Here is a 57671-nt window from a genome sequence, read left to right as displayed (position 1 = left end):
ATGCATGGGCATTGTTGGAACGAAGTGCGGGGATCGTTGCGACTGATGAAGTTGCTACCCGAAAAGTCAATCCGAAACGGCTCTCCCGCTTGGTGGCCAAGGAAAGAAATCGACGGGGGATTTCCAGCCGTGCACAGCAGGCCATTCAAGCGGATTTGGAAGCCCGGAAAAAAGAGAAAAAACAAAACGCCAGGGAAAGGAAAAAAGCCTTGGCGGAAAGAAAGAGAGAAATGAAGATTTACAAAGCGAAAGCCCGCCACCGCGGGCGTTAATTGTTTCTCCGACGGGAAGCATCTGGGGCTGCTACGGCCAAAATATCCGAGGCGTTGCCAACCGGAGGATAGATCCACACGCGATTGATGATTAGCTTGATTTTCTTTGCCTCTTGTTTTGTCGCCTTCACTGTGCGGTCCCAACCTTCGGTGAAAACCGCTCCCCAAGGTCCCAAATCCAGACAGGTGACGTTGCCTGTAGGGTTGCATCGGATCGCCCAAAAGATCGGCTACCACGTTGTGTCCGGCGATTTTCCCTTGTGGAATCGCGTGCTGGCAAGACATAAGCGAGTGATGCGTCTCGTCCGTTTTGGCTTTGGCAATGTCTCCCGCCGCAAACAGATGGAGATGGCCGTCGATGCGGAGAAACTCATCAACCGGAAGTCTGCCCGCAGTAACTTGAAAGGGAGTGTTGCGATTGAAATACGATCCGGTTCATTATCCTTACCCGTCGCGCCGAACCGTGATATACGCCAAAAACGGGATGGTTGCCACCTCGCAACCGCTTGCCGCCCAAGCAGGCCTTGACATCCTGAAGAAGGGCGGAAACGCGATCGATGCAGCTGTTGCGACAGCGGCTGCCCTGACTGTCGTGGAACCTACGTCCAACGGAATCGGCGGCGACGCTTTTGCACTGATCTGGACAAAAGGAAAGCTCTATGGATTGAACGCCAGCGGTCCGGCCCCACGGAGTCTGTCCTTGGACGCTTTAAAAAAAGCTGGAATCAAAAAGATCCCCCCATATGGTTTTGTCCCTGTGACTGTTCCCGGAGCACCGTCTGCTTGGGCAGCATTGTCCGGCAAATTCGGTAAACTCCCTTTTACTGAAGTGCTCAGACCCTCTATTGAATATGCGGAGAATGGTTACCCGATTACGCCGGCACTTGGAACCAATTGGACCAAAGCCTTTCAAACATATAGCAAAACATTGAAAGGAAGCGAATTTCAATCATGGTTCGATACATTTGCTCCGGAAGGAAGGGCTCCCGAAATCGGTGAGATTTGGCGATCACCCGATCATGCCAAAACGTTGCAATTGATTGCCGAGACGAAAGCGGAATCATTTTATCGTGGAGAATTGGCCGAGAAGATGGATCAGTTTTCGAGACAAAACGGAGGCTATTTAAGACTGGAGGACCTGGCCGCATACCAACCGGAATGGGTGAATCCCATTTGTGTCAATTACCGCGGATACGATGTATGGGAAATCCCGCCGAACGGACACGGGTTGGTTGCTCTGATGGCCTTGAATATCCTGAAGGGTTTCGAATTCTCAGAACGCGACACGGCCGATACGTACCACAAGCAGATTGAAGCGATTAAGTTGGCTTACGCGGACGGGAAAAAATATATTGCAGACCCTCGCAACATGTCCGTACGGATAGAGGATTTGTTGTCGGATGCGTATGCGGAAGAACGCCGCCGTCTGATAGGAAAAGAAGCGCTGCAGCCGGAACCGGGTCGGCCTTCCCAAGGGGGGACGGTCTATCTGTGTACGGCGGACGGGGAAGGGAATATGGTGTCTTTCATTCAGAGTAACTATATGGGTTTTGGATCTGGACTGGTGGTACCGGGGACAGGTATTGCTTTGCACAACCGGGGTCTGAACTTTACTTTGGATCCTGCCCATGATAATTGTCTGGAACCCGGGAAAAAACCTTATCACACCATTATACCCGGTTTTTTGACGAAAAACGGAAAGCCGGTGGGTCCGTTTGGGGTAATGGGCGGTTTCATGCAGCCGCAAGGTCATGTACAGGTGGTTATGAATACGGTTGACTTTCATCTCAATCCGCAAGCTGCTTTAGATGCTCCAAGGTGGCAGTGGATAGAAGGAAAAAAGGTGGAGTTGGAGCATACCACCCCTGCGCATATTGCAGAAGCACTTGCCCGTCAAGGGCATGATGTCAAATGGGCGATGGGATCGGGTAGTTTCGGGCGTGGCCAGATTATATGGAGAACGGATCACGGTGTTCTGGCCGGAGGAACAGAGCCCCGTACGGACGGACAAATCGCGGCCTGGTGACATGTCACACGGCTGAAGTACCGGCGGGTCCCCTTTATGTTCCTTTTCCAACAGAAATGGGCGGTGCAACACAACCGGCCAACCGTTCGCACGAAAGAAACCCTCAGGCCGGCAAAATGCCATCCTCCTACATTTTGATTCATACAATTGGAACTTGATTGACGAATTGGTATCATGCTTGTTACTATTGGATTGTAACCGGTTACATATCGAATTGGAGTGGGGGAAAAATGGCAACGATCCGTGATGTGGCGAAACGAGCCGGGGTGTCTGTCGCAACCGTTTCCCGTGTCCTCAACGAAACGGGATATGTTCATGCAGACACCAAAGCCGCAGTCAAAAAGGCGATCGAAGAATTGAATTACAAGCCCAACTATGTTGCCCGTTCTTTGTATCAAAAGAGTTCGCGTTTGATTGGACTGATTCTGCCGGACATCACAAATCCCTTTTTCCCGGAATTGGCCCGCGCAGTGGAGGACGTGGCCCACCAATATGGTTATACCGTGGTTTTGTGCAATTCGGACGGAGACCTGGAAAAGGAAAAACATTATCTCGATGTTTTAACGCAAAATCACGCAGACGGATTGATTGTGACCACCAACAGACAAAACAATTTGAATTATATCAATCTCAATATTCCAGTGGTTGCATTGGACCGGCCCCTTCATGAATCCATTCCCGAGGTTTGCGCAGACCACTATGGCGGCGGCAAAATGGCGACAGAATATCTCATCCGGCGCGGCTGCAATTTCATCGCCCATGTACGCGGCCCCGGCCAACTCAGCCCGGCCGATGAGCGTTGTCGGGGGTTTGTGAATGCGGCCGAAAAAGCCGGTGTCCCTTTTTACATAGTGGAAAGTCAGTTTGACATCACCATCAGCGAACAAAAAGTCAGCGAACTGTTGGACACTTATCCCCGTATCGACGGAATCTTTGCCGGAAACGACTTGATCGCTGTGGCCGCTGTGAAAGTGGCGTTAAAAAGAGGAATCTCCATTCCCGAAGAGTTGCAGGTGATCGGATTTGACGGGATTCCCTTAAGCGCGTGTTTTTACCCTTCGATCACCACCATCGTTCAGCCGATTTATGAGATGGGTCAATGTGCGACGAAGCTTCTCATTCAATTGATCACGAATCAAGGGGTAACGGCAAAAAAACATTGTCTTCCTGTTAAATTGGTCGAACGCGAGACTACAAAAAGGATGGGATAAGATGGGCAAGATTGTCGTTGTAGGCAGTTCCAGTATCGACTTGGTGGTTACCTCACCCAAACGTCCCATCGCGGGCGAAACTGTCATCGGTGAGACGTTTCATATCGTTCCCGGGGGAAAAGGTGCGAATCAGGCCGTGGCGGCGGCAAGGGCGGGAGCCAGGGTGGAGATGGTCGGAGCAGTGGGGAACGACCGATTCGGTGACATGGTGCTGGACAATTTTCAGAAACAAGGCGTTTCTGCAACCTATATGAAACCGGTTACACACAAAAGCACCGGTATCGCCCATATCGTCATTGCCGAAGGGGATAACAGCATTGTGGTTGTTCCCGGTGCCAACAGCGAAGTCGATCGGGATCTTGTGGATCGGGCGAAAGAGGCGATCAAAGCCGCCTCAGTCGTTCTTTTGCAGTTGGAAATTCCCTTGGATACTGTGATATATGTAGCTGATCTCTGCAAAAAATCGAATGTTCCGGTTATTTTGAATCCAGCACCCGCAAAACTTTTGCCTTCCGATCTGATTGAAAAAGTGACCTATCTGACGCCAAACGAGCATGAATGCCGCGCCATCTTGGGAGATTGCGGAGATGTTGAAGAGATATTGAAACGGTATCCCAACAAAATCATTTTGTCGGAAGGGAGTCAAGGTGTCCGCTATTTTGACGGCGACCGATTTGTCCGCGTTCCGGCCTTGTCGGTGGACGTGGTTGACACAACCGGGGCGGGAGATACATTCAACGGTGTTTTTGCCGTGGCGCTGGCCCAAGGGCTTCCCCTCAAACAAGCGATTCGCTATGGATGCGTGGCGGCGAGTTTGTCCGTGACCAAGCTGGGGGCACAGGGGGGCATGCCCACCATGGAGGAAATCCGGAAACATGTGGGGGATGGGCATTGAAAAAGCTGGGGATCTTGAACAGCGAAATTGCCGGTGTGCTGGCGAAAATGGGGCATACGGACACCATCGTCATCGCCGATTGCGGGTTGCCGATCCCGGATCACGTTCACCGGATCGATTTGGCCATTCGGCTGGGAAAACCTTCTTTTCTGGAAGTGGCCGAAGCGATCAGGGATGATATGGTGATCGAAAAGATCACCCTCGCCTCGGAAATCAAACAGTACAATCCTGATCTCTTGCGGGAAGTGGAGCGATTGTTTGCCCCTGAAGCAAAAGAATTCGTGTCGCACGAGCAATTCAAAGCGCTGATGCAAAGGGCCAAAGCCGTGATCCGTACCGGGGAGAACTCACCTTACGCCAATGTCATCCTTCATGCCGGCGTCATCTTCTAGCGATTGAGATGGAGGGAACTTATGCAAATCGAGATGAAAAACATCTCCAAGTCGTTTAACGGCGTTCCGGTACTGAAAAATGTGCAATTTTCGGTTTTCCCAGGTGAAATTCACGCACTGATGGGCGAGAACGGGGCCGGCAAGTCCACATTGATGAAAATTTTGACCGGTGTCTACGCAAAGGACACCGGAACCATTTTCATCAACGGTAAGGAAACCGTTTTTAAAAATCCCAAACAGGCCGAAAAAGCCGGTATTGCCTTTATCCATCAGGAGCTGAACATTTGGCCCGACATGACCGTGGCCGAAAATCTCTTTTTGGGTCGTGAACATCGATACGGAAAAACAGGGATTCTCAAAAACAAGGAAATGAACCGGTTGGCTGAAGAGAAGTTGGCTGATTTGGGTCTGGCCATCAAGGCTGCCACCTTGGCCGGAAGCCTGTCTGTCGGTCAGCAACAAATGATTGAAATCGCCAAAGCGCTCATGACCAACGCTGAAGTGATCATCATGGACGAGCCAACATCCGCTTTGACCGAACGCGAAATCGATACCCTGTTTAAGGTCATACAGAAACTGAAAAAACAAGGTGTTTCTTTCATCTATATCTCTCACCGGATGGAGGAAATCTTCCGTCTGTGTGACAGGATCACGATTTTGCGTGATGGCCAAACGATCGCCACCAAACCGATCAAGGAAACCTCCCTGGATGAAGTGGTGCGATTCATGGTGGGAAAACCCCTGGGTGAACGTGATCCCCGGGTGACCCGTCAGGCCAAGGACACTTTTTGGAAGTGAAACAATTGACCAAACGCGGAGTGTATGAAAATGTTTCCTTCCATGTGCGACAAGGGGAAATTCTCGGTGTGGCCGGTCTGATGGGAGCCGGACGTACCGAAATCATGAAGGCGATCGTTGGATTCGCTCCGGCTGACAAAGGGGAAATCTTTATCCAAGGCAAACGGGTTCGCATCAAACATCCGTACGATGCCATCCGGCATGGAATCGGATTCGTAACAGAGGACCGCAAATCAGAAGGATTGATCCTCCATTTTTCCATCCGCGAAAACATCGCGCTTCCCAACCTGAAACGTTTCAGCTCCTACGGCTGGATTTCCGAGCAAGAGGAAAAGACCTTTGTGGAAGAGTTGGTGAAAAAATTAAGGGTGAAAACGACCGGAATCTCGCAACCAGTCCATTCCTTAAGCGGCGGAAACCAGCAAAAAGTGGTACTCGCCAAATGGCTGGGAATTGAACCCAAACTGTTGATCCTGGACGAACCGACCCGCGGTGTGGACATTGGGGCCAAAGAAGAGATTTATTTCCTGATTCAACAATTGGCCGAACGTGGGGTGGCGATCATCATGGTCTCGTCGGACCTTCCTGAACTGCTTCGCATGAGTGACCGAATCATGGTGATTCATGAAGGCAGAATCGGCGGTTTTCTGGATCGTGAAGAAGCGACACAAGCAACAATCATGAATCTGGCAACTGGAGGAAAATGATGGTGACAACTGCGCGAAAGCAAACGGTTCGTTTCCTGGAAAGGTTCGGAGCCTTATTCGGTTTGCTGGCGATTATTCTGGTCTTGTCCATTTTAAGCCCCAGTTTTTTATCCTTCTCCAACCTGTTGAATGTACTCAGACAAGTATCCATTAACGCATTGATCGCGTTTGGGATGACGTTCGTCATTTTGACCGGTGGCATCGATTTGTCCGTCGGTTCGATTTTGGCTCTCGCCAGCGCGATTGTCGCCCAACTCATGGCAAGCGGAATGGACTTTATCCCGGCACTGTTCATTGGTCTCGCGGTCGGGGCTATGTTGGGATTGTTTAACGGACTGGTGATTACGCAGGGCAAGGTGGCGCCATTCATCGTCACTTTGGCAACCATGACCGTCTATCGCGGGCTCACCCTGGTGTTTACCGACGGAAGGCCCATCACCAATATGGGACATGACTTGGCCTTTCAGCTGTTTGGTCGGGGGTATTTTTTCGGTATTCCGGTTCCCGTCATCACCATGTTAATCACCTTCATCTTTCTTTATTTTATCTTGAAAAAAACCACTTTGGGGCGCAAAACCTATGCCATCGGAGGAAATGAGGAAGCGGCCATTCTGGCGGGAATCCATGTCAGTCGCGTCAAATGGTTTGTTTACACCCTGGCTGGCTTGCTGTCTGCCTTGGCCGGAGCGATCCTCACTTCCCGCCTCCATTCCGCAGAACCGACGGCAGGCACTTCCTACGAGTTGGACGCGATTGCCGCCGTCGTGTTGGGAGGGACCAGCCTGTCCGGGGGCAAAGGTTCCATTGTCGGCACACTGATTGGGGCTTTAATCATCGGCACGCTGAATAATGGATTGAACTTGTTGGGCGTATCCTCTTTCTATCAGTTGATTGTCAAAGGTTTTGTGATATTGATTGCGATTTTGCTTGACCGGAAATCCACTTCCCGCTATTGAAGCCGGCAAAGATTCCCGGTCCACTGGACGCACCAACACAATGTTCCCGTGGAGTTTTGCTGTGCCTGTAACCATCCTGGAAACATGGAAAGGAGTTTTTCCCATGAACAAAATGAAACGTTGGCTCATCGCTTTGTTGGTCAGTATGGTTGGCTTGGCCGGTTGTTCCATGCAATCACCTGGTGCCGCCAGTCCCGAAACTGGAAAAAAATCCGGACCTTACACCGTCGGTTTGTCCTTGTCCACTTTGAACAATCCGTTTTTTGTCAGCTTAAAGGAAGGGGCAGAGAGAAAAGCCAAAGCGTTGGGCATGAATGTGATCACGGTGGATGCGCAAAACAGCTCTGCCAAACAAACGAATGACATCGAAGATTTGATCCAAAAACAAGTTGATTTGATCATCATCAACCCCACCGATTCTGATGCGGTCGTATCGGCTGTCCAAGCTGCCAATGATGCCAATATTCCGGTGATTACGGTTGATCGCGCCGCCAACCAAGGCAAAGTTGTTTCCCACATTGCATCAGACAATGTGGCTGGTGGAAAAATGGCGGGACAATATTTGTTAAGCTTGGTGGGCAAGGGGGCCAATGTCGTCGAATTGGAAGGAATCCCCGGTTCTTCCGCCGCCCGTGAGCGTGGGAAAGGATTTGAAGAAGCGGTGAAAGGTCAGCTCCATATTGTGACCAAACAAACGGCCAACTTTGATCGGGCTCAAGGGCTGTCTGTCATGGAAAACATTTTGCAAGGAAACAAAAACATCAAAGGCGTCTTTGCCCAAAACGATGAAATGGCCTTGGGTGCCCTGGAGGCCTTGAAAGCGGCAGGGATGAAGAACGTGAAAGTGGTTGGATTTGATGCCACACCCGATGCCGTCGCCGCCGTCAAGAGGGGGGAAATGGCTGCCACGATTGCCCAAAAACCGGCTGTCATGGGAGAAAAGGCGATCGAAACGGCCAAACAGTACTTGGAAGGAAAAAAAGTCACCTCCAAAATCTCGATCAGCTTGGAGTTGATCAGACAATAATGGAAGACGCGTCTGGTGAATACTTGTTCACATTGCTTTTCCGGCTCACTTGAATGACCATCACATACCCTGACTGAGGGGAGCCGTTTTCCCGACCTTTGAACTTAATAAGAAGAACGAGAGGAAAAACGGATCACCCGAAATCGCATGACGGCACTTGATAAAAAGCGAGAGAAAAACCCCACCCTTCAGGAGAAAGCGAGCGTCGGACGCGGGAGGGATTTGTTCTTCTCGCAAGTCCGGCAGAATTTGGGTACAATCGAGTCCGGGAGTGGGAAAATACTGAAAAATACTACAGGAGCAATAACTCGTGAAGTGAAAATCACCCCGGCTTGGACGAAGCCATCGTGGATGAATGTGGGCTGTCATGCCGGATGAAGCGAGAAGCCCAAGACCGCCAAAGAGAGTGCCTCTGGTGCCTCAGCCGTGTGGGGCAAGTCACCTTCGGTCTCAGCCTCCCGTGTCGGGAGGCTCTTTTCTTTTCTGATATACAACAGCATCAACCTCGTTTCTATGCCCTTTCATACAGGGTGATTGTTTTTTGCGCCATTTTTCAAAAAAGGGCTTGTAGTCGCAATTGAACTGTACTATAATAACAACCGTAAAACAAAACTGTATCAATACAGATGAATAACAGCGAAAGGGGGCTAAGGCGTTGCCGACACAGACGACGCAGTATGCGGAAGGAGTCGAGGTGGAACGGGTTACCCCGACATTTGCGGAGATCCTGACGCCGGAAGCGGTGGCGTTTGTGGCCGGGTTGGAACGGAAATTCGGCGGGCGGCGAATCGAGCTGCTTCAGCGACGGGCCGAGCGGCAGAAACGGTTTGACGCCGGCGAGAAACCGGGTTTTCTTCCGGAGACGGTGGAGATCCGCAAAGGGGATTGGAAAATCGCACCCGTGCCTGAGGATTTGCAGGATCGGCGGGTGGAAATCACCGGACCCGCGGGGGATCGCAAGATGGTGATCAATGCGCTTAATTCCGGCGCGAAAGTCTTCATGGCTGACTTTGAAGATGCCAACTCCCCGACTTGGGAAAACACGGTGGGAGGCCAGATTCACCTGCGGGACGCGATCCGCCGTCAGATTGATTTCGTCACGCCGGAAGGAAAAGCGTACAAACTGAAGGAAAAAACGGCCACCCTGATTGTACGGCCGCGCGGTTGGCATCTGGTGGAAAAGCACATGAGGGTGGACGGAAAACCGGTATCAGCCAGTCTGTTCGACTTCGGTCTCTACTTCTTCCACAATGCGCGGGAGTTGATGAAGCGAGGTACCGGCCCTTACTTCTACCTTCCCAAAATGGAGAGCCATTTGGAGGCGCGACTGTGGAATGATGTATTCGTGTATGCGCAGGAGCAGTTGGGCATTCCACGGGGCACCATCAAGGCAACTGTGTTGATCGAAACGATTCTGGCCGCGTTCGAGATGGATGAAATCCTGTACGAATTGCGGGAACACGCGGCTGGTCTCAACTGTGGACGCTGGGACTACATTTTCAGTTATATCAAAACCCTGCGTAACCACCCCGACGTCATTTTACCCGACCGGGGCGAAGTGACGATGACGGTCCCTTTCATGCGGGCATACACCCAACTGACCGTCAAAACCTGTCACAAGCGGGGGGCTCACGCGATCGGCGGGATGGCCGCGCAGATCCCGGTGAAACATGACCCGGAAGCCAATGAGCGGGCATTGCAAAAGGTGCGCGAGGACAAGGAACGGGAAGCGCGCGATGGACACGACGGCACGTGGGTGGCTCATCCTGGATTGGTGCCGGTGGCGATGGAAGTGTTTGACCGGATGATGCCGACGGCCAACCAAGTGAACCGCCAGCGGGACGACGTACAAGTGTCAGAGGAAGACTTGCTGGAAGTGCCGACGGGAGCCATCACGGAACAGGGTTTGCGCAACAACATTTCTGTGGGGATCCAGTACCTGGAAGCGTGGTTGAGAGGATACGGGGCCGTAGCCATCAACCACCTGATGGAGGATGCCGCCACCGCGGAAATTTCGCGGGCACAGGTTTGGCAGTGGATTCGTCATCCCAAAGGTGTACTTGATGACGGGCGGAAAGTGACATTGGAGCTGGTGGAAACGTTGCTGCAGGAAGAGTTGGCGAAAATCCGGGAACAAATCGGGGAAGAAACTTTCCAAGCCGGTCAGTATGAACTGGCGGCCCAATTGTTTATGGAGTGGACCCGACAGAATGAGTTGATTGATTTCCTCACCCTGCCGGCCTATCAGTATCTGGACTAAATCGGAGAGAAAGGACGAATGCAGCATGATCGACCAAGCCGAAGTGAAAAAATTGCAGGAAGAATGGGAAAACGACGAGCGTTGGAAAGGGATTGAACGTCCGTATTCACCGGAAGACGTCCTTCGTTTGCGCGGTTCCATTCAAATCGAATACACCTTGGCCCGCAAAGGCGCCGAGCGCCTGTGGCACTTGCTCCACACCGAGCATCACGTAAAGGCCTTGGGTGCGTTGACCGGAAACCAAGCCGTTCAACAGGTCAAGGCCGGATTGAAAGCGATCTACCTGAGTGGCTGGCAAGTGGCGGCGGATGCCAACCTGGCCGGTCAGATGTACCCGGATCAAAGCCTGTATCCCTCCAACAGCGTGCCGCATGTCGTAAAACGGATCAATCAGGCGTTGCAACGGGCCGATCAAATTGAACATGCGGAAGGAAAATCCGACACGTATTGGTTTGCCCCGATCGTCGCCGACGCAGAAGCGGGTTTCGGCGGTCCGCTCAATGTGTTTGAGCTGATGAAAAGCATGATTGAAGCGGGAGCAGCCGGGGTTCACTTTGAGGATCAGCTGTCCTCGGAGAAGAAATGCGGTCACCTGGGTGGAAAAGTGCTTCTGCCGACGCAACAGGCGATTCGCAACCTGGTCGCCGCCCGCCTCGCTGCGGACGTGATGGGGGTCCCCACCGTGCTGATTGCCCGGACGGACGCAAACGCCGCTCAGTTGATCACCAGCGATATCGATCCGCGAGATCGGGAATTCATCACAGGTGAGCGGACACCGGAAGGTTTCTTCCGCACACGGGGCGGATTGGATGCCGCGATTGCACGCGGTTTGGCCTATGCACCGTACGCCGATTTGATCTGGTGTGAAACGTCCGAACCCAATCTGGAAGAAGCCCGCCGATTTGCGGAGGCGATTCACGAGAAGTTCCCGGGCAAACTGCTCGCCTACAACTGCTCACCATCGTTTAACTGGAAGAAAAAACTGGATGACGAGACGATTGCCCGCTTCCAACACGAATTGGGCGAAATGGGCTACAAGTTCCAGTTCGTCACGCTGGCCGGGTTCCATGCGCTCAACCACAGCATGTTCGAGTTGGCGCGAAACTACCGCGACCGTGGCATGGCAGCCTACGCCGAATTGCAGCAAGCCGAGTTTGCCAGCGAGAAGTACGGTTACACGGCTACGCGCCATCAGCGCGAAGTGGGGACCGGTTACTTTGACGAGGTGTCGATGGTGATCTCCGGCGGTACCGCTTCGACGACGGCACTGGCGGGATCGACCGAAACCGAGCAATTCACTGCCTGATGGGTTTGCACGAGTTCCTTTGTCCTTTTGTCAACCCCTCCTAAGGAATTCTTCCACTTTCCCTTTCGGCGCGGACGTTCAGCCGAAAGGGATTTTTTTGTCATCCCACGTACCGCCCGCAAATTCGGTCGATGTCGGGTCCGTACGATTCGCCGAACAAATTGAGATGCACCAACAAGTAATAGAGTTGGTACAACGGTTTTCGATCCTCGTAACCCGGCTCCAGTGGGTATACCTCTCGGTAGGCCGCGTAAAAAGCGGGTGGAAAACCGCCAAAAAGTTCGCTCATGGCCAGATCCACTTCCCGGTGGCCGTAATATACCGCCGGGTCGATCAGCCAAGGGATATTTCCCTTTCCCGCTATCCAATTGCCGCCCCACAAATCGCCATGAAGCAATGCGGGACGGATGTCCGGGATGTCCAGCCATTTCTCCAGGCGATCCAACAGTCTGTTTAACCGTTTCGCTCTCGCAGAGGGAAGACGGTGTTGCCGTGCGGCCAGCCGGATTTGCGGAAGCAACCGTCGCTCGCGGTAAAAGTCGGTCCAGCTGTCCATCCAGCCGTTTGCTTGCGGGAGCGGACCGATGAAATTATCCGTATCCAAGCCGTACGCTTTCCCCGGATGACGGTGAAGCGCGGCCAGCATCCCACCCAATGCTTCGGCAGTACGATGAGAAGAGTCTCCCATGTCCGGTGCAGGAATCCACTCCATCAAAATCCAACCGTCATGCCCATCACGGAATGCGTACACCTCAGGGACACGAGCACCCGCATCGGCCAACAGACGAAGTCCGTCCCGTTCGGCACGGAAAAAACCGTCAGGGGCCCCCTGTTTCCATTTAAAAAAATAGGTGTGCTTGTCCGTCTCAATCTGAAAGGCACGGCTGATACTGCCCCCGGAAACCGCTTGAACGGATACGATGGATTCGGGGGTTTCACCGACGGTTTGCAACGCCTCATGCAAAGTGGACATGTCCGTATGGGAACGCATATTTGACCTCCTCTCATTCCGACCGACCGTTGCCGTTTGCCGTTGTCACAGAATCCAGGGAATGAGCCGACGGGATCGCCGTTGATACGCCCGGTATTCATCACCGAATTGTGTTACCAGCATCTTTTCTTCCAGTCCGCTTTTCACCCAATAGGACCAACAGGACCCACCCCAGAACCCCCGTCCACTGCGGGTTAATCAGGTTCAATCCCAAGGTGATCAGGATGATGCCGGTGTAGATGGGATGACGGACCCAGCGGTAAGGCCCGGTTTGCACGATCTGCTGTTGCTCACGCAGCTGTACGGCGGAGCTCCAATGTTGGCCGAGATGCAATCGCGCCCACACCGCCCAAACCATCCCGGACACCAGGAGAATCCAGCCTGTCCACAATGACCAGTCGGCGGGTGAAAACGGACGGGCTCCCCATCGGCCGGGAAGGTGCGTTATGCTGACCGTGATGGCCAACGCTACGATCAACAGATGAATCCGGTAAAAAATCGGTGACGACTCATGGGTTTTTTGATTTCCTCGCGATGTCATCCACCCGTACAACAACCAGAAACCGAAGAAGACACCAACCATCCAGGGGGTGATGCGCACCAACGACAAACCCATTGATCTCCTCTCCATCATTTGTTGTTACCCTCTATTGTATCGCATCCGGTTGTGAGAACGGAACAGAAACCGGATACCGGATCATGTCCGGTTCGTTTTTTCTCTGTGGGATGACGGGACACCCTCCAGTGTCCGGGTGAGTCTGTTTCCTTTCCACCTTCATGTTGCGTTGAGGGGAATCTCCTGATCACACGGCGAGGTATTTGCTTTGAATGAAAAGAAGGTGTATCCTTTGGATTACGGATAATGAAGATCTGAAAAGCGGAGGTTTGTAAAAGTGCAATACAGTGTGGGTGTGGAATATGCCCTTCATTGTCTGCTCTAATCTTATGGAAATCCCGCCGGGTGAGTCGATCGGCATCAAGGAGTTGGCGAAATATCAAGGGGTTTCCGAGACCTATCTGTCCAAAATCTTCACCAAGCTGAAAAATCACGGGCTTCTTCAATTCACCCCCGGTGTGAAGGGCGGTTACAAACTGGCGAAGCCGGCGAAAGAGATTACGTTTTGGGATGTGATCAGTGCCATTCACGGTACGGCACCGTTATTTCACTGCCGGGAAGTGCGGCAAAAATGCTTGGGCAACCAGGGTGTACGCATGGAAAACCCCTGCCTGATCAATCAGGTCATGCTGGAAGCGGAGGAGCGAATGAGAGCGTATCTCCGTTCCAAAACATTGTATTGGCTCTATCGGGAAGTGAAGGCCAACATGTCAGAAGAGCAGAAGGAACGTGTCCGAGAGTGGTTTCGCGAGGCTTTGGCTTCGCGGTAAAGGGATTGAACTGTCACGTGCTTCTCATCTGGCAATTTGTCGGTCACGCCTATAAACAAAAAGAAAAAGACCGCTTCACTGCGGCCGATAGATACAGGAGGTTGGTGATTAGTTTTTGTGGTCTTTTTTCAAAATTTGCGATGTTTTTTTCGAATATGTTTTTTCGTGTGATCGATATTGAGTTCAATATCAATAATGTTGGTATTTTTGTTCTTATTGTTATTGTCATCATCATCATATCTTTTGGAATAATCTTTTTTTCGATCTTTCGGATGATGATCTTTCTGACCATGATCATCCCAATCTTTTTCCCATTCACTATCCCAAGAATCCATGATATCACCTCATAGTTGTTTTTGATTTGGATTGATTGGATTGTTTTCTCTGACGCTGAGGTCAGTATATAAGGGTTAATATTTGTGGCTTTCGCCATTCTGATTATGTTGACCAAGATACCCAAATCCACATCGACTTTGAAGATGTGTCAAATTTATTTTTCATTTTTAGGCGGTAATAAGAAAGGAGTGACGCCTAAGAAAACGATCGAAGTTAACCTCCTGTATCTTATGCTTTATCCTATTCGGGCAATTGATTATCGTTTGGGTTTCTGAACTAAGGCAATTGTAGATTTTTTTTATTGGTGGAACTACCATCCGTTTTTATCGGTGATCTCCATGATTTTCAGTCCCTTTTCCAACTTGGATCCTTCTCGTCATTTTTGGGATGCGCTTTTTTCCTTCTGAACCAAACACGGTTGGCTCAGGATTATTCGGGGAAATGGGAACAACAGCGCGCTAATATCGGCATTACGATCTGCTCAGTGTCTTTGGGACATTGCCAAATCAAATATGGATTAGGCATGGAAATCATGGATGAAAAGGATTTCCCAATCATTTCAAACAATAAAAAAGACCGCTAATCGCGGTCGATAGATACATCATTTCTTGTTGTCTTTTTTACCGTCGTCTTTTTTACCGTCATCTTTTTTACCGTCGTCTTTTTTCTTGCTGTGATCATGTTTTTTTCTGAGATCAATATCGATATCTATGTCAATAATGTTGGTATTTTTATTCTTGTTGTCATTATCATCATCGTGCTTCTTTTTTTTCTGATCTTTCCGATGGGGATCTTTCCAATCATGATCTTTCCGATCATGATCTTTCCAATCAACATTCCAAAATTCCATGATATCACCTCATAGTTGTTTTTGATTACGAAAGATTAGATTGTTCTTTCTGACGCTGTAACCCTTTAGTTCAGCGTGTAAGGAACGAATTTGAGACTCTTGCCTTTCCAACCTTTCCACCAAGATACCCAAACCCACATGGACTTTGACACGTGTCAAAGTTTATTTTTCATTTTTAGGCGGTGATCGGAAAAAAGTCTCGCCTAAGAAAGCATCGAAGTTAACCTCCTGTATCTTTTGTCTTATTCTATTCAGTGAATAAAATAGTGTTTGGGTTTCTGAACTAGGGTAAAAGTAGATTTTTTAATTGGTGTATATGTTTTCATCCGTGATGAATCGGCATTACGATCGGTTCCGTGGTTTTAGGACATCTCCAAAATAGGCAAGTTCCGGAGGAGGTGGCTCACTTCGTTATGGATCAGGTACATAAGGGTAAACATGATGAAAAGAGTTTCCTAATCATTGACAATAATAAAAAAACCGCTGATCGCGGTTGATAGATACAGGAGGTGAAAGAAGTTTTAATTAATCTTTGCCGTCTTTTTTCTTTCTGTGATCATGTTTTTCTCTGACATCAATATCAATGTCAATGTCGATAATGTTGGTATTTTTGTTCTTGTTGTCATTATCGTCATCGTGCTTCCTTTTTTTCTGATCTTTCCGATGGGGATCTTTCCAATCATGATCTTTCCGATCATGATCTTTCCGATCATGATCTTTCCGATCATGGTCTTTCCAATCATTATTCCAAAATTCCATGATATCACCTCATAGTTGTTTTTGCTTTGGATTTATTAGATGGTACTTTTTGACGCTGTAACCTTTTTAGTTCAGCGTGTAAGGCACGAATGAGAGATTCCTGCTTTTCTAACATTTCCACCAGGATACTCAAATCCACATGAACTTTGACACGCGTCAAATTTTTATTTTCGTTTACGTTTTTTGGTGGTGATCGAAATGGAATCTCGTCATAGAAAAACATCGAAGTTAACCTCCTGTATCTTTTGCCTTATTCTATTCGGTCGATAAAAGACTTGTATAGGTTTCTTCTCTAGGGTAAAAGTAGATTTTTGAGGACTGGTCGATCCGGATCGTGGGCGCGGCTTTCTCGGTTCGCTTCATCTCGCTTCCTCTGACGCTCCAAAAAGGGTGCACAGACTACGGGCAAAGTACGCTTCGCTTAGTGGAAATAGCACACAGTTTCATTCTTGTGTTTTTTTGTTTGACGCTCGAAAGGGGTTAAATCGTGACTCACCTGGAAAACATTGCTCTCTGATGGGATACCGGACACAGCCGATGTGGGAAACCGGTAGGAGAACACGAACTCAACCGGCTTTGGAGGAGAAATATCCGTATCTTCGCTCCAAAACGGTCGATTGGCTTCCAGGAAAGGGAAGGCGAATTTGTTCGAACAGTAACAGAATCAAATCGAAGAGTGATTTTCCGAGGCTTTGGCTTCGTGGGAGGGGATAAAAAAAGCAGTAGGAGGTTGTCCTACTGCCACAAGTTGATGACCGCGGGCTCCCATTTCCTGATTGGAGCTCCACACTCGATGTGAAAATCTGATCTGTCCCTCTAAAAAAAGTGGTCGTTTTCCCTCGGACCTTTGAGCTTGCCGAAAGAGGAGAGAGAAGGGAAACGGCTCACCCAAAATCGGGATCAACCGGCTTTATTGGGTTAATCTACATCGCCGTTATCATAGCTGGATGATAGATTTTCCTCCTCTTCTGTTACAGTGATAACCTTTACATGGTCAATCTGTTTCAACAGCTTCGTTGGAATATAACGAGACAGACCCCAAGCGTCTGGTTGGTCCGATATATCCAATGGATAATCAAGTCCCCTTGTTTCTTTTGCATTCATTGAGTACAGTTGTGAGCCCAGAGGAGCAACACCGATTGCGTTTCCCTTTTTATCAAAAAGAATGATTCCGCCATCAATTTTATCGATGTGATGATTCGTGTTGTTGGTGGCTTGAAAAGAAACATATAAATATTTACATTTTCTTGAGTTATTTCATCATAATTCGTTTTGAATTCCGTTTTTACATTTGAAACACTGACTAAGGACCTAAGTTCTTTGGCATCTGCCGGATTTACTGGTATAGCATCCACTTCCATTGTTGTTTTTTTAAATTCCTCCTTTTTATTCAGGTTCTCTAGCTCAGAATCTCGAGAAATGTATGCACTTTGCCCTGGCATAATCACCAGCGGATAAACGTCTGATACAGACTCTCCCGGATCCGTCGACATCGGATCGGTATTCGGATACGTATAGCTGTCTATTTCTTCACCGTAAATGCTTTCAGAATGTAAATTTACATTACTGAACTGATAACGATCGGGACCTTGCTTTGATTGGTGATGGTGCCACATATATAAACGTGTACCGTTGGTACTGGAGAAGGATAATCATAAACATAAGTATTCACTTTGGTTCCAAGCTTTACCTGCGGTTCCGCCGGTTGTGTGTTGGCTTGCTTTTTGGCGGGTTCATGCGAAGTGTTCGCACTTTGTTGACTACTGCAACCGACCATGAAAATGAGCATAATAAGAAGGAAAATGGCTGCATACCTTTTCATTTGTCGTGTCCCTTTCTATATTTTATTGTTTTTATTTGAAAATTATAGTCTATTGTAATAAAATATCAAATCCATAAACATGATACGAAAGGTTTTGTATAGCAGCGTGAGTATTTGAATCAGAAAACGGGTGACAATTTCAATCCTCGGGAAACAACCATATGATGCACAGCAGGATGTGGGAAATGTGGATTGTCTCAATTGTACATTGAGTTGGACCGGAAGCTTCGTAAAGCAAATCAAACTATATAAATCAGAACACCCCCACCTACTCGTGGTGGGGGTGCCCCTGTCTCATCACCGATAGATTTCCGCACCGGTTTCGCGGAACTCTTTCGCTTTTTCCTTCATACCTTCTTCTGCAGCCGTTTCCAAGTCCAACCCTTTTTCCCGCGCGTATTCGCGGATGTCTTGGGTGATGCGCATACTGCAGAACTTGGGACCGCACATCGAGCAGAAGTGCGCCGTTTTGGCGGGTTCCGCCGGGAGAGTCTCGTCGTGGAAGGCCATGGCCCGTTCCGGATCGAGCGAGAGGTTGAACTGGTCCATCCAGCGGAACTCGAAACGCGCTTTGGACAAGGCGTCATCCCGTTTCTGCGCGCCGGGATGCCCTTTGGCCAGATCGGCGGCGTGTGCGGCGATTTTGTAGGCGATCACGCCTTCTTTCACGTCGTCTTTGTTGGGCAGGCCCAAGTGCTCTTTCGGCGTGACGTAGCACAACATCGCCGTGCCGAACCAACCGATCATCGCTGCGCCGATTGCCGAGGTGATGTGGTCGTATCCCGGTGCGATATCGGTGGTCAGCGGCCCCAGTGTGTAGAACGGAGCCTCATGGCAGATTTTTTGCTGCAGGTCGACGTTCTCCTTGATTTTGTGCATCGGCACATGGCCGGGGCCCTCGATCATCACCTGCACGTCGTATTCCCAAGCGATCTTGGTGAGTTCGCCCAGGGTTTTCAGTTCGGCGAACTGCGCTTCATCGTTGGCGTCCGCGATCGATCCCGGGCGCAAACCATCGCCGAGCGAGACGGAGATGTCGTACGCGGCCAGAATCTCGCAAATCTCACGGAAATGTGTGTACAGGAAGTTTTCTTCGTGATGGGCGAGACACCAAGCCGCCATGATCGATCCTCCGCGGGAGACGATCCCGGTGACGCGGTTGGCGGTCAGCGGGATATAACGCAACAGCACCCCGGCGTGAATGGTGAAGTAGTCCACCCCTTGTTCCGCCTGTTCGATCAGGGTGTCACGATAGACCTCCCACGTGAGATCTTCGGGTTTGCCGTTCACCTTTTCCAGCGCTTGATAAATCGGCACGGTTCCGACCGGGACCGGGCAGTTGCGGATGATCCATTCACGGGTGGTATGGATGTTTTTCCCGGTGGACAAATCCATCAGCGTATCAGCGCCCCAATGGGTGGCCCACCGCATTTTTTCCACTTCTTCTTCGATCGAAGAAGTGACGGCCGAATTCCCGATGTTGGCATTCACCTTCACATGAAAATTTTTCCCGATGATCATCGGCTCGGACTCGGGATGGTTGATGTTGGCGGGAATGATCGCCCGACCTGCCGCCACTTCCTGCCGGACGAACTCAGGGTCCACATTTTCCCGCAACGCGATGAATTCCATCTCGGGGGTGATGATGCCTTTCCTGGCATAATGCCGCTGTGTGACGATTTTTCCTTTTTTTGCCCGGAGCGGACGACGTTTCAATCGTTTCAAATCCTCGTTTTCCAGCGGGTCTTTGGAGCGATAGCCGTCGTCCACGGGTTTCACTTCCCGGCCTTCATACTCCTCCACGTCGCCCCGCTCCAAAATCCAGGGACGACGCAAGGGAGGAAGCCCTTTGCGAATATCGGTTTCCACATTCGGGTCAGTGTATGGACCGCTCGTGTCATAGACGCGAATCGGTTCGTTCGGTATCTCTTCACCGTTCCGCCCCGTCGTGGGAGAAAGTGTGATTTCCCGCATGGGGACGCGAATGTCCGGGCGAGAACCTTGGATGTACACCTTTCTGCTGTTGGGGAACGTAAAAGTTTCCGACATCATGAACCTCCTGTGATGTTGGTTTTTGCAACCCACACATCAACACAAGCTGTCCCCAGGTTCAGGTGCATCCGATTCCGTCGCGTACAGGTATGAAAAAAGGACCATACGCCAACGTACAGTCCTCTCCCCTCGAAACAAAGGATCGAATGCAGTTCCCTACGCTGGCATTACCCAGATCAGGTTAAACGGTCGGCGGTAGAGTTCCCCGCCCTCTCAGCCTGGCTCCTCCAAGCTCCCGTTGATATGCAGTTGCCTATCTTGAAGTTAACACAGGAAACCTGTCAGGTCAATGTGGAAGTCAATCTTGTTCCAATCGTATCCATCTTCTGAAGAGCATGGTGATTTCGAACGGCAGCCAAAAGACGGTCACGACAAACGAAAAGAGAAAATACGCCTTGTTCTCGCCTACCAAGTCGACAATTTGTTGATACTCTGCGGCAAGGGATTCGGTCTCCTCATCCCCGGTAGCCATCCACTTACTGATTCCGTCCTCCATCTTTCGCCAATAAGTATAGCCGATCAAAAAATAGACGCACAAGACAAGCGGTGCGAACATCCATAGCACTCCCTCTATGAGCTCCTATATCCTATTCTTTGCAGATGATGGGATTGCCTGCCACAGAAAAAATGATTTTCCCAAAATCGAAAAGACGGTTGAAACGAAATCGAGCAGGGATTCCCGAATTCAAACTCATCGGGTATAATTTTTGGCAGCGGAGAAATGTGGTGCGGATGGAAGTTCAAGTTCAATGAGAAAGAAAGAGGGATGGATATGGGGTGTTGGGGGAGGGCATGGAGACAATATCATCCCTTGGTGTGGCTCTTGGTGGGAGGAACGGTATTTTCGCGGGCGGCTATGTTTATGAGCCTGCCTTTTTTGACGATTTATCTCGCGCAACATACGAAGATGGATCCGGTACTGGCCGGGTTGACGGTGGGTTTGGGACCCTTGGCGGGTACGATTTGCGGCTTTGTCGGCGGGAATCTATCGGATCAGTTCGGCAGGCGCACGGTGATGGTTGCGGCCATGTTCCTGTGGGCAGGGGTGTATATCGGGTTTGCAGTCGCCGAACAAATGTTTTTTTTCATGTTGCTCAACCTGCTGAACGGTGTGTGCCGTTCCTTCTTTGAGCCGACTTCACAAGCATTGATGGCGGATATCACTCCTCCGGAACGGCGAATTCGGGTATTTGGCTTCCGTTATCTGGCGATCAACGTGGGGGCCGTCATCGGTCCGCTGATCGGTGCAGTGACAGGAATTCTGGCCGGAAAGACGGCGTTTCTGATCACGGGAACCGTCTACTTCGTTTACGCGTGGCTCCTGTTGCTGATGTTGAACCGTTACCGTCACGATTTGGCGTCCCGTGTCACGCAAGCAGATCGTGAACGTGTCGGGATGCGGGCTGCATTTCAGGTGGTGCGAAACGATGCGGCGTTGAGGTTCTTTTTGGCCGGGGCGATCTTGGCCAATATCGGATATGCCCAAATCGATACGACGCTTCCGTTGTACCTGAAACAAAACGTGATGAACGGAGAACTGTTGTTTTCCATGCTGTTGGCGATCAACGCCGGGTTGGTCGTTATTTTACAGATGATCTTGACCCGATGGACCGAGAAACGCCCCATCCTGCAAAGTCTGCTGATCGGTACGATCCTGTTCGCTGCCGGAATGGGCTGCTTCGCTGTCGGGCAACATTGGGGCTGGTTTGTCATCGGCATGGTGATACTGACCGTGGGGGAAATCCTGATCTTTCCCACCAACAGCTTGTTCATTGATCGGCTGGCGCCCAATCATTTGCGGGGGACGTACTTCGGTGCCAACGGTTTTCAGGGATTGGGCTGGTTTATGGGGCCGTCCCTGGGCGGTTGGCTGATCCATCAGTTGGGCGGACACTGGGGGTTTGCCGTGATCGGGTTGGTGGTGATCTGCGCGATGTATTTTTATTGGATGGGGATGCGTGTTTACCAAAGCCGCTCATGTGAGTTTTTACAGGAGAAATCGGCTGTTTCCTCTTTGGTGACTGAGGAAAAATTGCATATTTAGGTGAAACATCCTTGAAGGGGCTTTCGTCTATATAGGTACAGGAGATTCACATTTTGTTACTACAAAAGTCGTATGGGCAAAAAGGAATCCGCATTCCTTTTGGCGAAAATGTCGAAATGTGTACGTGACGGAGAGATGATGAAACCAAGTGAAGAAGTACGACATTCGGAATAGATGTGCTCTAGATGTGCTGTCGAAAGGATGGAGTTCCGTTGCGGATCGAGTGGTCCCATGTCAGTAAAATATTCCGTCTGAAGCCGAAGCAGAAAGGTCGTCTCTCATCCCGGATACCGACGCCTTCGATTGGTTTGCTCGATTTCTCTGCGACCGTTCGGCCCGGCATTACCGCCGTTCTGGGTCCCAAAGGTTCGGGCAAAAGCACATTGTTGCGCCTGACGGCCATGCAGTTGGTACCGGATGACGGGCGCGTGACGTATCGCAGCGATGATGGCTCGTTCTGCATCTGGTCAAAATCCGGTGCGGCGATGGCGGATGATCCGATGTTGACGCGGATGAAACAGTGCATCGGTTATGTGCCGCCGTTACGAAAAATGGATCAGACCATCTCGGTCGAACATTCGCTGATGTATCTGGCGCAAACACGTCGGGTACCCAATCCCAAAAGGCGGGCCATGGAACTGATCGCACAATGGGGACTCGGTTCCGTTCGTCGCGTCCCGCTCCATGAATTGAAGCCGGGGGAACTGAAGCGTTTCTTTTTGGCGAAAAGTCTGTTGGCCGACCCGGTGATTTGGTTGCTGGACGAACCGGAAACCGGTTTGGATGAGATGGGAAGGATCCTGTTGGAGAAGGCGCTGGCGAGCCAACCGAAACATCGCATTACGCTGTTGGCCACGCAGGATATGGACCTGGCCGAATGGGCATCGGATCTGTTGCTGATGGAAGGGGGGTCCTGCCGGCGATATGGGCGGAAACGCTGGTTGACCGCGGGTGTGCCACAGGGTACGGTAAAAGCGTGGTACGAATGGATGCAAACATTTTCTCAGTATTTGAAGAGCAACAACATGAATCAATAAAATGTCATAAAATTTGATCCCCTTTCAAAAGGAAGCGGCTGAGGTTGTTGACCTTTTTTTGTCAATATCCTCAACATGAAAAACCCGTCACCCCTGACGGGTTTCCAATGTTTTTATTATTGTCCTTGTTCCATTATTCCAGGATCATGAATTGTGTCCCTTGATTTAAAATCTCTCATTTGTGTAGGATCGCGGTTTGGGGATATTTTTGATTCTCTTTACAAAACAATAATTTTGTTCATTTTTGCAGACGATTTTACTTACGTTTAACACATGAATTGCATCATATTGACCTTTCCGGTGATTCAAAGGCAAGGCCTCCGATTTGCCATATAACAGATGGTGAAGTGTCTGTACTGCTATTTCACTCTCCCAATAAACTCGATTTCATCACAACAAAAGCAGGCATCATGCCTGCTCTATCACCACGATTCATCTTGTCCACTTATGCCTCATCCAAGAAACCTTCTATACCATCCAGTATGGACTCATATTTCCCAAACTGAATCATATCCCGAAAATGATGATCTACATTGGTTTTTCCATATGTGACTTCTTCATTATATTGCTCGTCTATTACTACTTTTTTGTACCTACCGTCCCATTCATATACAAAGCCAATCCACCTAATCGGTTCTTGGTTTTGATCATACTTCCACATTTGCACATTTCTTAAAAACAGATTCCCTTCGTGAATTTGATAGGCTGCCAGGACAATATTCTTACCATATTGGTTGAGCAGTTTGGCGCTGCAGAAAAACCCATGAAAATTGAAATTGACATTCACCACATATCTTTTATTATTAATAATTTCTGCTACATAATGTTTTTGTCGCTGATGGAATTTCTCTGCTTCCTCTATACTTAATGGATTAATTCCTCTTCCCTCTCCAAAAACCCAATATTCATAGTAGGATATCTTCATATTTATCACCTTCAAAACCAATGAACTTCCCACAATATCCGCAAAGCAGGAATACTATCCGGTTTTTCCTTCAAGACTTCCATGGCAATCTTTTTCGCTTCATCTTCTGATATCAGCTTCTCGGGAATCTCATGAAAAAGAAGCAGAAATTCTTTGACGGAAACATCTCCTTTCATATTTTGATCAGCTTGCTTTGCGTGTTATTACAACTTCGTATTCTCTACTGTTCCATTTAGGAATAAATTCAGTAACCATCTTAATTCGATTACCTGCCGAGACCAAACGTACATAATCCTGTAATTATGTTGGTATCACCAACAAGGAATCCCGTCACCTAAGAGAGTGACGGGATTATTAGCCACTTAGTTCAGAAGGATAACGGTTCGATGTCTAAACCAAATTTTTTAGTGACTCTCGGGACCCAATCTTTTTCAGATTGATCAATTACGTTGTTAAATCGAGGACCGTTTATACCAGAAGGATAACTAGAAATATCCCCTTTCTCCCACATCTTTCGTATAATGTTTTCTACTATCTCGGTATATTCGTCTCGAAATCGAATTACTAAATCGTCAAATTCGAAATCCTTATAGAATACTATTAGTATGAAGGTATTTGGATCCTTCTCCTTATCCCTAATAAGCCAAGCATGGTTTTGATCCCTTTGTAACCATCTATCATAGAAATCATCCGGATCAAATGGTAATCCTAACTCTTTTGCCAGATCACCCAAAAAATCTTCATCTAAATCACATGAAGGCAGATTAAATTGGTATTGACGATAGTTTGGTTCTGACATATCACATCCCCTTCTTCTCTAAGGTTGTGTCACAGGCTTTCCACCCATCAATACAAGCTTTCTTCCCTCTCCATCATATACAATTACCTCTATATTTGGATGTCGTTTACTGAATTGATCTATTACCCCGTAATAAGGATCATCCCTTGTAGATCCGTCCGGGTTAATATATTGCCTGTTTTGTCCTTGGCAACCCGGACATGTTTTCCTTTCGGTATAAAGAATAATCTTATCACCTTTTTTACCGGGGTTATCATATCCCAACTTTGCTGAAACGAGTTCCAGAATTTTTGCTTCAGTATCATTATATCGCTCATGACCTATTTCCTCTGTTTCACCCTCACGATCAATCGAAGATACACTCTCCTCTCCTTCCTTAGCTTTTACATACTCAAAAGAGGGTTTGTCTTGTTCTTTTACCCAACCTTCATCAAATCCCGGAACATTTTTCCCAGAATAGGCTTTGAGTTCATGTAAATCGACCCCTTGGATCTCTACCTTCGCAGTAGCAATGTTGTTGGATGATTTCATCATTTTATAACGCAATTGAAGGATTTTCCTAATCTCACTATTACTATATCCCATAGCTTTTAGTTTCTTCCTTGCATCCTTGTCCTCTTCTAAACCCACACGCTCTATTAGCTCATTCTTTAACTTCTCTCTCTCATTCTCCGCTAATGTAGACAGCCCCTCAGTTTGTTTCGCCAATTGTTCCTTAGTTGGCGGTTTTTTAGGTGTTAACCAACCATGTTGGTCCCTTTCCGAGTTATATTCGATATAATTTCCATTACCGAGAGAGCTATCTTTTTTATCATGTGTCGGCCCAGCATGCTTACAAGCAGCTCCGCCGCCTTTACCTTTGCCTTTGTTACAACCAATCTCGGAGATTGCGTTAAGGCCTGCTTTACCAAATTTAGCCCCTTTCCCAAACCCCGGGAATCCTTGGATTGCACGGCCCAAACGTTGTGCCATGCTGAGCTTTTCCCCGGTATCGGGATCAACGCCATCCCAGGCTGTCTTCAGATCTTTTGCACCAGAGGCTTCATATACCCAACCCAACGGATCATGAGTGAGCTGGTGAACGTTATCTTTGACGTAATCAACCGTTCCTTTGGCCAGCTTCTTTGCGGACCCGATCGGATCATGGATTAAATTCTGTAAACCTTGCTTGAGCCCTTCTATCTTTTCCTCAACGATTTGTTTGTCCTTGTTGTATTCTTCTACGAGGCTTCTTTTAAACTTGTCCCAACCGCTCTCTTCCTTCTTTGGCGGTTGTTTCTTCGGTGGTTGGTGTGAGGATGGTGGTTTCGGCTTTGGTGGTTGACCATGATTGCCTGGTTCTCCCCCGCCGCCGCCCGAAGGAGCTATACCCGTATCTGTTCCATTTAATATACTGGCCACTTTGGACGTGATGATGCCTTTGGTATATCCGCTGGTCAAAACACCATACAAAACCAACGACAACGCAAGGGCGGCAGCCAGGATCATCACATACTCAATGGTGGAGCCGCCCCTGCGATCACGGACGAACGTCCTCCATCTCTTCCACAGACTATGTATTTGATGGATCATGGTACCTCTCCCATTACAGTAGTAGGATGAAAAGCAACAGAACAAAGAGAATAAGCGGAATCGTGATCACCGAGGCAAGTCCCTTCCACGCCGAAAACCCGTTGACCTCAGCAATACATTGGGAGAGAAACACAAAGGACCATATGGTAAGCACGATCTCAATCACAGCAAAGATGAACATCAAAGTGGCAAAAAGGACGCTCTCATTCACTGACGGAGTCCATTCCGTAAACATCTCTTTTCCGAATATCAACAGTTGCGGTACCCAAAAGATCAGTTTGACCGAGTAAGGGATGGTTCCCCAAGCATAGGCCAATCTCGTCTCTTTCCATGATGCGTGGCCTCCATACCAACGTGCTGCCCAATAGGTCAGTCCGCTGAACACCAACCAACCGATGATCCCCAGTATCAATCCCAAGATCAGTGATCCCAACACAATGGAAGATAAACTGTATTTGTCTCCGGCATTGGTATTGGCAGCCCGATCAAGGTTCATGCAGATTCCCGCCAGTATCACCAACAGCCACAGACGCTTCGAGCTGGGTTCTTCCACCCACCTTTGGACGGTATCTCTGGGATGAAATAAAATAAACCAAAGATTCCGGATGGATTCCAATGTCACAACCTCCTGTCTTACGATTTTGACATATATGGTTCTCATCATATAATATATAATATCAATAAAATAATAAAGTATATTTTATATTATAGTTGATTTTTACATCCTCTACCGGGGAGAAATTGATTGTTTTTCATCAAAAATATGGGAGAGGTAGACATTTAACTATGAATTTTACAAAATGGTCATGGAAGCAATGGCTTTTGGTTGGCACTGGTTGTGTGGGGATCATCATCTTGCTCATGTCAATGTTTTTCAGTGAATATACCCTGTACAAGACGTTTGGGGAGAGCATGTCTCCCGCGGTGAAAGATGGAGAATTTGTAGTGGTGAAAAAGGGAACATACTTTCCTCAGAGGGGAGACTTGATCGTCTTCCATTACGACAAAGAAAACTTGGACTATATCAAGCGGGTGATCGGTCTTCCCAATGATGTGGTGGAAATCAGGAACAACCAAGTGTATATCAACGGCAAGAAATTAAAGGAACCTTATCTCTCGGGGAAACAATCGGTTGAGGACTTCGGCCCCTATCGCGTACCCCATCATCACATTTTCGTATTGGGGGATGATCGGGCATCCAGTTATGACAGCCGGGAAATCGGTGCCGTCCCCATGTCGAGTATTAAGGGGAAGTTGGTGGATTATTGATCAATATAGTGAAGACCAAAGCCTGCTCACACAGGGCAGGCTTTGGTTGTGCGGTTGATAGCGATGCAAGCCGCATGGAAAAGGAATATTCACACGATATTGAAATTGAAAATCGGCGTTTCAACAAGCCCGAAAAAAAGCGTGGTACCGGGCAGTACCACGCAAAAACGGGGTTCAGGGAAATGGGAAATCAGGCGTTCACTTCTTTGGTGTTGTTCAGGATTTGACGCAACACCGTTTGCAGAATACCACCGTTGCGGTAGTATTCGATGTCCACCACGCTGTCCAAACGGGAGATCACGTCGAATTCGACCGTGGTTCCGTCCGCTTTGGTGGCGCGTACTTTCAGCGTTTGGTTGGGTTGCATGTCGTCGCTCAACCCGATGATGTCGAAGGTTTCTTCGCCGGTCAGGTTCAGCGTTTTGGCGTTTTGACCCTCGACGAATTGGAGCGGCAGCACACCCATACCGACCAAGTTGCTCCGGTGGATCCGTTCGAAGCTTTCCGCGATAACGGCTTTCACACCGAGCAGGTTGGTGCCTTTGGCTGCCCAGTCGCGGGAGCTTCCCGTACCGTACTCCTTGCCGGCCAGAACCACCAGCGGCGTGTTTTGCTCCTTGTACTTCATGGCCGCGTCGTAAATCGGCATCACTTCACCGGTCGGCAGGAACTTGGTGACGCCGCCTTCCGTCCCCGGGACCATCAGGTTGCGGATACGGATGTTGGCAAAGGTGCCGCGGGTCATAACGCGGTCGTTGCCGCGACGGGAACCGTACGAGTTGAAGTCTTTCGGCTCCACACCGTGTTCACGCAGGTATTTGCCCGCCGGGCTGTCCGGGGCGATCGCACCGGCCGGAGAGATGTGGTCGGTCGTGACCGAGTCGCCCAAGACGGCCAACGCGCGTGCACCGCGGATTTCCTCGATCGGCTCCACATCCGGGGACAGGTTGACGAAGAACGGCGGTTCCTGAATGTACGTGGACTTGGGATCCCAATCGTACAGTTCGCCTTTGGGCGTCGGCAGATTGTTCCACCGCTCGTTGGCGTCGAAGACGCGGCTGTATTGCTTCTTGAACTGTTCCGGATTCATCGCCTGGTTCATCACGTCGCGGACTTCCTGCGCGCTCGGCCAGATGTCTTTCAGGTAGACCGGTTGGTTGTCGTGGCCGTAACCGATCGGTTCGTTCAACAGATCGATGTCCACCGTACCGGCAAGCGCGTAAACGATGACCAGCGGCGGCGATGCGAGATAGTTGGCTTTCACCAGCGGGTGAATCCGCCCCTCGAAGTTCCGGTTGCCGCTCAGGACCGAAGCGACGGTCAGGTCGTTTTCCTCAATCGCTTTGGCCACTGCTTCCGGCAGCGGACCGCTGTTTCCGATACAGGTGGCGCATCCGTAACCGGCGACGGTAAAGCCGAGTTGGGCCAACGGTTCGATCAGACCGGCTTCTTTCAGGTAGTCGGTGACGACCTTGGAACCGGGCGTCAGGCTGGTTTTGACATAGGCCGGCACTTTCAGGCCTTTTTCCACCGCTTTTTTCGCCACCAAGCCGGCTCCCAGCATCACCGACGGGTTGGAGGTGTTGGTACAGCTGGTGATGGCGGCGATCACAACGGAACCGTTTTTCAACGTGAAGGATTCGCCGTCCGCCGTCACTTCCGCTTTTTTGTCGATTTCCTCCTCGGACAGGCCGAAGCCGCGCTCTTCCACCGGTTTGCGCAAGGTGTCGTTCCAGGCTTTTTTCATGTTTTTCAATTCGATCCGGTCTTGCGGGCGTTTCGGACCGGCCAAGCTGGGAACCACCGTGGACAGATCCAGCTCGATGGTGTCGCTGAAGATCGGGTCCGGCGTATCGTCGGTGCGGAACAGGCCTTGCGCTTTGCAGTAGTCTTCCACCAGTTGGACCAGTTTTTCGTCGCGACCGGTATTGCGCAGGTAGTTAAGCGACTCTTCGTCCACCGGGAAGAAGCCCATCGTCGCTCCGTATTCCGGCGCCATGTTGGCCACGGTCGCCCGGTCAGCCAGGCTGATGTTGGACAGACCCGGTCCGTAGAACTCCACGAATTTGCCGACGACGCCTTTTTTCCGCAACATTTCGGTGACCGTCAAGGCCAGGTCGGTGGCAGTGGCTCCGTCGGGCAATTTGCCGGTCAGCTTAAAGCCGACCACCTCGGGCGTCACAAAGTACAGCGGTTGACCCAACATGCCCGCTTCCGCCTCGATGCCGCCAACACCCCAGCCGACCACACCCAAACCGTTGATCATCGTGGTGTGGGAGTCGGTACCGACAAGCGAATCGGGGAACACTTCGGTACGGCCGTCCACTTCGCGGGTGGCCACCACCGTTGCCAGGTATTCCAGGTTGACTTGGTGCACAATCCCGGTCGCCGGCGGAACCGCGCGGAAGTTGTCAAACGCTTCTTGCGCCCAGCGGAGCAGGCGGTAGCGTTCCTCGTTCCGTTCAAATTCCACGTTCATGTTGTATTCCAGGGCATCTTCTGTGCCGTATTTGTCCACCATGACGGAGTGGTCGATCACGAGATCCACCGGGATCAAGGGATTGATGCGGGACGGATCTCCGCCCACCCGTTTCATCGCGGAACGAAGCGCGGCCAAGTCTACGACGGCCGGTACGCCGGTAAAGTCCTGCAACACGATCCGGGCCGGTTTAAAAGCCACCTCTTTGTCCGAACGTTCTTCCGCCCACCGGGCCAATTGTTTCACGTGCTCTTCCGTCACGGCTTTTCCGTCACACTGACGAACAGCCGCTTCCAACAACACCTTGATGGAGAATGGCAGGCGGGAAACCTTGCCCAGCCCTTGTTCCTCCAGCCCTTGCAGGCGGTAGTATGTGTACGTTTTACCGCCCGATTCCAGCTGGGAACGCACGCCAAACACGTCGTTGGGCATGTTGAGTCCCTCCTTTGATGAAATGTGCAAAAAGAAAACGGTATGTTTCATCTGATGAAACCAAGTTTCTTTTTTCGATATCATTATACTATGGAGCTTCGGAATTGTATACCCCTTAACCGCTTCTCACATCGCCCTTTTCTTGTGATCGGTTCCGACGTATAATAAAAGGAAAATCGTTTTCAAACCGTGAAACACGGAGGGCTTGCCCTTGGCGGAGGATAAAAAAATGACGGTGCGGGCGGCGGAACGTGCCCTGGATATTCTGTTGTGTTTTGTGGATCAGCCGGAGCTGGGGCTGACCGAGATTGCCCATCGCACCTCGATCAACAAAAGTACGGTATTCCGTCTGTTGGCCACGTTGGAGAGCAAGGGCTTTGTGACCCGTAATCCCGATACGGAAAAATACAAGCTGGGGTTTCGCGTGTGGGAACTGGCGGCCAACATGGATCACTCGGATGATCCCGCGGTATTATTTTTGCCTGAAATGGAGCGGTTACGTGATCAGGTGGATGAAACGGTCAGTTTGTACATAAGAGACGGGTTGGAACGCATTCGTGTACAAGCGGTGGAGAGCAAGCAGACCATTCGCCGGGTGGCACCGGTCGGTGCCCGCATGCCGCTGTCGGTTGGCGCTTCCAGCAAGGTATTGGTCGCTTATGCCGACCCGCTCGTACAGAGGGAAGTGTTGACTGATCCCCATTGGCCGTCGACAGTGGACCGGGAGCGGTATCAAAAACAGTTGGAGGAGATTCGGGAGACGGGTTATGCGATCAGCATCGAGGAGCGGGAGGCCGGTACATCGGCCATCGCCGTGCCGGTCTTCAACCGGGAGGGACGGATTGTCGCGGCATTGGCCGTATCGGGTCCGGTGGGACGATGGACGCCGGATCGCATGAAGCAGTTCGCTCCGCTGATCACGACTGCGGCGAAACGGATGGGTAACATGTTGCGGAAATGATCCGGTGAGTGTATAAAAACATCATTCGATGGAGATAAAAAGACCAGGGACGGATTTTCCGGTTGCGACCAATGTCGTTTTTGCCAAATGACGGCAAAAAACCGGAAACCGTCCCTTTCCTTGTCACAGGTGGATGTCAAAATACCGTCGAAGTTGATCATGAAATTGTTGCTCGGATACAATGGGGACTTTTTGTTGATGACCATTTTTTGTAACGGTCAAATGTTCACGTGTGAGCGTGATTCGACCGGTTACCGTGGCGATCGTGCACACCGTTTTTTGAGTAAACGTCGATTCCGGCGAAGTTTGGTGGTATTCACACATCGAAGCAAACTGGTGCAACTCGCGCGGGATGGTCGTAAACAGATATTCGGTCAACCAATGGCCGTTCTTTTCTTTTTGCAAAGCATATCCGTCCGGTGTTTCCCCGGTGGCGATCACTCTGTACTTGCCGCTGATGTCTTTCACTTCCGTACCGTCCAACGGCAACGGTTCTCTGCAGCTGTCCCCGAATCCCACATCCACCAGATAAGGTTGGTCCAAGTGAACGAGCAGAGCCAAATGGTCGAACTCCGGGTTAAAACGTCCATCCGGTTTGCGAATCCGGGCGGAAATCAGTGATGTCGAAAATCCGCACTCACGGAGAAGCCAATCAAACAGTGCGTTCAATTCGTAACAAAAGCCGCCCCTCTTCCGATTCACCACTTTGTCGTACAAGTCAGGCAGGATCAGACGAATCGGCCGTCCCAGGGAGACATCCAGATTTTCGAACGGAATGCTGAGCAAATGGCGATTTTGCAGGTGACGCAGAAAGGCAAGGTCGGGCTGACTCGCCTCCGTGATGCCGATCCGCGAGAGGTATGATTGTACGTTCATGTTTTCTTCCCCTTTTTCATGGATTCATTCCCAGATAGGCGACAACGGACACGGACTTTGAATCTCCGTCTGAAGCTCCTCCATCCGACATGAATTTGGATTCGCTCCCCGGGCAGAGGCAGGCCGTTCCGACGAGCGACCTTCAGCTTGCCCAAACAGCGAGAGGGACAACGGTGCCCCCAAAATCACGTGTAGGTTCAACCAAACTTTGTCAGCGGGATTCAATTCCGTTATACCACATATATGTACCGGGAAAACGTGGCTGGTCCCATTTATCAAGAGCGAGCGGGAAAACCCAACCCTTCAGGGTAGGGATGAAAGCAAGCATCGGATGCAGTAGGGCTTGGGCCTTTTCGCAAGCCTTTTCGCAAGTCCGGCGGAATTTTGGTACAATCGAATTTGGAAGTACCAAACACTGAAAACTGCTATGCAAGCAAAAACGCGTAAAACGCAAATCCCCCGGGCTTGGACGAAACCATCATGGATGGATGTGGCTGCCACACCGGATAAAGCGAGAAGCCCACGGCGATCAAAGGGAGTCCTCCGGTGCTTCCGCCGTGTGGAGCAAGTCACGGACGTTGGGAGAGAAGATGGGATACAATAACCATGAGGAGGGATGGAGAATGGCCCAGGATTTTTATTTCCAACAACTGCAAATGATGGTCCAGCCGATGCGGGATGAGTTAACCCGTCTCGGTATTCGGGAATTGCGGACGCCGGAAGAAGTGGTGGAGGCATTGGAAGGAGAAGCCCAAAAAGGCACCACCCTGATCGTCGTCAACTCGGTATGCGGATGTGCGGCCGGACTGGCGCGCCCTGCGGTGGCCGAAGCGTTGAAGCACGAAAAAACGCCGGATCACCTGTATACCGTGTTTGCCGGTCAGGATCGGGAAGCAACCGCCAAGGCACGGGAGTATTTCGGTGATTATCCGCCGTCTTCCCCGTCGTTCGCGATTTTGAAGGATGGCAAAATCGTTCACATGATTCCGCGGGAACAGATCGAAAACCGGAGTCTCGAAGAAATCGCCGCCAGTCTCAAAGCCGCTTTTGACAAGTATTGTTGATCAGTTCCGCACACGCCAAGCCCCGCAAGATTCCTTGCGGGGCTGTTGTCATTGCCGGTCAGCGAACCTGGTCGGCCACAATTTTGAGCGCTTCCGACAATTGTTTCCGATGTTCTTCCTTGCCTACGGTGATACGGATCAGGCGATTCAGCGGGGCAACACCCGGCGTGCGGATAAATACACCCATTTTGAGCAAATCATCCACGATGCGCCGTGCGCGTTCCGCGTCGTCCACGTCGATGGCAACGAAGTTGGTGGCGGAAGGAATGGCGCGCCAACCCAGCTCATCCGCCATCGCTTCGTACTCCTTTTTCCCTGTGTTGACTTCTTTGACAACGTCGCGGACGAAGTCGGGATCTTGGAGCGACGCCAAGGCACCGGCTTGTGCGATACGGTTGACGCCGAAATGCAGGCGGACTTTGTCAAAGGCGGAAATGGTTTCTTCGCATGCAATGGCATAACCGATTCGCGCTCCCGCCATGCCGTACGCTTTGGAGAAGGTGCGCATCCGGATCACTTGCGGGTGATCACCCTGTATGGGCAGGTGAGCGGAAGGCGGTGCGAATTCGATATAGGCTTCGTCCAAGATCAGCATGCACCCTGGAGGCAGTGCATCGATGAGGCGAGCTACATCGTCGGCTGAATGCCAAGTGCCTGTCGGATTGTCCGGGTTGGCCAGGTACAGCAGTCGGGCATTCACTTTGCGGGCTTTCTCCACCAAAGCATCCAAATCGTTTTTCCAATCACGATAGGGTACAAAATGAAGCTGTCCACCGAATCCGGTTACATGAAATTGAAAAGTAGGATAGGAACCCAACGAGGTGACGACCGGAACACCCGGCTCGACAAAGGTGCGCACCGCGAGTTCCAGCAGATCGTCTATGCCTGAGCCGATCACGATCTCTTCTTTGCGGACGCCGTGAATGTGTGCCAACGCCGTGCGAAGCGCATCGTTTTCCGAATCCCCGTACCAGGATACCTCCTCCAGGGCTTGACGCATCGCTTCCTGTGCCAAAGGGGAGACACCGAAGTCGCTCTCGTTGGCACCGAGGCGCAACCGAATGGGTTGCCCCGTTTGCCGCTCCAGCGCTTCGGGCGGAACGAACGGCACAGTGGCCGGCAATTGTTTGATCAGTTGGGTAAAAGGTGGATGCACGCGTTTCCTCACTCTCGACATCTCCCGTTAAAAGAATCGGATGAATATGCGATTTCCCACTATGTTAACACGTTTGAGCACAAAAACAAGGGGAATGTTCCCGCGAAAAAAGAAGGCACTTTGCGCCCGCGAATCTGCTCCAAGAAAGAAACGGTGATGAGAAGGTTACAGGAAAAATCAAAAGCAGAATGATCGTGTGATTCACCGGCCCCGTTCGATCAACTTAGTGTGAAAAATGGCGAAACTCTCTTTGTTTTGGGGGGGATTGTTACCAAATTGATGGATTGGCAAAAGCATCAGAAGTATTAACAAAAAGAGGATCTGACAAAGAGTTTTATGTTATAAAGAGCGAGCGGGAAGGGGTGGATGAAAGCAAGTGTCAGTCGCGGGAGGGATTCCGCTCTGGGCAGGTCTGACATTGTTCCAATGACCATCTGATCCATTCTGAAAATATCGGTAGATTTCCGTATATACAAGAAGGGGATGTTGAAGTGAAGAATCACGATCCGGCCAGGAGCATTGCCGATGCCGGTTGGAGGATGCTCGTACAATTCACGGATGACAATGCAGAGCGGGCCGGTAAGCAGGTGATCACGGGCAATCCTCACAACACGTCACCGGCATGATCCGAATGTGGCCAGACCGTAAAGAAGACATGAAAAGAACGCACCCATCGTTGATCATGCGGATATGTGGCAGACAGAGATGTCAATGCCAAGAAATATATCCTCCATCAAGCGATGGGATCCGTTCCTGAACCGAGACACGGACAGCAAGAACCAAAACCTTTCCAGGCTTGGACGAAGCCTTGGTGGAGGAATGTGGGTTGTCGGGCCGGATGTAGCGAGAATGTCTTCGGTGCTTTAGCCGTACGGATCAAGTCACGTCCTGTTTTCTAAAACTCAGGATCCCCACGAAGTTTGCGAGTAGGAAAACCAAAATGATCAGTGTATAAAACATCATCATGGATTGAATCGGGGACTCATCTGCAGGTGACATGGCTAACATTGGCTGCGCCCAAGGATAAAATTGCCCTGCGGAAGTATTTGCCACCAATATTGAGGGCAAAGACAGTGCAATATTGATTGCCAATGGCATCCCAAACCCTCTCCAATAAGTTGATATGGCTAATTGAATTGAAGCCAAAGGCAATGCTGCCAACCATCCTTTTATTGAAAATCCCCATAGTGTCTTCCAGGGGATTTGATTGGGAACTCCCACAATCGAACCCAAACCAATATAGAATATCAACAGTGAGAGCTGCGTACAGGCCAAAAGGAATGCGATTAATAATAATTTCGCGAAGTAAACTTGGTGCCGCGGTACAGCCAAAGATAAAAGTTGTTTCCATCCTCCACCTGCATGTTCATATCGACAGACCAGAGCCGCAAATACACCAGCCAATATAGGAAAGATTAACGGTGAATAAAATATTTCCACCTGAGTCCAAGCCTCAAGCCAACCGTTATCTCCAGGATCGCTCATAAAAATGTCGTAATTGATAAAGAAATTATTCAAAGCCAGTGTAACCCCGACGATGGGGCCAAAAAAAACAAGGAACCATAATTTGGATCGACGGGTTTTCATGAATTCAATCGATAATATATTCAAGAACATCTCTGTTCCCCCCTATTGAACATCACGTTTGGCAAAATGAAATGCTCCAGCCATCACCAAAAAAGCCCCCAGAATGACACCAATCAGAACCACAAGAAATAAATCAGGGTTCTCTGTAAAACGTTGAGTTTGGTAGTTGAGTCGTATAGTGGACGAAGCCAATGGATAAGCCCAGGGCAACCATTGCGTTTTTGGATCTATAGCCAAAAACAAACCAACCACAGTGGAAACGGTCCCAATGGATATTGAAAAGGCTTGATTATGAATCACCATCGACAGCCATAATTGAATTCCCATGATAGGAATGGAAGCGAAATATGGAAAATAACTGTCACCAAAGATCATGAACCATGGAATATCCCCATTAAAGCCGAAAATCACTCCAAATAATGCCATTCCAATCCCTAAAACAGTGGCGGAAAGAAGTGAGGTCACCAATAAAATTAGAAATTTGCTAAAATACAGTTGGATTCGGGAAATCGGTAAAGCACAAATTTGCTTCCAGGCATGAGCTTGGTGCTCCGTATTCGCAATGATTGATGCTGCTAGTATGATACCCAGAGGCAGGGCAAGACCGAGAAAGAAATGTTTGTCAAAAATAAAATATACCCAAAGATTCGCCTTCTTTTCGTAAGCAAATCGATATAATGTCTCCGATCGAAAAAGGAAATTCATGGTCTCGTAAAACAGTGTCAAAACGGGTATGAGAAGAGTGACCAAAGCGAGTGAAGTACGACGAAACTTGATTCGCTCTGAAGAAACCAAGCTTGCCATCATAAGCTTACTTCCTTTCCGGTAAGTTCCAGGAATATATCCTCAAGAGAGACAGCAACCTCTTCCAAGCGATAAACCGATAATCCTTCGTTTATCAGTGTGTGGTTCATATATGCTGAGACTTCCGGATCTGTATCCTCATACCAGACAAAATCATTCTCAATATAAGTTTTCAGTCCCCGTTGATTTAACAATGAAGAAGCCAGTTTTGGGTTTTCTACCCCGATCTTTAAACGGGGCCTGCTTTTTTGTCGCAAAGCACCGATTGAACCCTGGAATATGAGTTTTCCCCTCAAAATAATGCCTACTTGTGTTGCGATTTGATCTATCTCACTTAACAAATGACTTGAAACAATGATGGTCATGCCATATTTCGCAGGTAATTCCCTGATTAATTCACGAATTTCCTGAATACCTGCGGGATCTAATCCATTGGTCGGTTCATCGAGAATCAACAACTCCGGCCGTCCAAGTAAAGCCGCAGCAATGCCAAGACGTTGTTTCATCCCTAAGGAATATTCTCTTGTCAATTTATCGGAAACTTTATCTAGGCGAACGATTTTTAACACTTCTCTGATCCTCGCAGGGGACTCACCGATGATTCGTCTGATGATTTCGAGGTTTTCGTAACCTGTCAGATGCCCATAATAAGAAGGATATTCGACCAATGAACCTACTTTGCGCAAAATCGACATGCGATGTTGATATAATTCCTTTCCAAATATATAAATTGACCCTGATGTAGGTTTGATTAACCCGAGAAGCATACGGATCGTCGTTGTTTTCCCTGCTCCGTTGGGTCCCAAAAAACCATAAATCTCACCTTTTTTTACCGTCATATTCAATTGGTCAACTGATGTGTAATCTCCATACTTGCGTGTCAAATTTTTCGTTTCTACAATGATATTAGTCACTGATCATCACCTCGAGAAAAATACTACAACATCACCCTTAATTGGGGATAAACCCGGATTAAAATCAAGTTTAAATGATTGATGCCGGAACCCAACCCCCAATGGGGAATTCATAAAGATCTGTGAGGAAGGCTGTAATATGGATAAAGATATATTTTCGTCAAGAATTTTGTTGGTTGATGATGATAAACCCATCCTTGACTTGCTGACAGTAGTGTTGAAAAAAGAAGGTTTTCAAGAGATTTTAACTGCCACCAGCGGGAATGAAGCGCTGTTCATTTGTGAACGTACAAATCCGGATTTAATAGTGCTTGATGTTATGTTGCCCGATTATGACGGCTTTGACTTATGTCATGAGTTGAGAAAGAAAATGCAGATTCCGATTATGTTTCTTACGGCTAAGACGACAGATCTCAACAAATTAACAGGATTTAGCTATGGTGCGGATGATTATATAACCAAGCCTTTCAACCCCCTTGAGGTTGTCGCCCGAATGAAAGTGCATTTAAGGCGACATAAGCAATTGCCGGCGTCAGTCGTGGAGAAGAGAAGATATGATTTTGGCCGTTTTCAAGTAGATGAGGAGAGTGGACAACTGATTGTTGAAGGAAAGCCAGTGAAATGCAGGGCCAAAGAGTTGCAATTACTTGTGTTTTTATGTCAACATCCGAATCGCATTTTTAGTAAGAATACTTTGTATGAAAAAGTTTGGGGAGAAAAACCATTCAATGGCGATAACACTGTAATGGTTCATATACGACACCTGCGTGAAAAAATTGAGGAGGATCCAAGTCATCCGCGTTACATTCAAACGATTCGTGGCTTGGGATACAAATTGGCCTACCCGCCCAAAGGGGATTGACATATGGATTTAAGACGCCGTTTAGCATGGCAGTTGTTATCGAGAATCATCATTTTGTTTTCATTGTTATTGATCATTGCTTTTGTGTCTTCGTGGATGATTCAAGCTTTGCTGGATTCTGAGAATTCTTCAGAGGTCCGTTTGGATCATACCGTTAAAACGATTGTCAAAAGTACGCAAATCCGTAATGGAACTGTAACCATCAATCCCGATACAGAGAAGTTGTTGGCAAGAGAGCAAATGTGGATTCAAATCTTGAATTCACATGGCCATGAAATTTATCAGTTTCATCGTCCTCTTGACCGGACATCCTCGCATTACACGCCTGGAGAGTTTTATTCTTTGATGAAAGAGTTGGAAAAGGATGATGATATCGTATCGATCGTAAACAAACACATCAATCATGAAAAGATCACGTGGGTGATCGGAGGAAAAGTGCACCAAACGGGAGTGCCGTTCGTCTATCAAGTTCAATATATGGTTACTACCGTTCTGTGCAGCTTTTTGGCGGCTATATTGATCTCTGTACTGTTTGGGAAAAGATTGGGGAACCCTTTGATCCATATTCTTCTTTGGATCAAAAACCTGGCTGACAAGACATATCAAGAACCCCTTGACCAATACGGAAGACCTGCGAGTTTAAATAAAAGAAACGGATTGAAAAAAAACTTTCGGTTATACAAGGAAGTAATACAAGCCTTGAATCAATTAACCAATACATTGCGCCAAAGCGAAGAGGATCGGCTTCGTTTGGAAAAAACACGTGAGGATTGGATAGTAGGGGTGACCCACGATTTTAAAACGCCGTTGTCCACCATTAAAGGATATGTAGATGTATTGTCTTCTGACAGATACCAGTGGTCTGAAGAGGATATCAGAAATATTGCAGCAATACTCCAAGAACGGATTCAGTATATGGAAGATCTGATCAATGATTTCAGCCTTGCCTTCCAATTGAAAAATCAATCATTGGTGCTACATAAAGAAGTCGTGGATATTGTGGAATTGTGCAGAGAAGCAACCATTACAATCGCGAATTTGCCCCAATCTGACCATAAAGAACTCGTGTTCCGATCCAACGTTACATCATTACGATATCACTTGGATAAACATTGGTTTAAACGGATACTTGAGAATATCATTGCCAACGCGGTGAATCATAATCCTGACGGGACAAAAATAGAGGTCTTGGTGGAAGCGTTATCTGTTTCCAAGACCAATGATCCAAGGGTTCAAATTGTCATAAGTGATAATGGTGTAGGTATGGACGAAGAAACACAGGCCCGCTTGTTTGAGCGTTACTATCGAGGAGTCGATTCAAATACGAGCCACCGTGGCACTGGATTAGGCATGGCTATTTCCTATCAGCTTATATTGGCTCACAAGGGTTGGATATCCGTTGATAGCAAACCAAACGAAGGGACGGTTGTGAGAATTTTTTTGCCCTAGGCGTCGAGCATACAGAAATGATGGGGTTAGCGTTGCTGCGTCTTCATTCCGTACACTGTCATGGCTGGTTCTCATATGGACGCTGGCTGACCAGAAGTTTTCACCATGATCGAAGCTTTGGGATGGACTGTCGGAATCGGCCCCGTTCCCAATGATTGGCCGCTAACTTTTACCGTTGAACAGTTGAACACATTCTTCACTTCACCTATCTTCACTGAATATGGACCTGCGAGCGATATCTCAGGTACGACGGATTTAAAACCACCCGTGATTTCGGTTGCGTCGTATTTCCCTCTCGCTTTTTTCATCAGGCTCAGAGGGTGTCTCAGGAACATGCCCCCTTTTTTCAGGAAAGCGGGTCCGAATGTCCCGTGAGTGGATGGTAGTGTTGCTGCGTTCAGACGGGAAATCGGAGCCCGCAAAATTTGTCAACAACGCCCACGATGACCATACGATACGATATGGCAAACTTTCGCGGAAAACACCTTATCGTCGTTCCAGCCGTAACAGCCAGAGGAAATACGGGCACCCGATCAGGGAAGTAAAAATCCCGGCCGGAATTTCCGACGGTGCGATCAATACACGTCCCACAGTGTCCGCGGCGACTGTCAACAAAGCCCCGAGGATGGCAGAGGCGGGTAATATTTTTCTCATATCGGAACCAACCAGCAATCGGGCCATATGAGGAGCGATCAGCCCCACAAAACCGATATTCCCGGCTATCGAAACGGCACAACCGGCCAACCCGACACCGATGGCCGTAATGAGCAGACGGGTCCTTTCCACATGGATTCCCAATCCTTTCGCCGTTTCATCTCCCAGCTGCAGTACGTTCAAAGGACGTGCCGTCCACAACCCGAGTCCCAATAAAGCGACGGCCCAGATCCACACCCCTGACAGTTGTTCCGATCCTTTTCCCCAAACGGAGCCTGTCAGCCAAAACAATGCGGAATCCAGTTCATCCGGCGCTTTCAATACAACGGCATCCCTTGCGGCCAAACAAACCGCGGATACCGCAATTCCGATCAGAATCAGCCGGGTGGATTCGATCCCTTTTTGCCAGGCCAGCAGATAGATGACCACAGCAGTCAAAAGACCACCCGCAAAGGCGAACAAAGGCAACAGTCCCGGGGGAGAGGATGGGAACAAGAGAATCAGGATGACTGCTCCCAAACCGGCACCGGCACTGATACCGATCAAATCGGGAGAAGCCAGACTGTTCCGGGTGATCGCCTGAAAAATTCCGCCGGACATGGCCAGACAGCCGCCGGCCAGCAGTGCGATGAATGTACGTGGTATCCGCATTTCTTCAATGATGAATTGTGCCTGTGGAGAGGCGTCACCAAACCACACGGCAAATGCGTCATACAAACTCAGTTTCACGGCACCGAAAGCCGTGCTGGCCATGGACGCCACCAGCAACAGGACAAACAAAAACAGGATCAACCACCATGAACGGATCTGATGGATCAATGATTTCATCGAACCCTCCTTGAGCGTGCGAGCACAATGAAAAATGGTGCGCCGATCAGGGCTGTCAAGATCGAGACTGTCACCTCTTGCGGGTCAAACACGACACGGGTTACCCAATCGGTGAGGGTGAGCAAAAGTGCACCGAAAATACCGGAAAAGGGAATCACCCATCGTTGATCGATTCCGACCACCAAGCGGGCCATGTGCGGAATCACCAATCCGACAAAGGTGATGGGACCTGCTACAGCCACAGAGGAGCAGGCCAAAATCACGGCAACAACACCTGCAGCCATACGGAACAATGGAACGCGTACACCGAGTCCGATTGCCACTTCGTCGCCCAGGCGCATCAGGTTCAACGTTCGGCTGAACAGGAGCGCCACGATGATTCCACCGACAGTCCAGGGGGTCAACAATTCCAAATCATCCCAACGGATTCCGGCCAAGCTTCCCTTCAACAGATAGGTCAAGGTAAACGCGGCACGTGAATGGGCAAGGATCAATCCTTCTGACATCGTTCTCATCAGAGTGGCGACGGCAACGCCTGCCAAAGCGAGTTTGACGGGAGTAACGCCGCGTGAACCGACAGAGCTGATTCCCCAGACCAAAAACATGGTGAAGATGCCTCCGGCAAAAGCCAAGACGGGAATCAACTCCTGCGGGACGGACGGCAAAAACAACAGGGTGATCAACACGGTGAATGCCGCACCGGCATTTACGCCCATTGTATCCGGGGCAGCAAGCGGGTTATGGGTAATCATCTGCATAATCGTTCCCGAAATTCCCAATGCCGCTCCCACCAGTACCGCAGCCAACACACGGGGCAACCGAAGGTCGTGGATAACCTGATGCTGTTGATTGTGAGCGTCGTATTGTGTTATGGCGTTCCAAATGGCTTCGAGGGAAAGACCGGTTCCGAATCGAATATTCAGTATCATGATAACAGCGAGCAAGAACAAACAGAGAAAACATAACAGAACGCGTGGAAGTATCTTCTTTTCCGAACGAGTGAAAACCCGTCGGATGACGGCATCATGGGTACCCAACTGCTTCCCCCCTCCAGGCCATAAGGATAGGCGTGTCCTCGGGGTTGAATCCTCGGCCACGCCATCCTCATGTCTTCCGTTATTTTGCTTGTTTGTTGGCGAGAAGCTTGATTGCTTCATCAGCGATGACCTGGGCGGCAAGAGGTCCGCGGTAGAAACTCCAGGTCTCCATCTGAACCGGAACGACCTTTCCGGCTTTTACAGCGGGCAGATCCTTGAACACTGGCGTGTTTTTCCAATCGACCCCTTTGGTGTAGACGGCGCTTTGCAGCAGCAGGTATTGGTCTGCCTTGATGTCCGCCAATTTTTCAACGCCGGTTTCAATGAACGGTTGCCCGCCAGCCCGGAAAGGAACGGTCAATCCCATATCCTGAAGGACGGTACCGGTAAAGGAATCCGCTGTGTAGATACGTACTTTTTGTTTGGGATAAATCGTGATGGGGAGGACTTTGATCGTTCCCGCCTTGGACAACGACGTTTTGGTCTGGGCGACTTTTTGTTCATATTGCTTGATGACCTGATCGCCCCGTTCGGGCATGTTCAAAGCGAGTGCGAGCGATTTGACGATTTGTTTCCAATCTTGGCCGCCAGACCCTTTGACCACCATGGTCGGTGCAATCTTGGACAGTTGCGGATATGCTTCCTTATGACGCTGGAGATCAGCCACGATCAGATCCGGTTTCAGACTGGCGATCATCTCAAGACTGGGTTCTTTCCGACTGCCTACCCAGGTAAAGGAGTGAGTGACGCGGGATTTCAGGTATCCCGGAAGCGATTGGTTGTTCAGCTCCTCCTGGGCGACACCGACCGGTTGAATCCCCAGTGCGGTTGCGATATCCAACAGATACGTATCCAGCACAACAATCCGCTTCGGTGGAGTGGTAAATGTCAATGTACCCAGTTCGTGCTTCACTGTTCGCTTGGCTGCGGTTTTTCCCTGTTGATCAGACGTCGTTTGATCGGCATTGCCGCTACAACCCGCCAGTATTGATGTTATCACCATGATGGAGATCAGGAGAATGGAGAAACTGGTCTTTTTGGTGAACAAGTGAGTGACCCCCTTTTATCATTGAGAATAATTATCATTACCATCACCCATTATATCGGTGCGGGTGTCAACAATCAACAATTTTTCCGGATGGTATGCGATCTTTTTTCATTTGTTTTGACATGGAGAGAAGCATTGGTTACGATTGAAAGAGAAAGATTCTCATTATCAAGAGGGTGGATCACATGGCTGTTGCGACGTATCTCCACTCCGTATTGGAAGATTTGCGGGGGAAAGGGCTGGCGGTCCCGCTCGCTTTCCCGGAGGAGGTCGCAAATCTGGACACCGTTTCCCTTCAATCGTTGTTGAAAGGAAACGTGCTGAAGACGATCATTTCGGATGTTGCCGATCACATGCATACTTCCAATCAAATGGCAGCCGCGTCGTTGTTTCAGAAACGCTATGCCTATGTTCTGCTGACCTCAGTGATCCATCCTTTGTTGTATGCGGGAATCGGAATTTTGGCCGACCCCGAACAAACGGATGTGATGCTGGACGACGGGCTGCCTGTCGGGATCAAACTCCGAAATCCCTCGCAATGGATGCCGATTGACGTTGCAGACGGCTTTTTTCCTTCTATCATCCATACCGCATTGGATCGAAATCTGAAAGAGCTGATTGATCGCATTTCATCCGAAATCGGTGTGTCTCCGCTCATATTGTGGGAGAATGCGGGGAGTTATGTCAGATTCCTTCACCAGAAAATCGGCAATGACAGGGAATTGAGATTCCCATCCCAACGCGTCTTTTGTGTATTGTTCGATCGGATCGGCATGTACGCACCGGCGCTTGCCTCCGTCTATCGGGGATGTTTGACAGAAGAACCGGATGCTGCGGAATGTGTTCGCACTACTTGTTGTTTATGGTATCAGTTTCCCGGTAACAGCCCCTGTCCCACTTGTCCGCGTTTAAAGCGCAACTAGCGTGTATCTGGCAGATCCGTGAGGACCACAGTGTTACCCGGGTGCGCGACTTCGAGTTTTGTCGGGCGAAGACCCGGAAGCACAGAAATGGAATTGTGAGGTTATTGACAAACTCCGCTGGCGCGCCGCTCCGTAGCGGCAGCCAGAGTCGCTCTACGGGAAATTCGGAACCGATACCTAAAAGAGGGTGGCCGTTTTCCCACGAGCGACCTTTGAGCGCAGCGATTCAGGAGCGAGAGGGAAAACGGTGCACCCGGAATTGGGAGTGGTTCAACACTTTGTCAGCAGTCTGAATTGTGGGCAATTTCCTCTCAGCGAAACGTACTTTGCCGGCATGCTGCACTTCACCGATTCGGAGCGGCCGCGATCGGTTTCCTTGCAGGGTGCTGGTGGAGAGAAACGGGAAAACCATGTGGGCAATATGGATCATACATGCTCGGATAACACCCCCGAATCAGAGAATCGTGCAGCCAGGCGTTTCTCTGATTCGGGGTATTCTTGTTTTCGCCAAGATCAAACGGTGCGAAAATGAAGAACCACGTTTGAAGACAGGGAAGTTGAAAAATAGCGTATTGACATGAAAATGATTATCATTCATCATTGTCAATGAGAATGATTATCATTAGTGATAAATTTGATCAAAAGAGGGTGTTCCAGTTGATAGGGGACCATACCCGAAAATCCGCGAGTGGGATTTCCGATTCGATCGTGGATTGTGTGGGGCGAACGCCGTTGGTTCATCTGAAACGTCTTTTTGGAGACAGGAAAGTTTATGCCAAGCTGGAAATGATGAATCCCGGCGGCAGTATGAAAGATCGCCCTGCCCGGTACATAATCGAACGCGGGCTTCGAGACGGTACGTTCCATGAAGGAACTCACCTGATCGAAAGCACTTCTGGAAATCTCGGAATTGGTCTGGCGATGGCGGCCAAAATTTACGGATTGAAATTCACTTGTGTGGTCGATCCGAAAATCACGCCGACCAATTTGAAGATTCTCAAGCAGTACGGTGCACAAATTGACATGGTGACGGAGCGGGATGAGTATGGTGGCTATCTTCACACGCGGATCAGGCGGGTGAAGGAGCTGTTGAAGGAGATTCCCAATGCTTATTGGATCAACCAATACGCCAATGATTGGAATTGGCAGGCCTACTACCACAGTGTGGGCAGAGAGATTGTGGAGCAGGTGGACGGGCCTGTTGACTATCTCGTTTGCGCCGTCAGTACAACGGGCAGTATTCTCGGTTGTTCCCGACGGTTGCGTGAGAAATTTCCCCACGTCAAAGTGATTGCCGTGGATGCGGTCGGGTCGGTCATTTTTGGTGCTCCTCCGGCTCCTCGGGAGATCCCCGGCATCGGGGCGAGCCGTGTTCCCGAACTGTTGAGTCCGGGGGAAATCGATGAGGTAGTCTATGTGGACGATCTCGAGTCGGCGCAGGGATGCCGGGATCTGCTGGCGCATGAGGGGATTTTCGCCGGCGGATCTTCCGGTTCCGTGATCGCTGCGATTCAGAAAATCATTCACGCCATACCGCCGCACGCCCGTGTCGTAACAGTTCTCCCCGATCGGGGTGACCGGTATTTGGACAGTGTGTATGACGATCAGTGGATGGAAAATCTGTCACGGAAAAAAGTTTCCGTCTGATATGGAAAGGGGTTACCACATGAAACGCGATCATTCGATTTTGTATCTGAGCAGAGAAGATATCGTCAAAATCGGCGGGGAATCATCTGATTTGTATGTACAAGCGGTCAGCAGATCGTTGGAATTGCATGCACGGAAGGATTTTGTCCAGCCTTTGAAACCCTACTTGCGGGTCAACAACAGTCATATTGCCGATCGTATCATTGCGATGCCCGCCTATATCGGGGGCGAGACGCCGGTATCGGGCTTGAAATGGATCGGCAGCAAACACGACAACCCGCGGGTTCGCGGAAAGGAGCGTGCCAGCGGCCTGATCATCCTGAACGATCCCGAAAGCAACTATCCGATAGCCGTCATGGAAGCGAGCTTGATCAGCGGGATGAGAACCGCCGCCGTGACGGTGATCGGGGCGCGATATCTGGCACGTCAGGGGTTTCGCAGCGTGGCCTGTGTCGGGTGCGGTTTGATCGCCGGCATGCAATTGCGTTCGTTGCTGGAGCAATTCCCGGATATTTCGACTGTGCATCTGTTTGACCTCCATCAGGATGCGGCGGCTCGACTCGCGGATGAATTGCGGGAACGCTTCCCCCGTGTGAAGGCAGTGGTGGCTGACAGTGCCAAGGAGGCAGTTCGGGAAGGAGAGGTGATCGTCACCTGCACAGTGACGGATACCCCGTACATTCCCTATGAATGGCTGCAAAAAGGCGCCTTTGTCAGCAATATTTCGATCATGGACTTGCACAAGGAAGTGTTCCTGAAAGCCGACAAAGTCGTGGTGGATGATTGGGACCAAGCCAACCGCGAGAAAAAAATCATCAACCAATTGGTGCTGGAAGGACGTTTCTCCCGCGAGCAACTTCATGCGGAATTGGGAGAGATTTTGATCGGGGCAAAACCGGGACGCGAAGCGGACGACGAAATCATCGTCCTCAACCCGATGGGCATGGCGGTCGAGGATATTGCCAGTGCGCAGGAAGTCTATCAACGGGCGCTGGATGCCAACGTCGGAACGTGGTTAAACCTTTACTAGGACGTGTCTGCTAAATCCGTGAAGGAGAATTGCTTTCCCGGATGAGCGACTTACCAAGCTCGGTCTGGCGAAATCCCGGAGCGCAGCAACCACCTCTAAGCAAGCGGCCATGCGCTCCGGGGAAGCCATTATCACCTGCTTCTCTGCAAAGCGCATGTGAAGCGAGCCGGGAAAGCCATGGGACAGCATTCTCCAGACACGCGCTGGGAGGTGCGGCAATCCATGAGACACGTCTTGGAAGGAGGTTCCCATTTGTACACACCATCGGTCGACAGTGCCACCGCCACCGTTTCCGGTTGGCAAACATTGCGCCAAAAAGCGTCCGAGGCGGTTTTATACGACTTGGTGAATGCGCTGTTACACGAAAATCTCTTCGAAATCATTGATCGGGGCATCGTCACCACGAGCTGTTTGGATGCGGATTCGATCCCGCAATGGGAGTTGGATCAAGGGGAGTTTTATTTCCGTCTGGATGTGGATGCCGCCCGCAGTCTGCTGTTCCGGGTACGTCCCCAACGGTTTATCCAGCCGTATCGACTGAGCCGTCTGCCGGTTCTTCTGGTCTCGAGGGGAACGGAAGGAGTAACAGCGGAATCGCTCGATCCGGCAGGCTTGATGCGCATTTTGGCCGATTCCGTTTTGGATGCGGATCGCGCCGTTTTGATGCCGAATCTGGATGGCTTTCTCGCCGAGTTGGAAGATGCGGTCGAACATACGGCGCTGTCGTTGGAGGCGGCACAATCGTTTTACAGTGAACGGAATGGGTTCCCCCCATCCCCATTACTCCGCATGGAACGTTTGTCCTCACTGAAAGATCGTCCGTTTCACCCGACTTCACGGGCGAAAAAAGGTTGGGACAGCCGTGCTTACAGGAGGTATAGTCCGGAATTCGGCCAATCATTCGGATTGGATTGGGTGGCCGTCAGAAGGGACTATCTGATTCAAGGGGAACGGGCGGCAGCGATCCCGGACCTGCTGCTTCAGGACGATGAGCGTCAGCAGTTGGAAGAAGCGATGGTGCACGCGGGGTTGCATGACAGGGATTATGCGGTTCTCCCCGTTCATCCTTGGCAAATGGAGCACGTATTGCCGGAATTGTTTCGACGGGAGATGGAGAGCGGCGTTTGTGTTCCTCTGATGCGCGGGTTGGGAAAATTTGTGGCCACTTCTTCGGTACGGACGCTTTCCCCCGTGCATGATGACCGATACCATATCAAATTGCCGATCGGCATCTACTCACTTGCCGCACTGCGCATTGTTCCGCCCCGTTACCTGGCCAACGGAGTGAAAGGACAGCGTTTGCTGGAACATTTGATCGAGCGGGAGCCGATGCTGCACAATCGGCTGCATCTCTGCAGGGAAGAGATGTGGTTCGGATTTCATGATCCGCAGGGGGACCCGTTTGAGGACAAACCAGGGCATCTCGCCTGTCTCGTCCGGGAGTATCCGGATCACCTTGTCGGCGATTCGGAAGTTCAGTTGATCGCGATGTCTTCTTTGGCGGTGACGGACCCCGATGGGCAGTTGCCTGTATTTGCCGGGTTGCTCCGCTCCCGGTACGGTCAAACCGATGAGACGGAACATGTATTGAACTTGTTTCGCGAGATTTGCGAGCCGTTGATCCGTACTGCGCTGATCGCGTTTCGATACGGAATGATGCCGGAGATTCACGGTCAGAACGTGTTGCTTGTCATCAAAGGAGAAAGGATCGACGGACTGATGCTGCGTGACCATGACACCGTACGCGTCCATCTTCCCTGGTTGGAGCGCGAAGGGTTGGCGGAACCCGGATATATCGTCAAGCCCGGGACACCCAACAGCTTGATTCTGGAGACGCCCGAGGCGTTGCTCTCCTATTTTCAAACATTGGGGATTCAAGTGAACCTCTACGCGATCATCGATGTCCTGTCACGGGTGTATGCGATCGATGAAGCGTTGTTTTGGCGAGTGATACGGGAGGCGATTGAAACGTGCCTGTCGACGCTCGATTTGCCCGAGACGGTTCGCGATGTCGCGGTCAAACAACTGTTGACCAACCCGACATGGCCGACCCGTCTTTTGATCGGCCCGCTTTTGAAGCGATCTGGTACCGGAGGCGGCGGCATGCCCGCCGGAACCGGAGAAACCCATAATCCGTTGCGGAGTCTGGAAAGATGAACGTGATGTCGGGACGAAAGGCCGGTTTTGCGGTTCTCTGGAGCGGGCAGTTTTTGGCGACAGCCGGGTTGACGGTCATGGTTCCGCTGCTCCCTTTTTATCTAACCCATCTGGGTGTCACCGACCCGGCCGCCAACCGCTTTTGGACAGGATTGTGCGTGGCCGCTCCGGCCGCGACCCTCTGTCTGGTATCGCCCCTGTGGGGGAGAATCGGGGATCGCTGGGGGCGGAAGTGGATGGTCGTCAGGGCCTTGTTCGGCCTCGCCGGTTGTCTGTTGTTGATGAGCTTCTGCCGAACCCCGTTTCAATTTTTTCTCTGCCGACTGCTACAGGGAGCGTTCGGCGGGGTTGTCGATGCCGCTTCCGCTTATGCAAGCTCCGAGGCGCCGAAAGAAGAGCGCGGAAAAGTGCTGGGGATGCTGCAGAGCGCGACGGCGGCGGGTTCCCTGATCGGTCCGCTCATCGGCGGTGTATTGGCGGACTGGATCGGGTTTCGCGCATTGTTGTGGGCCATCGGTGTGTTGACGGGAATCAGCGGATTCGTGGCGGTTGTTGTGTTGCGTGAGACGCAAAAGCCCAAAGCCGAGGAAGCCTCGAACACGCGCGTGTACGGTACATGGGTTGCCTTGATGAGACACGATCGGTTGCGTTCCTTTCTCATCACGGGACTCTGCGCACAAATCGGGGTTTTTGGGCTGGTCGTCGTTTTCGCTCCCTATGTGCAAGGGCTGAGTGGAACGGACGGTCAAGTGTCCACATGGGTGGGCATATTGCAGGCGGTAACATGGGGTGCCAGTATGCTGGGCGCTCCCTGGTGGGGAGTGCAAAATGACCGGCGCAAGGTGGAAATCAACCTGTTTTGGGCGGTATTGGGATGCGCGGTCAGCATTTTGTTGCAGGTGGTGCCCTCCCATGTTATCTGGCTCCTTCCGTTGCGCTTGTTGCAGGGGTTTTGTTTTAGTGCCGTCCTGCAATCGGTGATGTTGGCGGTCACCGAGGAATCGACCAGGGAAAACAGGGGTCTTTGGATCGGAGCGGCCAACTCCTTTCTGGTCCTCGGCCAGATGTTGGGTCCCTTGACAGTCGCCGTGTTCGGGGGATTGTTGAGCAACGGGTGGTTGATCGTGATCATGGGCATGGCGTTTCTCGTCGGGGCTTATGCCCTGACCAGGAATGAGAGCTGGAAATCCGTGGTTCTTCCCTCGATTCAAGTGAGTTTCGAGAGGTGGAAAATAAAAGATGACCGGTAAATCTTTCAGTATGACGGCGGAACCGTCTGCCGACAAAATCGGCATGATGGCAGAAACCGCGGCAATGGAACGATTGTTGAATGCCTATCTTCGGGAGACGGAAACGTTCAACCCGACCATCAATCCGGATCACCCTGCATGGATGGGGTTGCCGGCATCCGTACGGGAAACAATCCAGGAACAAGGGATGCCGATGCGGATTGAGCTGAAGGTGACCGGGGGCACGATTTGGGGGGCTGTCCGCTATCTGTCACCTTTCGGTCACCATCGTTACGGTTCCGCTTTTTGGGTGGAGGAGGATGTCAAAGGGGAGGCAAAAGTCCGTCCAATACAAAACGCCATCGAAATGGCCGGCTTCCTTCTCCGGGAAATGGCTGCCCATCACGCCGAGTCGGGCGACGGAGACGAAAGGGTTCGTATGATGCTCGACCAGATTCACAATTCGATCCGGAAAACGGAGCAATATGTGCGAAGCCGTCTGCAACGTGATCGTTCATTATGGGATTTCACCGGAGAAGACCGGATGTTGGCGGCGGAACAATCATTGGTCTACGGACATCCGTTTCACCCCACCCCCAAAAGCGCGGAGGGTTTTGAACCGGATGATTTGTCCCGTTATGCACCGGAGATGGGAGCTTCTTTCACCCTGCACTACTTCGCTGCGGACCCGGAACTGGTGGAGGAAGTGTTTTTGCGATATGCGGATGAAACGTTGTTTCCCGATCCGGTTTTGAAAGCGGCGAAACGGAAGTTGGGGCCGGAGCGTCAGCACTTCAAATTGTTGCCCGTTCACCCTTGGCAGGCGCAACATGTCAAGCAATGGCCGACGGTGCAACAGCTGATTCGGTCAGGACAATTGGTCGACTTGGGTGAATTGGGAAACCGGGTATATCCGACGTCTTCCGTGCGGACTGTCTGGGACCCCGACCACGTCTTCATTTTTAAATTACCGCTCAATGTGCGCATCACCAACTTCGTCCGGGTCAATCCGCCGGAGCAAGTGCAGCGGACTGTCGATGCCGGCAGGGTTCTCGCCCGTTTGAACGGACAGATTCCGTATGCCGGTTTTACCGTGTTGCTGGAGGATGGATACCGCACACTTTCATTGAAAGAAGCGATGCCGGAGATGAGGAAGCGACTGGCTGAAAGTTTTGCAGTTATCTTTCGGGAGAATCCCATGTTCCACTCCGGTGAAAAACGAACCCAGGCGGCTCCGACCGTGGTGGCGGCTCTTTTGGAACAACCTCCTTCGGCAGCTGAAGCTCCCATCTGGGAAGCGGTGCGTTTGTCGGCAAAGACGGAACAGGCATTGCCGGAACTCTCTCATGTGCAAAAATGGTTGAAACGATATCTTGAAATCTCATTGGTGCCGATATTGTGGCTGTTTTTGGAACACGGGGTCAGTATGGAGGCGCATGTGCAAAATGCGATGGTCACCATCCAAGACGGTTGGCCCGTCCATTTTTACGTGCGGGATTTGGAAGGCGTCAGTATCAGCCGGGAGCGTGTGGGGAAAAACCTGTTGACCGATGTGGCGGAGAACAGTCCGGCGCTCTATTCGGACCATGAAGCATGGCACCGGCTGAAATACTATGTGTTCGTCAATCATCTGGGTCATCTGATTCATACGTTGGCTTACCATGGCCAATTGGACGAAGTTTCGCTGTGGCGAACAGTTGGTGAGGTTCTGCGGGATTCCGGTTTGTTCGCATCATCGGAACGAAAGTCCTATCTGATGGATTTGCTGGAAGGAAAAAGCTTGCCGGCCAAGGCGAATTGGATCAGTTGTTTCCAAAAGCGGGGGGAAACACCGCTCTATGTGGACATCCCCAACCCGTTGGCCAGTGTGAGGTGGAACTGATGGAGAAAACGGTCGTGAAGGCGTTGCAGTCGGAACAATTGGTATCCGTGCGGCGGCGCATTTTCCGTCAATTGATCGAGTCATTGATTTATGAGGGAATTGTCCGCTATCAGACAGAAAACTATGGGGAAGAGACAATCTATTCCATCGAAGGCCGGGATGAAACGGGAAACCGGGTGACCTATACGTGCTCGGGACGCAAAAGGTTCACGTTTGGTCGCATACGTCTCACCGACCGACCGGTGATGCGCTCCGTCGGGGATGTGACGGCGGAAGCCGAGTCACTGGCGCAATTTTTGCTGGAGACCCGTGAAGCGATCAGAGCCGATGAAAGCCGGTTGGTCCATTTCATCGAAGAATTGGAACAGACCCTGATCAAAGATACACTGGCGCAATACCATCGCTTTCAACAACGGCAATCCTTTGAGGGAAGCGGTTATGACGATCTGGAAGGAAAAGTGATGGACGGCCATCCCTATCATCCCAGTTACAAGTCGCGGATCGGATTTGATTATGTCGACCATTATCGATACGGTCCCGAGTTTCAACCGGACATTCGTCCGTTGTGGCTGGCGGTACGCCGGGAGGAAACCCGTTGGGCTGTTTCCCGGAGTCTCGATTACGATGCATTTCTCTCGGTGGAGCTGGGCCGTGAACAGGTGGAAAGGTTTGCGGAAAAGGTGCGGAGCGAGGGGATGAATCCTGACGATTATCTTTGGGTACCGGTTCATCCGTGGCAGTGGCAAAACCGGATCGTCTCTTCGTTTCATCGGGAATTGCGGGACAAACGTCTGATTCTGCTGGGCATGTCCGAGGATGTGTATCGCCCGCAGCAGTCGATTCGAACGTTGGCCAATTTCTCGTCACCTGAAAAAGCCTATCTCAAGCTGTCCATGAGCATCGTCAATACTTCCACCGGACGTGTATTGGCACCGCATACGGTGGTAAATGCACCGGCCGTCACCGACTGGCTGAAAGGATTGGTGGCCGGCGACCCCTACCTGAAGGACCAAAAACGGGTCGTGCTGTTGGGAGAGGTGATGGGGATCTCGTATGATCCGCCCGCATTGTCCGATTTGGTTCAATCCGCCACTTACGGTGTGCTGGGCTGCATCTGGCGGGAAAGTCTGCATTCCTATCTGAATGAGGGCGAAGAGGCGGTTCCTTTCAATGCGCTTAGCGTGGTGGATCTGGAGAACCGACCGTTGATCGATCCCTGGGTGCGGGAATATGGTGTGGAACCATGGTTGAAGCAGTTGTTGGAGACCAGTGTGCTTCCCATCATCCATCTGCTGTACGCACACGGGGTGGCATTGGAATCCCATGCGCAAAACATGGTACTCATTCATCGGCAGGGATGGCCGAGCCGGTTGGCGCTCAAAGATTTCCACGACGGGATTCGGTTTTCCAAAAATCATCTCGCTGATCCCGGAAAATGTCCCGATCTGTTGGCGACACCGGAATATCATGCCCGCGTCAACCGCAACTCGTTTATCGAAACGGACGATATCCAATTGGTGCGAGATTTTGTGCTGGATGCGTTTTTCTTCATCAATCTCGGAGAACTGGCGATGTTTCTGGCGGATCATTACGGGTATGAAGAAAGCCGGTTCTGGTCACTCACCAGACAAGTGATTGAAACCTATCAACGACAGTTTCCGGCGTTGTGGGAGCGTTTCCGTTTGTTTGACCTGTTTGTACCGACGATCGGTGTGGAGCAATTGACCAAAAGACGTTTGTATCCCGATACGGAATTGCGGATTCATCAGGTGGAAAATCCGTTGCACACTGTGATGGTGACCGGTTGAGACCCGTATCATGTGTCCGCCGCTCCGAATTTCCCGCCGCTCCGCAGCAACAGCCAGGATGGTGTCTGGTCATTCCGTCAGGGAAAAATGTTCCCGGTGAGCAAAGACCCGAGCACGGTCGAGCGAGGACCCGGAAAGCACTGGCATAAAATCGCGAGTGGAGCGCAATTTGCCCGCTTCCTGCTTCGGGACGTAGCGGCCATTGATCTGCTTCCTTGCAGGGCGCAGGCGGAGCGAGTCGGGAAATGTTCAGGCCAGGTTGTTGACAACCCGGAATCATGAGTGGTTCAAGCGTTTTGTCCGCAGTCTCGCCCCGGTGTCACAAAGGGAGCTTCAGTGAATGAAGGGGGAACGAAATGCTCAGAAACAACGCTGTGAAACGCAAATTACAGGAGGGCAAAACGGTCTACGGATTGTTTTCCTCCATTCCCGCGCCATTGATGGTGGAGATGATCGGTTGTGCGGGATTTGATTTTGTCATTATCGACTCGGAGCATGTGTCCATCAATCCGGAGACGTTGGAAAATATGATCCGTGCCGCCGAAGCGGTCGATTTGACCCCCTTGGTACGGGTCCCCGATTGTTCGCCCGGTCCCATCCTGCGCGCGTTGGATGCGGGTGCGCAGGGAGTCGTGGTGCCCCATGTCCGGTCAAAGGAGGAAGCGGAAGCGGCCGTACGGGCGAGTCGCTATTATCCGGAGGGGAATCGGAGTCTGAACAGCGGCCGCCCAGCCGGTTTCGCCAAAATGGATCTGCCCGCCTATATCCGGGTCGCCAATGAAGAGATCATGGTGGTTGTCATGATCGAGGACCGGGAAGGGGTGGAACGGATCGACGAAATTTTGTCCGTGCCCGGAATCGATATGGTTCTGGAAGGAGCCGCCGATCTTTCCCAGTCATACGGAATCCCTTGGCAAACCCGTTCCCCGATCGTGAAGGAAGCGCTGAAACGGGTACAGGAAAGCGCCAGTCGGCGGGGGGTGCCCTACTGTGCCATCCCGCGGGCGGAAGAGGACTTCCCCGGCTTGTATCAGCAAGGAATTCGGGCATTTGTATTGGGAGATGAGAGAGGCGTGTCGTTCCGGGCGATGTCTGCCCATCTGAACCGATATCGAATGAAAGCCGAAGATTTTATCAAGGAAGGGAACCACCGATGAATCGAGTGGAGAAATACATTTTGTCAGAGAGGGAAAACGGGAGCGGATCACTTCCCGCTTTCATTTACGATCTGGATGATTTGCGGGAGCATGTGCGTCGGTGTGTGCAAACGCTCCCCAAGTCTTGTCGATTGTTTTACGCGATCAAGGCCAATTCGGAAGAGCCGATATTGCGTGCATTGGCACCGATCGTTGACGGGTTTGAAGTCGCCTCGATCGGTGAGATCCGAAAGGTCAGAGGGGTTACACCCGATATCCCGATCATTTTCGGAGGTCCGGGAAAAACGGATGAGGAAATTGAAGGGGCGATCGATCATCGCGTTCAACTCATCCACGTCGAGAGTGAACATGAACTGCGAAGGGTGGCCGCCATTGCCGCCAAACGGAATATCACGGTATCGATTCTGTTGCGTGTCAATCTGAAGGGACCGTTGCCCCAGGCCACGTTGGCGATGGCGGGACGCCCGACGCAATTCGGCATCGAGGAAACGGAAATCCCCGATGTGATCCGGTTGGCCCGGCAATTGCCGTCCGTCAGGGTGGAGGGATTTCACCTGCATTCGATTTCCAACAATCTGGATGCGGAACAGCATGTCCGGTTGGTCGAATATTATTGTGATCGGGTGAAGGAATGGGCCGAAATGTTCGGTTTGAACATCTCCTGGCTGAATGCGGGCGGCGGCATCGGGATCAATTATACCGAGCTGGATAAACAATTTGACTGGGATCTGTTTGTTGGACGGTTGGATTCCATGTTGGCAACCAAGTGTCCGCCCGGTGTCACCGTCCTTTTCGAGTGCGGCCGGTTTTTGACCGCCGCTTGCGGCTTTTATGCGGTGGAAGTGTTGGATATCAAAAAAAATCATGGGAAGCATTTTGTCGTTGTCCGTGGCGGGACGCATCAATTCCGTTTGCCCGTTTCCTGGCAACACAGCCACCCGTTTCGCGTTCTCCCCGTTGAGCGGTGGGATTATCCGTTTCCGAGAAAAGAGCTGACCGATGCACACATTACGGTCGTCGGACAGTTGTGCACACCGAAGGATGTGTTGGCGAGGGATGTGTATGTTTCGCGCGTGCGAATCGGAGATGTGATTCTCTTTTCCCATGCGGGCGCCTATGGATGGGCGATTTCCCACCATGATTTTCTCAGTCATCCGCACCCGCGGCACATCTATCTGGGAGAGAAGGAGAAAGAAGCGGCAGACGGAGGTGATTCCACCCATGACCGATCTGTTGTCCACACTCCAGTTGATTGACGCGGACCAAATCTGCCTGCATGAGGCTCATGAGCCTTCCCGCCTGCACCGTATCTGTGAAGGGATCAAGCGGGAGGGGGTTTTGCGACATCCGCCGCTCGGTATCCGGATGCGGAACGGTCGGTATCTGATCATCGACGGGGCACATCGCACGTGTGCGCTGAAAAAACTGGGGTGTCTCCGGATTCCGTTGCAAGTGGTGACCAAGGACGAGGTGATGTTGGAATCTTGGGAGCACATGGTGCCGGTCGGGGCATGGTTGGACCGTTTGCGGCATCATCCTCGGCTGCGTTGGGAGGAACGGGTGGAAGAGGTGAATCCCGTGGCCGAAGTGGTGGAGCAGGATGGACGGCGGTTTTTCCTGTTGCCGGTGGAAGAGGGCAATCATGATTTATCCCGTCTCCATCTATGGCATGAGGTGGTGGATGCCTACAGCCGGGACTGTGCCGTTCAGCGCTTGCCGCAAGGGTGCGGACAGCTGCCGGACGAAGGGAAGGTGATTCTCCGCTACCCCGTTTGCAGGCTGGAAGAGTTGGAACAAATCGTTTTGAGCGGAAATGTGATGCCGGCAGGTGTCACTCGTTTTGTTGTCAGCGGCAGGTTATTAAACCTTCGCATTCCGTTACACTTGTTGACCCAACCAGTGATGACGGACGAATGGGAAAAACTTTGCCGTCTGTGGTCGGACTCTCTGCGCCTGTATGATGAGCCTGTATATTATTGTGAAGTGTAGGCAATT

51 protein-coding genes, 1 pseudogene and 1 riboswitch (1 of these 53 only partly in view) are annotated in these 57671 nt (G+C 50.6%); of the genes and pseudogenes, 29 read left to right on the top strand and 23 right to left on the bottom strand.

Annotated elements, in window-relative coordinates:
- The 10 genes and pseudogenes from JQC72_RS13870 to aceA form a co-directional block, all read left to right on the top strand.
- A protein-coding gene (locus JQC72_RS13870; RefSeq protein WP_205496687.1) for a YjdF family protein crosses the window boundary here: on the top strand, window positions 1-272 show its 3' portion. 94 nt of this gene lie to the left of the window's left edge; only the last 272 of its 366 coding nucleotides appear in the window; the start codon falls outside the window, past its left edge; its stop codon occupies window positions 270-272.
- Between the two features lie 484 nt (window positions 273-756).
- On the top strand, window positions 757-2298 hold the full coding sequence (locus JQC72_RS13865; protein ID WP_205496685.1) for a gamma-glutamyltransferase family protein: 1542 nt from the start codon (window positions 757-759) through the stop codon (window positions 2296-2298).
- 230 nt (window positions 2299-2528) lie between these two features.
- Complete coding sequence (locus JQC72_RS13860) at window positions 2529-3509, top strand: LacI family DNA-binding transcriptional regulator (RefSeq protein WP_205496632.1); 981 nt, start codon at window positions 2529-2531, stop codon at window positions 3507-3509.
- A 1-nt stretch (window position 3510) separates the two neighbouring features.
- Window positions 3511-4404, top strand: a complete 894-nt coding sequence (gene rbsK, locus JQC72_RS13855) for a ribokinase (protein ID WP_205496631.1) — start codon at window positions 3511-3513, stop codon at window positions 4402-4404.
- Window positions 4401-4796 (top strand): D-ribose pyranase, encoded by a 396-nt coding sequence (gene rbsD / locus JQC72_RS13850; protein ID WP_205496629.1) that lies wholly within the window; start codon window positions 4401-4403, stop codon window positions 4794-4796. Before rbsK ends, rbsD begins: the two co-directional genes overlap by 4 nt.
- A gap of 21 nt (window positions 4797-4817) precedes the next feature.
- Window positions 4818-6301 (top strand): annotated as a pseudogene (locus JQC72_RS13845) (sugar ABC transporter ATP-binding protein).
- Entirely contained in the window at window positions 6301-7257 is a 957-nt protein-coding gene (locus JQC72_RS13840; protein ID WP_205496627.1) for an ABC transporter permease subunit, read from the top strand. Before JQC72_RS13845 ends, JQC72_RS13840 begins: the two are co-directional and overlap by 1 nt.
- A gap of 112 nt (window positions 7258-7369) precedes the next feature.
- A complete protein-coding gene (gene rbsB, locus JQC72_RS13835; RefSeq protein ID WP_205496683.1) occupies window positions 7370-8284 on the top strand; it encodes a ribose ABC transporter substrate-binding protein RbsB in 915 nt (304 codons plus the stop codon).
- A 655-nt stretch (window positions 8285-8939) separates the two neighbouring features.
- Window positions 8940-10544 carry a malate synthase A gene (gene aceB, locus JQC72_RS13830; RefSeq protein WP_205496626.1) on the top strand — a complete coding sequence of 535 codons (1605 nt, stop codon included), beginning with the start codon at window positions 8940-8942 and terminating at the stop codon, window positions 10542-10544.
- 25 nt (window positions 10545-10569) lie between these two features.
- Window positions 10570-11850: an isocitrate lyase gene (gene aceA, locus JQC72_RS13825; RefSeq protein WP_205496624.1), complete on the top strand. Its 1281-nt coding sequence runs from the start codon at window positions 10570-10572 to the stop codon at window positions 11848-11850.
- 100 nt (window positions 11851-11950) lie between these two features.
- Here the strand turns inward: aceA and JQC72_RS13820 are convergent, their stop codons facing one another.
- Window positions 11951-12841 carry a fructosamine kinase family protein gene (locus JQC72_RS13820; RefSeq protein WP_205496622.1) on the bottom strand — a complete coding sequence of 297 codons (891 nt, stop codon included), beginning with the start codon at window positions 12839-12841 and terminating at the stop codon, window positions 11951-11953.
- A gap of 100 nt (window positions 12842-12941) precedes the next feature.
- Window positions 12942-13457 carry a methyltransferase family protein gene (locus JQC72_RS13815; RefSeq protein WP_205496621.1) on the bottom strand — a complete coding sequence of 172 codons (516 nt, stop codon included), beginning with the start codon at window positions 13455-13457 and terminating at the stop codon, window positions 12942-12944.
- 302 nt (window positions 13458-13759) lie between these two features.
- On the opposite strand from JQC72_RS13815, the gene JQC72_RS13810 reads away from it, so the two are divergent.
- Window positions 13760-14227, top strand: coding sequence for an RrF2 family transcriptional regulator (locus JQC72_RS13810; RefSeq protein WP_302104868.1), 468 nt, complete (start codon window positions 13760-13762; stop codon window positions 14225-14227).
- A 128-nt stretch (window positions 14228-14355) separates the two neighbouring features.
- Here JQC72_RS13810 and JQC72_RS13805 read toward each other — a convergent pair whose 3' ends face one another.
- From JQC72_RS13805 to JQC72_RS13775, 7 genes are all read right to left on the bottom strand, one after another.
- Window positions 14356-14562 (bottom strand): hypothetical protein, encoded by a 207-nt coding sequence (locus JQC72_RS13805; protein ID WP_205496620.1) that lies wholly within the window; start codon window positions 14560-14562, stop codon window positions 14356-14358.
- A gap of 602 nt (window positions 14563-15164) precedes the next feature.
- On the bottom strand, window positions 15165-15413 hold the full coding sequence (locus JQC72_RS13800; RefSeq protein WP_205496619.1) for a hypothetical protein: 249 nt from the start codon (window positions 15411-15413) through the stop codon (window positions 15165-15167).
- Between the two features lie 525 nt (window positions 15414-15938).
- Window positions 15939-16172 carry a hypothetical protein gene (locus JQC72_RS13795; protein WP_205496618.1) on the bottom strand — a complete coding sequence of 78 codons (234 nt, stop codon included), beginning with the start codon at window positions 16170-16172 and terminating at the stop codon, window positions 15939-15941.
- Between the two features lie 4 nt (window positions 16173-16176).
- Window positions 16177-16395, bottom strand: a complete 219-nt coding sequence (locus JQC72_RS13790) for a hypothetical protein (protein WP_205496617.1) — start codon at window positions 16393-16395, stop codon at window positions 16177-16179.
- An 877-nt stretch (window positions 16396-17272) separates the two neighbouring features.
- Window positions 17273-17788, bottom strand: coding sequence for a hypothetical protein (locus JQC72_RS13785; RefSeq protein ID WP_205496616.1), 516 nt, complete (start codon window positions 17786-17788; stop codon window positions 17273-17275).
- Between the two features lie 503 nt (window positions 17789-18291).
- Window positions 18292-20043, bottom strand: coding sequence for a phosphomethylpyrimidine synthase ThiC (gene thiC / locus JQC72_RS13780; protein WP_419179874.1), 1752 nt, complete (start codon window positions 20041-20043; stop codon window positions 18292-18294).
- A gap of 139 nt (window positions 20044-20182) precedes the next feature.
- A riboswitch (TPP riboswitch) is annotated at window positions 20183-20293 on the bottom strand.
- Window positions 20294-20344: 51 nt separating this feature from the next.
- Complete coding sequence (locus JQC72_RS13775; RefSeq protein ID WP_205496614.1) at window positions 20345-20602, bottom strand: hypothetical protein; 258 nt, start codon at window positions 20600-20602, stop codon at window positions 20345-20347.
- Window positions 20603-20767: 165 nt separating this feature from the next.
- Between JQC72_RS13775 and JQC72_RS13770 the strand changes: the two genes are divergently transcribed.
- Both JQC72_RS13770 and JQC72_RS13765 read left to right on the top strand, forming a co-directional pair.
- On the top strand, window positions 20768-22090 hold the full coding sequence (locus tag JQC72_RS13770; protein WP_335342476.1) for an MDR family MFS transporter: 1323 nt from the start codon (window positions 20768-20770) through the stop codon (window positions 22088-22090).
- A 212-nt stretch (window positions 22091-22302) separates the two neighbouring features.
- Entirely contained in the window at window positions 22303-23127 is an 825-nt protein-coding gene (locus JQC72_RS13765; protein WP_205496612.1) for an ABC transporter ATP-binding protein, read from the top strand.
- A 445-nt stretch (window positions 23128-23572) separates the two neighbouring features.
- Here the strand turns inward: JQC72_RS13765 and JQC72_RS13760 are convergent, their stop codons facing one another.
- The 5 genes from JQC72_RS13760 to JQC72_RS13740 form a co-directional block, all read right to left on the bottom strand.
- Window positions 23573-24052, bottom strand: coding sequence for a hypothetical protein (locus JQC72_RS13760; RefSeq protein ID WP_205496611.1), 480 nt, complete (start codon window positions 24050-24052; stop codon window positions 23573-23575).
- Between the two features lie 11 nt (window positions 24053-24063).
- Entirely contained in the window at window positions 24064-24228 is a 165-nt protein-coding gene (locus JQC72_RS13755) for a hypothetical protein (RefSeq protein WP_205496610.1), read from the bottom strand.
- A gap of 191 nt (window positions 24229-24419) precedes the next feature.
- On the bottom strand, window positions 24420-24851 hold the full coding sequence (locus tag JQC72_RS13750) for a hypothetical protein (RefSeq protein WP_205496609.1): 432 nt from the start codon (window positions 24849-24851) through the stop codon (window positions 24420-24422).
- An 18-nt stretch (window positions 24852-24869) separates the two neighbouring features.
- Entirely contained in the window at window positions 24870-26423 is a 1554-nt protein-coding gene (locus JQC72_RS13745) for a DUF4244 domain-containing protein (protein WP_205496608.1), read from the bottom strand.
- 13 nt (window positions 26424-26436) lie between these two features.
- The gene (locus tag JQC72_RS13740; protein WP_302104879.1) at window positions 26437-27084 is read right to left on the bottom strand and encodes a Yip1 family protein; all 648 of its coding nucleotides are present in this window, start codon (window positions 27082-27084) and stop codon (window positions 26437-26439) included.
- 125 nt (window positions 27085-27209) lie between these two features.
- On the opposite strand from JQC72_RS13740, the gene lepB reads away from it, so the two are divergent.
- Complete coding sequence (lepB, locus tag JQC72_RS13735) at window positions 27210-27692, top strand: signal peptidase I (protein WP_302104866.1); 483 nt, start codon at window positions 27210-27212, stop codon at window positions 27690-27692.
- Between the two features lie 190 nt (window positions 27693-27882).
- Here the strand turns inward: lepB and acnA are convergent, their stop codons facing one another.
- The gene (gene acnA / locus JQC72_RS13730; RefSeq protein WP_205496605.1) at window positions 27883-30603 is read right to left on the bottom strand and encodes an aconitate hydratase AcnA; all 2721 of its coding nucleotides are present in this window, start codon (window positions 30601-30603) and stop codon (window positions 27883-27885) included.
- A 229-nt stretch (window positions 30604-30832) separates the two neighbouring features.
- Between acnA and JQC72_RS13725 the strand changes: the two genes are divergently transcribed.
- Window positions 30833-31564, top strand: a complete 732-nt coding sequence (locus JQC72_RS13725; protein WP_205496681.1) for an IclR family transcriptional regulator — start codon at window positions 30833-30835, stop codon at window positions 31562-31564.
- Window positions 31565-31687: 123 nt separating this feature from the next.
- Here JQC72_RS13725 and JQC72_RS13720 read toward each other — a convergent pair whose 3' ends face one another.
- The gene (locus JQC72_RS13720; protein ID WP_205496604.1) at window positions 31688-32440 is read right to left on the bottom strand and encodes an arylamine N-acetyltransferase family protein; all 753 of its coding nucleotides are present in this window, start codon (window positions 32438-32440) and stop codon (window positions 31688-31690) included.
- A 623-nt stretch (window positions 32441-33063) separates the two neighbouring features.
- Between JQC72_RS13720 and JQC72_RS13715 the strand changes: the two genes are divergently transcribed.
- The gene (locus tag JQC72_RS13715) at window positions 33064-33504 is read left to right on the top strand and encodes a BrxA/BrxB family bacilliredoxin (RefSeq protein WP_205496603.1); all 441 of its coding nucleotides are present in this window, start codon (window positions 33064-33066) and stop codon (window positions 33502-33504) included.
- Window positions 33505-33562: 58 nt separating this feature from the next.
- Here the strand turns inward: JQC72_RS13715 and JQC72_RS13710 are convergent, their stop codons facing one another.
- A complete protein-coding gene (locus JQC72_RS13710) occupies window positions 33563-34672 on the bottom strand; it encodes an aminotransferase class I/II-fold pyridoxal phosphate-dependent enzyme (protein WP_335342475.1) in 1110 nt (369 codons plus the stop codon).
- A 479-nt stretch (window positions 34673-35151) separates the two neighbouring features.
- Here JQC72_RS13710 and JQC72_RS16625 point away from each other — a divergent pair, with 479 nt between their 5' ends.
- On the top strand, window positions 35152-35286 hold the full coding sequence (locus tag JQC72_RS16625) for a hypothetical protein (protein WP_302104864.1): 135 nt from the start codon (window positions 35152-35154) through the stop codon (window positions 35284-35286).
- Window positions 35287-35536: 250 nt separating this feature from the next.
- Here the strand turns inward: JQC72_RS16625 and JQC72_RS13705 are convergent, their stop codons facing one another.
- Genes JQC72_RS13705 through JQC72_RS13695 form a run of 3 tightly spaced genes read right to left on the bottom strand, consistent with a single transcriptional unit; the run spans window position 35537 to window position 37965 of the window.
- On the bottom strand, window positions 35537-36277 hold the full coding sequence (locus JQC72_RS13705; RefSeq protein ID WP_205496601.1) for an ABC transporter permease: 741 nt from the start codon (window positions 36275-36277) through the stop codon (window positions 35537-35539).
- A gap of 12 nt (window positions 36278-36289) precedes the next feature.
- Entirely contained in the window at window positions 36290-37054 is a 765-nt protein-coding gene (locus tag JQC72_RS13700; protein ID WP_205496600.1) for an ABC transporter permease, read from the bottom strand.
- Window positions 37051-37965 (bottom strand): ABC transporter ATP-binding protein, encoded by a 915-nt coding sequence (locus JQC72_RS13695; protein WP_205496598.1) that lies wholly within the window; start codon window positions 37963-37965, stop codon window positions 37051-37053. The genes JQC72_RS13700 and JQC72_RS13695 overlap by 4 nt, the downstream gene beginning before the upstream one ends.
- Before the next feature lie 151 nt (window positions 37966-38116).
- Between JQC72_RS13695 and JQC72_RS13690 the strand changes: the two genes are divergently transcribed.
- Window positions 38117-38827 carry a response regulator transcription factor gene (locus tag JQC72_RS13690; RefSeq protein ID WP_205496680.1) on the top strand — a complete coding sequence of 237 codons (711 nt, stop codon included), beginning with the start codon at window positions 38117-38119 and terminating at the stop codon, window positions 38825-38827.
- A gap of 3 nt (window positions 38828-38830) precedes the next feature.
- Window positions 38831-40276, top strand: a complete 1446-nt coding sequence (locus tag JQC72_RS13685; RefSeq protein WP_205496597.1) for a sensor histidine kinase — start codon at window positions 38831-38833, stop codon at window positions 40274-40276.
- A 486-nt stretch (window positions 40277-40762) separates the two neighbouring features.
- On the opposite strand, the gene JQC72_RS13680 is transcribed toward JQC72_RS13685, so the two are convergent.
- The 3 genes from JQC72_RS13680 to JQC72_RS13670 all read right to left on the bottom strand — a co-directional run bounded on the left by JQC72_RS13680 (window position 40763) and on the right by JQC72_RS13670 (window position 43843).
- Window positions 40763-41758 (bottom strand): FecCD family ABC transporter permease, encoded by a 996-nt coding sequence (locus JQC72_RS13680; RefSeq protein WP_205496596.1) that lies wholly within the window; start codon window positions 41756-41758, stop codon window positions 40763-40765.
- The gene (locus JQC72_RS13675) at window positions 41755-42795 is read right to left on the bottom strand and encodes a FecCD family ABC transporter permease (RefSeq protein WP_205496595.1); all 1041 of its coding nucleotides are present in this window, start codon (window positions 42793-42795) and stop codon (window positions 41755-41757) included. The genes JQC72_RS13680 and JQC72_RS13675 overlap by 4 nt, the downstream gene beginning before the upstream one ends.
- A 79-nt stretch (window positions 42796-42874) precedes the next feature.
- The gene (locus JQC72_RS13670) at window positions 42875-43843 is read right to left on the bottom strand and encodes an ABC transporter substrate-binding protein (RefSeq protein WP_205496594.1); all 969 of its coding nucleotides are present in this window, start codon (window positions 43841-43843) and stop codon (window positions 42875-42877) included.
- A gap of 185 nt (window positions 43844-44028) precedes the next feature.
- Here JQC72_RS13670 and JQC72_RS13665 point away from each other — a divergent pair, with 185 nt between their 5' ends.
- The 10 genes from JQC72_RS13665 (at window position 44029) to JQC72_RS13620 (ending at window position 57665) form a co-directional block, all read left to right on the top strand.
- Window positions 44029-44766: a ferric iron reductase gene (locus JQC72_RS13665; RefSeq protein WP_205496593.1), complete on the top strand. Its 738-nt coding sequence runs from the start codon at window positions 44029-44031 to the stop codon at window positions 44764-44766.
- A 648-nt stretch (window positions 44767-45414) separates the two neighbouring features.
- Window positions 45415-46413 (top strand): 2,3-diaminopropionate biosynthesis protein SbnA, encoded by a 999-nt coding sequence (gene sbnA, locus JQC72_RS13660; RefSeq protein ID WP_335342474.1) that lies wholly within the window; start codon window positions 45415-45417, stop codon window positions 46411-46413.
- Window positions 46414-46432: 19 nt separating this feature from the next.
- Complete coding sequence (gene sbnB / locus JQC72_RS13655; RefSeq protein ID WP_205496590.1) at window positions 46433-47443, top strand: 2,3-diaminopropionate biosynthesis protein SbnB; 1011 nt, start codon at window positions 46433-46435, stop codon at window positions 47441-47443.
- Between the two features lie 222 nt (window positions 47444-47665).
- Entirely contained in the window at window positions 47666-49600 is a 1935-nt protein-coding gene (locus tag JQC72_RS13650) for an IucA/IucC family protein (RefSeq protein ID WP_205496589.1), read from the top strand.
- Window positions 49597-50850, top strand: a complete 1254-nt coding sequence (locus JQC72_RS13645) for an MFS transporter (protein ID WP_205496588.1) — start codon at window positions 49597-49599, stop codon at window positions 50848-50850. Before JQC72_RS13650 ends, JQC72_RS13645 begins: the two co-directional genes overlap by 4 nt.
- Window positions 50840-52711: an IucA/IucC family protein gene (locus JQC72_RS13640; RefSeq protein ID WP_205496587.1), complete on the top strand. Its 1872-nt coding sequence runs from the start codon at window positions 50840-50842 to the stop codon at window positions 52709-52711. The genes JQC72_RS13645 and JQC72_RS13640 overlap by 11 nt, the downstream gene beginning before the upstream one ends.
- A complete protein-coding gene (locus JQC72_RS13635) occupies window positions 52711-54519 on the top strand; it encodes an IucA/IucC family protein (RefSeq protein WP_205496586.1) in 1809 nt (602 codons plus the stop codon). Before JQC72_RS13640 ends, JQC72_RS13635 begins: the two co-directional genes overlap by 1 nt.
- A 356-nt stretch (window positions 54520-54875) precedes the next feature.
- Window positions 54876-55676: an HpcH/HpaI aldolase family protein gene (locus tag JQC72_RS13630; protein WP_205496585.1), complete on the top strand. Its 801-nt coding sequence runs from the start codon at window positions 54876-54878 to the stop codon at window positions 55674-55676.
- Window positions 55673-56932, top strand: a complete 1260-nt coding sequence (locus JQC72_RS13625; RefSeq protein ID WP_205496583.1) for a type III PLP-dependent enzyme — start codon at window positions 55673-55675, stop codon at window positions 56930-56932. Before JQC72_RS13630 ends, JQC72_RS13625 begins: the two co-directional genes overlap by 4 nt.
- On the top strand, window positions 56898-57665 hold the full coding sequence (locus JQC72_RS13620) for a ParB N-terminal domain-containing protein (RefSeq protein ID WP_205496582.1): 768 nt from the start codon (window positions 56898-56900) through the stop codon (window positions 57663-57665). Before JQC72_RS13625 ends, JQC72_RS13620 begins: the two co-directional genes overlap by 35 nt.
- The last annotated feature ends 6 nt before the right edge of the window (window positions 57666-57671 follow it).

The sequence above is a fragment of the Polycladomyces zharkentensis genome (assembly GCF_016938855.1).
In the GTDB taxonomy this organism is placed as follows: domain Bacteria; phylum Bacillota; class Bacilli; order Thermoactinomycetales; family JIR-001; genus Polycladomyces; species Polycladomyces zharkentensis.
Note: the sequence above shows the minus strand (reverse complement) of the source record. Positions and strands in the feature narration are given on the sequence as shown.

Bases quoted from the DNA above. Each gene is read 5' to 3' on its own strand.
- JQC72_RS13865 (WP_205496685.1), top strand. From the start codon at position 757: ATGGTTGCCACCTCGCAACCGCTTGCCGCCCAAGCAGGCCTTGACATC.
- JQC72_RS13860 (WP_205496632.1), top strand. From the start codon at position 2,529: ATGGCAACGATCCGTGATGTGGCGAAACGAGCCGGGGTGTCTGTCGCA.
- rbsK (WP_205496631.1), top strand. From the start codon at position 3,511: ATGGGCAAGATTGTCGTTGTAGGCAGTTCCAGTATCGACTTGGTGGTT.
- JQC72_RS13840 (WP_205496627.1), top strand. From the start codon at position 6,301: ATGGTGACAACTGCGCGAAAGCAAACGGTTCGTTTCCTGGAAAGGTTC.
- rbsB (WP_205496683.1), top strand. From the start codon at position 7,370: ATGAAACGTTGGCTCATCGCTTTGTTGGTCAGTATGGTTGGCTTGGCC.
- aceA (WP_205496624.1), top strand. From the start codon at position 10,570: ATGATCGACCAAGCCGAAGTGAAAAAATTGCAGGAAGAATGGGAAAAC.
- JQC72_RS13820 (WP_205496622.1), bottom strand. From the start codon at position 12,841: ATGCGTTCCCATACGGACATGTCCACTTTGCATGAGGCGTTGCAAACC.
- JQC72_RS13815 (WP_205496621.1), bottom strand. From the start codon at position 13,457: ATGGGTTTGTCGTTGGTGCGCATCACCCCCTGGATGGTTGGTGTCTTC.
- JQC72_RS13810 (WP_302104868.1), top strand. From the start codon at position 13,760: ATGCCCTTCATTGTCTGCTCTAATCTTATGGAAATCCCGCCGGGTGAG.
- JQC72_RS13805 (WP_205496620.1), bottom strand. From the start codon at position 14,562: ATGGATTCTTGGGATAGTGAATGGGAAAAAGATTGGGATGATCATGGT.
- JQC72_RS13800 (WP_205496619.1), bottom strand. From the start codon at position 15,413: ATGGAATTTTGGAATGTTGATTGGAAAGATCATGATCGGAAAGATCAT.
- JQC72_RS13795 (WP_205496618.1), bottom strand. From the start codon at position 16,172: ATGGAATTTTGGAATAATGATTGGAAAGACCATGATCGGAAAGATCAT.
- JQC72_RS13790 (WP_205496617.1), bottom strand. From the start codon at position 16,395: ATGTTTTTCTATGACGAGATTCCATTTCGATCACCACCAAAAAACGTA.
- JQC72_RS13785 (WP_205496616.1), bottom strand. From the start codon at position 17,788: ATGTGGCACCATCACCAATCAAAGCAAGGTCCCGATCGTTATCAGTTC.
- thiC (WP_419179874.1), bottom strand. From the start codon at position 20,043: ATGTCGGAAACTTTTACGTTCCCCAACAGCAGAAAGGTGTACATCCAA.
- JQC72_RS13775 (WP_205496614.1), bottom strand. From the start codon at position 20,602: ATGTTCGCACCGCTTGTCTTGTGCGTCTATTTTTTGATCGGCTATACT.
- JQC72_RS13770 (WP_335342476.1), top strand. From the start codon at position 20,768: ATGTGGTGCGGATGGAAGTTCAAGTTCAATGAGAAAGAAAGAGGGATG.
- JQC72_RS13760 (WP_205496611.1), bottom strand. From the start codon at position 24,052: ATGAAGATATCCTACTATGAATATTGGGTTTTTGGAGAGGGAAGAGGA.
- JQC72_RS13755 (WP_205496610.1), bottom strand. From the start codon at position 24,228: ATGAAAGGAGATGTTTCCGTCAAAGAATTTCTGCTTCTTTTTCATGAG.
- JQC72_RS13750 (WP_205496609.1), bottom strand. From the start codon at position 24,851: ATGTCAGAACCAAACTATCGTCAATACCAATTTAATCTGCCTTCATGT.
- JQC72_RS13745 (WP_205496608.1), bottom strand. From the start codon at position 26,423: ATGATCCATCAAATACATAGTCTGTGGAAGAGATGGAGGACGTTCGTC.
- JQC72_RS13740 (WP_302104879.1), bottom strand. From the start codon at position 27,084: ATGAGAACCATATATGTCAAAATCGTAAGACAGGAGGTTGTGACATTG.
- lepB (WP_302104866.1), top strand. From the start codon at position 27,210: ATGAATTTTACAAAATGGTCATGGAAGCAATGGCTTTTGGTTGGCACT.
- acnA (WP_205496605.1), bottom strand. From the start codon at position 30,603: ATGCCCAACGACGTGTTTGGCGTGCGTTCCCAGCTGGAATCGGGCGGT.
- JQC72_RS13725 (WP_205496681.1), top strand. From the start codon at position 30,833: ATGACGGTGCGGGCGGCGGAACGTGCCCTGGATATTCTGTTGTGTTTT.
- JQC72_RS13720 (WP_205496604.1), bottom strand. From the start codon at position 32,440: ATGAACGTACAATCATACCTCTCGCGGATCGGCATCACGGAGGCGAGT.
- JQC72_RS13715 (WP_205496603.1), top strand. From the start codon at position 33,064: ATGGCCCAGGATTTTTATTTCCAACAACTGCAAATGATGGTCCAGCCG.
- JQC72_RS13705 (WP_205496601.1), bottom strand. From the start codon at position 36,277: ATGTTCTTGAATATATTATCGATTGAATTCATGAAAACCCGTCGATCC.
- JQC72_RS13700 (WP_205496600.1), bottom strand. From the start codon at position 37,054: ATGATGGCAAGCTTGGTTTCTTCAGAGCGAATCAAGTTTCGTCGTACT.
- JQC72_RS13685 (WP_205496597.1), top strand. From the start codon at position 38,831: ATGGATTTAAGACGCCGTTTAGCATGGCAGTTGTTATCGAGAATCATC.
- JQC72_RS13680 (WP_205496596.1), bottom strand. From the start codon at position 41,758: ATGAAATCATTGATCCATCAGATCCGTTCATGGTGGTTGATCCTGTTT.
- JQC72_RS13665 (WP_205496593.1), top strand. From the start codon at position 44,029: ATGGCTGTTGCGACGTATCTCCACTCCGTATTGGAAGATTTGCGGGGG.
- sbnB (WP_205496590.1), top strand. From the start codon at position 46,433: ATGAAACGCGATCATTCGATTTTGTATCTGAGCAGAGAAGATATCGTC.
- JQC72_RS13650 (WP_205496589.1), top strand. From the start codon at position 47,666: ATGAGACACGTCTTGGAAGGAGGTTCCCATTTGTACACACCATCGGTC.
- JQC72_RS13645 (WP_205496588.1), top strand. From the start codon at position 49,597: ATGAACGTGATGTCGGGACGAAAGGCCGGTTTTGCGGTTCTCTGGAGC.
- JQC72_RS13640 (WP_205496587.1), top strand. From the start codon at position 50,840: ATGACCGGTAAATCTTTCAGTATGACGGCGGAACCGTCTGCCGACAAA.
- JQC72_RS13635 (WP_205496586.1), top strand. From the start codon at position 52,711: ATGGAGAAAACGGTCGTGAAGGCGTTGCAGTCGGAACAATTGGTATCC.
- JQC72_RS13630 (WP_205496585.1), top strand. From the start codon at position 54,876: ATGCTCAGAAACAACGCTGTGAAACGCAAATTACAGGAGGGCAAAACG.
- JQC72_RS13625 (WP_205496583.1), top strand. From the start codon at position 55,673: ATGAATCGAGTGGAGAAATACATTTTGTCAGAGAGGGAAAACGGGAGC.
- JQC72_RS13620 (WP_205496582.1), top strand. From the start codon at position 56,898: ATGACCGATCTGTTGTCCACACTCCAGTTGATTGACGCGGACCAAATC.